Origin of the sequence: Anaerotruncus sp. DFI.9.16 (assembly GCF_024461615.1) — a bacterium.
Lineage (GTDB): Bacteria > Bacillota > Clostridia > Oscillospirales > Ruminococcaceae > Anaerotruncus > Anaerotruncus massiliensis.
This window is the reverse complement of the sequence record NZ_JANFZX010000020.1, coordinates 1-48,982: the sequence shown is the minus strand read 5'-3', so window position 1 is coordinate 48,982 and position 48,982 is coordinate 1. Positions and strand designations below refer to the sequence as shown.

The 48,982-nt window shown below is 64.3% G+C and carries 47 protein-coding genes and 1 pseudogene; 16 read left to right on the top strand and 32 right to left on the bottom strand.

Going from position 1 to position 48,982, the window contains the following annotated elements:
- Positions 1-72 precede the first annotated feature (72 nt).
- From NE609_RS09645 to trxA, 3 genes and pseudogenes are all read right to left on the bottom strand, one after another.
- Entirely contained in the window at positions 73-750 is a 678-nt protein-coding gene (locus tag NE609_RS09645; protein WP_121586513.1) for a peroxiredoxin, read from the bottom strand.
- Positions 751-891: 141 nt separating this feature from the next.
- Positions 892-2,595, bottom strand: coding sequence for an FAD-dependent oxidoreductase (locus NE609_RS09640; RefSeq protein ID WP_256152389.1), 1,704 nt, complete (start codon positions 2,593-2,595; stop codon positions 892-894).
- A gap of 20 nt (positions 2,596-2,615) precedes the next feature.
- Positions 2,616-2,930 (bottom strand): annotated as a pseudogene (gene trxA, locus NE609_RS09635) (thioredoxin); the annotation flags it as partial.
- Positions 2,931-3,090: 160 nt separating this feature from the next.
- On the opposite strand from trxA, the gene NE609_RS09630 reads away from it, so the two are divergent.
- The 3 genes from NE609_RS09630 (at position 3,091) to NE609_RS09620 (ending at position 4,687) form a co-directional block, all read left to right on the top strand.
- A complete protein-coding gene (locus NE609_RS09630) occupies positions 3,091-3,999 on the top strand; it encodes an SDR family oxidoreductase (protein ID WP_256152388.1) in 909 nt (302 codons plus the stop codon).
- Positions 4,000-4,103: 104 nt separating this feature from the next.
- Positions 4,104-4,487: a desulfoferrodoxin family protein gene (locus NE609_RS09625; protein WP_121586510.1), complete on the top strand. Its 384-nt coding sequence runs from the start codon at positions 4,104-4,106 to the stop codon at positions 4,485-4,487.
- Positions 4,488-4,504: 17 nt separating this feature from the next.
- The gene (locus NE609_RS09620; RefSeq protein ID WP_101551502.1) at positions 4,505-4,687 is read left to right on the top strand and encodes a hypothetical protein; all 183 of its coding nucleotides are present in this window, start codon (positions 4,505-4,507) and stop codon (positions 4,685-4,687) included.
- 34 nt (positions 4,688-4,721) lie between these two features.
- Here NE609_RS09620 and NE609_RS09615 read toward each other — a convergent pair whose 3' ends face one another.
- Complete coding sequence (locus tag NE609_RS09615) at positions 4,722-4,934, bottom strand: hypothetical protein (RefSeq protein ID WP_121586508.1); 213 nt, start codon at positions 4,932-4,934, stop codon at positions 4,722-4,724.
- 64 nt (positions 4,935-4,998) lie between these two features.
- Between NE609_RS09615 and NE609_RS09610 the strand changes: the two genes are divergently transcribed.
- Entirely contained in the window at positions 4,999-5,202 is a 204-nt protein-coding gene (locus tag NE609_RS09610; protein WP_101551506.1) for a hypothetical protein, read from the top strand.
- 59 nt (positions 5,203-5,261) lie between these two features.
- On the top strand, positions 5,262-5,414 hold the full coding sequence (locus tag NE609_RS09605) for a hypothetical protein (RefSeq protein WP_172439239.1): 153 nt from the start codon (positions 5,262-5,264) through the stop codon (positions 5,412-5,414).
- 75 nt (positions 5,415-5,489) lie between these two features.
- Here NE609_RS09605 and NE609_RS09600 read toward each other — a convergent pair whose 3' ends face one another.
- The 8 genes from NE609_RS09600 to NE609_RS09565 all read right to left on the bottom strand — a co-directional run bounded on the left by NE609_RS09600 (position 5,490) and on the right by NE609_RS09565 (position 16,024).
- A complete protein-coding gene (locus tag NE609_RS09600) occupies positions 5,490-7,352 on the bottom strand; it encodes a bifunctional diguanylate cyclase/phosphodiesterase (protein WP_256152387.1) in 1,863 nt (620 codons plus the stop codon).
- A gap of 252 nt (positions 7,353-7,604) precedes the next feature.
- Positions 7,605-8,204 carry a GNAT family N-acetyltransferase gene (locus NE609_RS09595; RefSeq protein ID WP_121586507.1) on the bottom strand — a complete coding sequence of 200 codons (600 nt, stop codon included), beginning with the start codon at positions 8,202-8,204 and terminating at the stop codon, positions 7,605-7,607.
- 68 nt (positions 8,205-8,272) lie between these two features.
- Entirely contained in the window at positions 8,273-8,944 is a 672-nt protein-coding gene (locus NE609_RS09590) for an HAD family phosphatase (protein ID WP_121586506.1), read from the bottom strand.
- A 166-nt stretch (positions 8,945-9,110) separates the two neighbouring features.
- Positions 9,111-10,292, bottom strand: coding sequence for an ABC transporter permease (locus tag NE609_RS09585; protein WP_256152386.1), 1,182 nt, complete (start codon positions 10,290-10,292; stop codon positions 9,111-9,113).
- A complete protein-coding gene (locus NE609_RS09580) occupies positions 10,289-11,680 on the bottom strand; it encodes an efflux RND transporter periplasmic adaptor subunit (RefSeq protein ID WP_256152385.1) in 1,392 nt (463 codons plus the stop codon). Before NE609_RS09580 ends, NE609_RS09585 begins: the two co-directional genes overlap by 4 nt.
- Before the next feature lie 5 nt (positions 11,681-11,685).
- Complete coding sequence (locus NE609_RS09575) at positions 11,686-12,534, bottom strand: carbohydrate ABC transporter permease (RefSeq protein ID WP_101551517.1); 849 nt, start codon at positions 12,532-12,534, stop codon at positions 11,686-11,688.
- Between the two features lie 144 nt (positions 12,535-12,678).
- Positions 12,679-13,524, bottom strand: a complete 846-nt coding sequence (locus NE609_RS09570; protein ID WP_370867156.1) for a carbohydrate ABC transporter permease — start codon at positions 13,522-13,524, stop codon at positions 12,679-12,681.
- A 4-nt stretch (positions 13,525-13,528) separates the two neighbouring features.
- Complete coding sequence (locus tag NE609_RS09565) at positions 13,529-16,024, bottom strand: ABC transporter substrate-binding protein (RefSeq protein ID WP_256152384.1); 2,496 nt, start codon at positions 16,022-16,024, stop codon at positions 13,529-13,531.
- 159 nt (positions 16,025-16,183) lie between these two features.
- Between NE609_RS09565 and NE609_RS09560 the strand changes: the two genes are divergently transcribed.
- On the top strand, positions 16,184-16,864 hold the full coding sequence (locus tag NE609_RS09560; RefSeq protein ID WP_256152383.1) for a response regulator transcription factor: 681 nt from the start codon (positions 16,184-16,186) through the stop codon (positions 16,862-16,864).
- Entirely contained in the window at positions 16,857-18,155 is a 1,299-nt protein-coding gene (locus NE609_RS09555; RefSeq protein ID WP_256152382.1) for a cell wall metabolism sensor histidine kinase WalK, read from the top strand. The genes NE609_RS09560 and NE609_RS09555 overlap by 8 nt, the downstream gene beginning before the upstream one ends.
- Before the next feature lie 81 nt (positions 18,156-18,236).
- Here NE609_RS09555 and NE609_RS09550 read toward each other — a convergent pair whose 3' ends face one another.
- The 3 genes from NE609_RS09550 to NE609_RS09540 form a co-directional block, all read right to left on the bottom strand.
- The gene (locus tag NE609_RS09550) at positions 18,237-18,512 is read right to left on the bottom strand and encodes a hypothetical protein (RefSeq protein ID WP_101551527.1); all 276 of its coding nucleotides are present in this window, start codon (positions 18,510-18,512) and stop codon (positions 18,237-18,239) included.
- Between the two features lie 123 nt (positions 18,513-18,635).
- On the bottom strand, positions 18,636-19,121 hold the full coding sequence (locus NE609_RS09545; protein WP_158595599.1) for an RNA polymerase sigma factor: 486 nt from the start codon (positions 19,119-19,121) through the stop codon (positions 18,636-18,638).
- A gap of 339 nt (positions 19,122-19,460) precedes the next feature.
- The gene (locus NE609_RS09540) at positions 19,461-19,985 is read right to left on the bottom strand and encodes a nitroreductase (protein WP_101551531.1); all 525 of its coding nucleotides are present in this window, start codon (positions 19,983-19,985) and stop codon (positions 19,461-19,463) included.
- A gap of 147 nt (positions 19,986-20,132) precedes the next feature.
- Here NE609_RS09540 and NE609_RS09535 point away from each other — a divergent pair, with 147 nt between their 5' ends.
- Positions 20,133-20,558: an Rrf2 family transcriptional regulator gene (locus NE609_RS09535; RefSeq protein ID WP_101551533.1), complete on the top strand. Its 426-nt coding sequence runs from the start codon at positions 20,133-20,135 to the stop codon at positions 20,556-20,558.
- A gap of 110 nt (positions 20,559-20,668) precedes the next feature.
- Here NE609_RS09535 and NE609_RS09530 read toward each other — a convergent pair whose 3' ends face one another.
- The gene (locus tag NE609_RS09530; RefSeq protein WP_101551535.1) at positions 20,669-22,261 is read right to left on the bottom strand and encodes a peptide chain release factor 3; all 1,593 of its coding nucleotides are present in this window, start codon (positions 22,259-22,261) and stop codon (positions 20,669-20,671) included.
- Positions 22,262-22,455: 194 nt separating this feature from the next.
- On the opposite strand from NE609_RS09530, the gene NE609_RS09525 reads away from it, so the two are divergent.
- Positions 22,456-23,172, top strand: coding sequence for an MBL fold metallo-hydrolase (locus NE609_RS09525; protein WP_256152381.1), 717 nt, complete (start codon positions 22,456-22,458; stop codon positions 23,170-23,172).
- A 54-nt stretch (positions 23,173-23,226) separates the two neighbouring features.
- Here NE609_RS09525 and NE609_RS09520 read toward each other — a convergent pair whose 3' ends face one another.
- The 9 genes from NE609_RS09520 to NE609_RS09480 form a co-directional block, all read right to left on the bottom strand.
- A complete protein-coding gene (locus NE609_RS09520; RefSeq protein ID WP_256152380.1) occupies positions 23,227-24,246 on the bottom strand; it encodes an electron transfer flavoprotein subunit alpha/FixB family protein in 1,020 nt (339 codons plus the stop codon).
- Positions 24,247-24,263: 17 nt separating this feature from the next.
- Positions 24,264-25,046 carry an electron transfer flavoprotein subunit beta/FixA family protein gene (locus NE609_RS09515; RefSeq protein ID WP_101551557.1) on the bottom strand — a complete coding sequence of 261 codons (783 nt, stop codon included), beginning with the start codon at positions 25,044-25,046 and terminating at the stop codon, positions 24,264-24,266.
- 16 nt (positions 25,047-25,062) lie between these two features.
- Positions 25,063-26,202 (bottom strand): acyl-CoA dehydrogenase, encoded by a 1,140-nt coding sequence (locus tag NE609_RS09510; protein ID WP_121586495.1) that lies wholly within the window; start codon positions 26,200-26,202, stop codon positions 25,063-25,065.
- 102 nt (positions 26,203-26,304) lie between these two features.
- Positions 26,305-27,144, bottom strand: a complete 840-nt coding sequence (locus NE609_RS09505) for a 3-hydroxybutyryl-CoA dehydrogenase (protein WP_121586494.1) — start codon at positions 27,142-27,144, stop codon at positions 26,305-26,307.
- Positions 27,145-27,179: 35 nt separating this feature from the next.
- Entirely contained in the window at positions 27,180-27,956 is a 777-nt protein-coding gene (locus NE609_RS09500) for an enoyl-CoA hydratase-related protein (RefSeq protein ID WP_121586493.1), read from the bottom strand.
- Positions 27,957-28,044: 88 nt separating this feature from the next.
- Positions 28,045-29,229 (bottom strand): acetyl-CoA C-acetyltransferase, encoded by a 1,185-nt coding sequence (locus tag NE609_RS09495; RefSeq protein ID WP_256152379.1) that lies wholly within the window; start codon positions 29,227-29,229, stop codon positions 28,045-28,047.
- A gap of 226 nt (positions 29,230-29,455) precedes the next feature.
- Positions 29,456-29,809, bottom strand: a complete 354-nt coding sequence (locus NE609_RS09490) for a hypothetical protein (RefSeq protein WP_121586491.1) — start codon at positions 29,807-29,809, stop codon at positions 29,456-29,458.
- A gap of 14 nt (positions 29,810-29,823) precedes the next feature.
- A complete protein-coding gene (locus NE609_RS09485) occupies positions 29,824-31,092 on the bottom strand; it encodes a DUF1576 domain-containing protein (protein WP_256152378.1) in 1,269 nt (422 codons plus the stop codon).
- A gap of 80 nt (positions 31,093-31,172) precedes the next feature.
- The gene (locus NE609_RS09480; protein ID WP_256152377.1) at positions 31,173-31,565 is read right to left on the bottom strand and encodes a hypothetical protein; all 393 of its coding nucleotides are present in this window, start codon (positions 31,563-31,565) and stop codon (positions 31,173-31,175) included.
- 207 nt (positions 31,566-31,772) lie between these two features.
- Here NE609_RS09480 and NE609_RS09475 point away from each other — a divergent pair, with 207 nt between their 5' ends.
- A complete protein-coding gene (locus tag NE609_RS09475) occupies positions 31,773-34,112 on the top strand; it encodes a diguanylate cyclase domain-containing protein (RefSeq protein WP_256152376.1) in 2,340 nt (779 codons plus the stop codon).
- A gap of 47 nt (positions 34,113-34,159) precedes the next feature.
- Here the strand turns inward: NE609_RS09475 and NE609_RS09470 are convergent, their stop codons facing one another.
- From NE609_RS09470 to NE609_RS09445, 6 genes are all read right to left on the bottom strand, one after another.
- Positions 34,160-35,083: a YitT family protein gene (locus NE609_RS09470; protein WP_121586488.1), complete on the bottom strand. Its 924-nt coding sequence runs from the start codon at positions 35,081-35,083 to the stop codon at positions 34,160-34,162.
- A gap of 121 nt (positions 35,084-35,204) precedes the next feature.
- Positions 35,205-36,065 carry a hypothetical protein gene (locus NE609_RS09465; protein WP_256152375.1) on the bottom strand — a complete coding sequence of 287 codons (861 nt, stop codon included), beginning with the start codon at positions 36,063-36,065 and terminating at the stop codon, positions 35,205-35,207.
- A gap of 178 nt (positions 36,066-36,243) precedes the next feature.
- On the bottom strand, positions 36,244-37,119 hold the full coding sequence (locus tag NE609_RS09460; RefSeq protein ID WP_256152374.1) for a hypothetical protein: 876 nt from the start codon (positions 37,117-37,119) through the stop codon (positions 36,244-36,246).
- 152 nt (positions 37,120-37,271) lie between these two features.
- Positions 37,272-39,578 carry a M56 family metallopeptidase gene (locus NE609_RS09455; RefSeq protein WP_256152373.1) on the bottom strand — a complete coding sequence of 769 codons (2,307 nt, stop codon included), beginning with the start codon at positions 39,576-39,578 and terminating at the stop codon, positions 37,272-37,274.
- Between the two features lie 27 nt (positions 39,579-39,605).
- Entirely contained in the window at positions 39,606-41,144 is a 1,539-nt protein-coding gene (locus NE609_RS09450) for a hypothetical protein (protein ID WP_256152372.1), read from the bottom strand.
- Positions 41,141-41,512 (bottom strand): BlaI/MecI/CopY family transcriptional regulator, encoded by a 372-nt coding sequence (locus NE609_RS09445; protein WP_101551582.1) that lies wholly within the window; start codon positions 41,510-41,512, stop codon positions 41,141-41,143. The genes NE609_RS09450 and NE609_RS09445 overlap by 4 nt, the downstream gene beginning before the upstream one ends.
- 173 nt (positions 41,513-41,685) lie before the next feature.
- Between NE609_RS09445 and NE609_RS09440 the strand changes: the two genes are divergently transcribed.
- Genes NE609_RS09440 through NE609_RS09430 form a run of 3 tightly spaced genes read left to right on the top strand, consistent with a single transcriptional unit; the run spans position 41,686 to position 44,883 of the window.
- Positions 41,686-42,519, top strand: a complete 834-nt coding sequence (locus NE609_RS09440; RefSeq protein WP_256152371.1) for a purine-nucleoside phosphorylase — start codon at positions 41,686-41,688, stop codon at positions 42,517-42,519.
- Between the two features lie 17 nt (positions 42,520-42,536).
- Complete coding sequence (gene mtnA / locus NE609_RS09435; RefSeq protein ID WP_256152370.1) at positions 42,537-43,643, top strand: S-methyl-5-thioribose-1-phosphate isomerase; 1,107 nt, start codon at positions 42,537-42,539, stop codon at positions 43,641-43,643.
- Complete coding sequence (locus NE609_RS09430) at positions 43,624-44,883, top strand: amidohydrolase (protein ID WP_256152369.1); 1,260 nt, start codon at positions 43,624-43,626, stop codon at positions 44,881-44,883. The genes mtnA and NE609_RS09430 overlap by 20 nt, the downstream gene beginning before the upstream one ends.
- Positions 44,884-44,949: 66 nt before the next feature.
- Here NE609_RS09430 and NE609_RS09425 read toward each other — a convergent pair whose 3' ends face one another.
- Positions 44,950-46,191: an amidohydrolase family protein gene (locus tag NE609_RS09425; protein ID WP_256152368.1), complete on the bottom strand. Its 1,242-nt coding sequence runs from the start codon at positions 46,189-46,191 to the stop codon at positions 44,950-44,952.
- A gap of 259 nt (positions 46,192-46,450) precedes the next feature.
- On the opposite strand from NE609_RS09425, the gene NE609_RS09420 reads away from it, so the two are divergent.
- Genes NE609_RS09420 through NE609_RS09410 form a run of 3 tightly spaced genes read left to right on the top strand, consistent with a single transcriptional unit; the run spans position 46,451 to position 48,924 of the window.
- Positions 46,451-47,380 (top strand): nitrilase-related carbon-nitrogen hydrolase, encoded by a 930-nt coding sequence (locus tag NE609_RS09420; RefSeq protein WP_101551594.1) that lies wholly within the window; start codon positions 46,451-46,453, stop codon positions 47,378-47,380.
- A complete protein-coding gene (locus tag NE609_RS09415; RefSeq protein ID WP_256152367.1) occupies positions 47,377-47,607 on the top strand; it encodes a hypothetical protein in 231 nt (76 codons plus the stop codon). The genes NE609_RS09420 and NE609_RS09415 overlap by 4 nt, the downstream gene beginning before the upstream one ends.
- A 21-nt stretch (positions 47,608-47,628) precedes the next feature.
- Positions 47,629-48,924: a uracil-xanthine permease family protein gene (locus NE609_RS09410; RefSeq protein ID WP_101551598.1), complete on the top strand. Its 1,296-nt coding sequence runs from the start codon at positions 47,629-47,631 to the stop codon at positions 48,922-48,924.
- Positions 48,925-48,982 lie beyond the last annotated feature (58 nt).

Sequence of the window (48,982 nt, the reverse complement as noted above, 5' to 3'; positions counted from 1 at the left end):
GCCCCGCGCAGTGCGCGGGGCCGGCCTTCAGGGGAGGTAAAAGAAATGAAAGATGTCAGCGTGTTTGGAGGGTCACTTTTTTTCGCGCCTGAAGCAGAGGAACCAGTCGAGGCAGTATTTTTCCTCGTCCTGCGACTCCATCCGCTCCTTGGCCACGCCGCAGGAGCCGGCAGTCGGGATGATGACGTCCTGTCCGGAGCGCCAGTTGGCCGGGGTCGCGATCTGCTCGGCGTCCGCCTTCTGGAGCGCGACGACGATCCGTTTGATCTCGTCGAAGTTGCGCCCGGTGGAGGCCGGGTAGTAGAGGATCGTGCGGATGACCGCCTCGGGGTCGATGACGAAGACCGCGCGCACCGCCTGGGTGGTCGAGGAGGAGGGCTGGATCATGCCGTATTTGTTGGCGACCTCCATCTTGATGTCCTCGATGAGCGGGAATTTGACCTCGACGCCCTTCATGCCGTTCCACTCGAGGTCCTGGATCTTGCGCAGCCAGGCGATGTGGGAGTAGAGGGAGTCGACCGAAAGGCCGATCAACTCGGTGTTCAGCGCCTTGAACTCGTCCGCCATCGTCGCGAAGGTCATGAACTCGGTCGTGCAGACGGGGGTGAAGTCCGCCGGGTGGGAGAAGAGGATCACCCATTTGCCCTTGTAATCCTCGGGGAAGTTGATGGGGCCCTGGGTGGTCACCGCCGAGAAGGACGGGGCTTTATCGCCGATGAGGGGCATTGTGTAGGTTTTGGTTTCTTCCATGTTGCATCCTCCTTTATGAGATGTCGTCCGGTTTCTATTCGAATGTGTGGTAGTGATAGGGTTTCAGATATCAGTAACTATTACTGTTTCTGTGTCTAAAGAATACCGCATCCGCGGCATCCTTTCCGTGACAAAGTCACCTTATTCCGTTTTGATTTTGACGCCGCAGGGATGGGCCGGCGAAAAGTCGTATCCCGCCTTGCCCGTGACCGATTCGTAGACCGTCCAGCCGCCCGAGAGGTTGTGGCACTCGTAGCCGTGCTGCATGAGGATGCGGCAGGCGAGGTAGCTGCGCAGCGCGGTGCCGCAGGTGAGATAGACCGGCTTGCCCCGCGGGAACTCGTCGAGATGATCGCGCAGCCCGTCGATCGGCACGTTTTTGAAGCCGTCGATGCGGCCCTGCGCGTATTCCTCCGGCGAGCGGGTGTCGACGAGGGTGACGCTTCCGTCGCGCGGGAGAGCCGCGACCTCGTCCCAGTGGAACTGGCGCACCCTGCCGGCGAGGAGGTTTTCGATCACGAAGCCCGTGATGTTGACCGGGTCCTTCGCGGAGGAGAAGGGCGGCGCGTAGCAGAGCTCGAGCTCCGCCAGATCGGCGGCGGTCATGCCCGCGCGGATGGCGGTCGCCAGCACGTCGCAGCGCTTGTCGACGCCGTCGAAGCCCACGAGCTGGGCGCCGAGGATCTTCCCCGTCCCCCGCTCGAAGACCACCTTCATCTCGAGGTTCCGCGCGCCGGGGTAATAGGTCGCGTGGGAGGTTCCGTGGATGTGCACCTTGTCACAGTCGAGCCCCGCGGCCTTCGCCGCGCGCTCGTTGAGACCGGTCGTCGCGACGGCCATGTCGAAGAGCTTGAGCACCGACGAGCCCTGGGTGCCGCGGTATACGCTGGGGATGCCCGCAAGGTTGTCGGCCGCGATGCGGCCCTGCTTGTTCGCCGGGCCCGCGAGCGGGATGTAGCCGGGCGCGCCCGTCACGAAGTCGGTGATCTCCACCGCGTCCCCCACCGCGTAAATGTCGGGATCGGAGGCGCGCATGTGGGGATCGACGACAATCGCACCGCGCGGGTTGACCGTAAGCCCCGCCTCCTTCGCAAGACGGCCGTCGGGGCGCACCCCGATCGACAGCAGCACGAGGTCGGCGTTCAGGACGCCCCGCTCGAGGGAGACGGTCACACCGCCGTCCGGCGCGGGGGAAAAGGCCTTCACGCCGTTTTGCAGCAGCAGGCGCACCCCCTTGGAGACGAGGTAGCGTTCTACGAAGCTGGCCATGTCGTAGTCGAGCGGGCCGATCACATGGTCCGCCAGCTCGACGACGGTGACCGAAAGCCCCGCCCGCGTGAGATTCTCCGCCATCTCGACGCCGATGTATCCGCCGCCGACCACCACCGCCGTCCTGGGGCGTGCCTCCTCGACGAAGGCGCGGATGCGGTAGGTGTCGGGAACGGTGCGCAGGGTGAAGATCCGCTCGTGTTCGATGCCGGGGATGGGGGGCCGCAGCGGTTCCGCGCCCGGCGAGAGCAGGAGCTTGTCGTAGGCTTCGGTGTAGCTTTCGCCGGTCGCGGCGACGCGGACGGTCACCGTCCTCTTCGCGCGGTCGATCGAGACGACCTCGCAGCCGGTGCGCACGTCGATGTTGAAGCGCTCCTTGAAGCTCTGCGGGGTCTGGAGGGTCAGCGATTTCTTGTCGGTGATCTCGCCGCCGATATAATAGGGCAGCCCGCAGTTCGCATAGGAGATGTATTCGCCGCGCTCAAAAACGACGATCTGCGCCTCTTCGTCCAGCCGGCGCAGCCGCGCCGCGGCCGACGCGCCGCCCGCGACGCCGCCGACGATCAGTACCTTCATTTCGCTCCCCTCCTTTCCGATCAGCCGAGCATGTTCAGGATCGCCTGCTTGCTCTGCACGCCCACGCGGGTGGCGACCGCCTTGCCCTGCTTCATCACGACGAGGGTCGGGATGCTCATGACGCCGAACTGCGCCGCGAGCTCGGGCTGCTCGTCGACGTTCACCTTGCCGACCTTCGCGCGCCCGTCGACCTCCTCCGCCACCTGGTCCACGATCGGGGAAACCATGCGGCAGGGCCCGCACCAGGGCGCCCAGAAGTCCAGGAGCACCGCCTGGTCGGACTGTAAAACCTCTGTGGTGAAATTATCCTTGGTCAAAGTTTTGACTGACATATCATCTGCCTCCTTGTTTTGCGGTTGTTTGGTATGGCTCTATTATATACCTTTTTGGTGTTGTTACGGTGACTAGGTCACACTCCCCCCGGAGGCGCATGGAAAGCGGGCCCGCGGCATATGATTCAGCATGGTACCCAACTTTATCACAAGGGGTGGCAAGATGTATCCCGTCTACGACTATCTCAAAACTGAAACGAAATGCGAGGAGGTGCCCGTCGCCTTCCCGCCCCAGCAGCAGGACCGCCAGCCGGGCATGGAGGCCGTCATGCAGCCCCGGCCGATCTCGGAGAACGCCTGCGCCGCCGGGGGCGGCCGCCTGTGCGACCGGGTCGCGCTCATCACCGGGGGCGACAGCGGCATCGGGCGCGCCGTCGCCTACGCCTTCGCGAAGGAGGGCGCGGACGTGGCGGTCGCCTACCTCTGCGAGGAGCAGGACGCCGCCGAGACGAAGGCCCATGTCGAGGAGCTCGGGCGGCGGTGCCTGCTGCTGCCCGGCGACCTGCGCGACCCCGCCTGCTGCCGCGCCGCCGTCGAGCGGACGGTGGGGTGCTACGGCAAGCTGAACGTTCTCGTCAACAACCACGCCGTCCAGTTCATCCGCCGGAGCATCCTGGACATCACCCGCGAACAGCTCCTCGCCACCTTTGAAACGAACATCCTCTCCTATTTTTATCTCATCCAGGCCGCGCTCCCCCATCTCGGCCGCGGCAGCTCGATCATCAACACCACCTCCGTCACCGCCTACGCGGGCGAGCCGATGCTCATCGATTACAGCGCCACCAAGGGCGCGGTCATGGCGCTCACCCGTTCCCTGTCCCTCTCGCTCGAGGGACAGGGCGTGCGCGTCAACGCCGTCGCCCCCGGCCCCATCTGGACCCCGCTCATCCCCGCCTCCTACTCCGCGCGGGAGGTCCAGACCTTCGGCACCGATACCTCCCGCGTGCCCATGCTGCGCGCCGGACAGCCGTTCGAGGTTGCCTCCAGCTACGTCTTCCTCGCGTCGGACGACGCGAGCTATATGAGCGGCCAGGTCCTGCACCCCAACGGCGGGAAGATCGTCGGGTCCTGAAATCGCGCAAAACCGAAAACGCCCGTTTGGCAACGGGCGTTTTTTTGCATATTTTCCGGCAGCGCGCAAACAATAATCCCATCAAAAATCCGGGAGGTCACGCTATGGAACATCCAACCTTCCTCTACTGTGAGGACTGTAAAAAAATCGCCGCCGTCATCGAGGGCAGCCCGACGCTCGCCTGCTGCGGCGACCCGATGAAGGCGCTGCGCGCCAACACGTCGGACGGCGCCGCCGAAAAGCATGTCCCCGTCGTCAAAAAGCAGGGAAGCACCGTTGAAGTCTGCGTCGGCGACGTGCCGCACCCGATGAGCAGGGAGCACAGCATCGGCTGGGTCTGCCTCGTCACGAAGGAGGGCTGGCAGCTCAAAAAGCTGCCCGTCGACCGCGACCCGGTCGCGAAGTTCGCCCTCTCCGAAGGCGACGCGCCCGAGGCGGCCTACGCCTGGTGCAACCTGCACGGCCTGTGGAAGGCCGACATCCATTAAATCTGCGAGGTGAGAGTATGCCCAGATCCAACTATCCCGGCGGGCTGAACGAAATGCTCAGCTGCGACGATACCGCCAAATCCTATTTCATGTCCCTGCCCGACTACGTGCAGGGGATGATCCAGCAGCGCTGCGGCAACGTCCACAGCATCGACGAGCTGCACCGCTACGCCGAAAACCTCATGGCCGGCGACAAATAAAAAACGGCGGAGGGTGCGCCCTCCGCCGAAAAAGCTACAGTTCTTTGAGCCGCGCGACCACCCGGTCGAGCTGCGCCCGCGGAACGAAGCGCCCCGCGTACTGCATCGCCGTGCCCAACTGCATGCCGCGGAACCGCGCCGCCATCGGGCTGGCCAGCACCTTTGGGTAGGCGCGCTGTATCACCGCGCGCGCGTTCGGATTGGCGAGGATCTCGCCGATCGTGATGCGCCCGTTTCTCAAATCCATTGCTTCACCTCCCCGTTTTGGGGATAGCCCATTGTATGCCGCACGGCGGAAAGGAGTTCCCACCATGCAAAACTATGCCAACGGTCCCGAGATCCCCATGGGGTTCGGCATGGCGCTCGCCGAAAACATGCCCGCCATGGAGTATTTCGCCTCGCTGAGCCACGAGCAGCAGCAGGCCGTCATCGCGCACACCCACCAGATCCGCTCCAAAAAGGAGATGCAGGCCTACGTCCGCAGCCTTGTGGAGCAGCCGCCCTCCTTTTACTAGGAGAACTTTCCAGTTTAGGGGGCTTTCCCCCGTCCATACTATTACCGGAGGTGGCAAACATGCCCGAATGCTTTGAAAATCCGCAGATGCAGCAGTATTTTTCCTCCCTGCCCGTCTATGTTCAGGAGACGATCAAGCAGAGCGCGCCCAAGATTACCAACGAGGACGAGCTCCGCAAGTTCGCGGAAAACCTGATGCAGAGCAACGGATAAAGCCCGAAGGCCCCCCGCCGAAGCGGGGGCCTTCGCTTTTTCCGGGCCGGCCGGCACGCCGAATAACGCATGCCGTCAGCCCGGGGCTTGCTCTTTTCCGCAGCGGGAGGGCGCGGGGGCCTCCTCCTGGCGCCGCAGCTCCCGTTCATAGTCCTCCTGTGTCATGGGGTGGTAGAAGACGAAGCCCTGAACATAGTCGCAGCCCACTTCCCGCAGCCGCCGCACCTGCTCCGGCGTCTCGATCCCCTCCGCCACCGTGTGGATGTGGAACCTGTGCACCAAATCGACGACGCCCTGGATGATGGCCCACTCCCGCTCCTCGTCCGTCCCGTCCTCGAAGAAAAAGCGGTCGATCTTCAGCGTGTCCGCCGGCAGGTCCTTCAGCAGGCTCAGGGAGGAGTAGCCCTTGCCGAAATCGTCGATCGAGCAGGCAAATCCCGCCTGCTTCAGCGCGTTGACCGTCCGGAGGAGCAGGCCGGCGTTGTCGAGGACGATGGACTCGGTGAACTCGATCTCCAACAGCTCCGGAGGGATTTGGAACCTGTCCCGGATCTCCACATAGCGGTCCACGAACCCCTCGTCATAGAACTGCAGCCGGGACACGTTGACGGATACCGGCAGCGCGGACTCCCCCGCGTCCAGCCGGCCGCGCAGCCAGCGGCAGACCTCCTCCATGACGTACTGGTCCAATTGCCCGATCATGAACTTCCGCTCAAAGACCGGGATGAACTGATCGGGCGGGATGACCCGCCCCCCGCTGAGCTTCCAGCGGACCAGCGCCTCGGAGGAGGCGATCCTCCCCGTGCGCAGGTCCACCTTCGGCTGGTAATAGACGACGAACTCCCGGCGCTCGAGGGCGGAAGCCATCCGGCTCTCGATGTCCTTCTCCTCCCACAGCTTACGGCGGATGCTGTCGTTGTAATAGACATAGTTGGGGCTGGTTTTGGTTTTAACCATCTTGCGCGCGAAGCCCGCCCGGTCCATAAGCCCCCCGACGCCGAGCTTTTCGACCACGTCCCCCACGCAGCAGATTCCGCAGCAGGTGGACAGGCTCTGCCGTCCGGGCGAGCTGCGCATATACGCGGTGATCTTCCGGTCGGCCTCCCGCTGGCGCGCGGCCACCTCCTCCTTCCGGTCATACCGCAGCAGCAGCACGAAATTGTCGGCCGAGACCCGGCCGCACAATTCCCGCTCCCGCAGCCCGGCGCGGAGAATCTCCCCATACCGGGCCAGCACCTCGTCGCCGTAGGCGTACCCGAACATGTCGTTGATATACTTGAAATCCACGAAATCCGTACAGACCACGGCGTACCGCTCATTCCCCGCCCGGTCCAGCAGGGTCTGGGCCTTCTCCTTGAAGGCGTCGATCTGGTAGGCCCCGGTCAGCGGATCCCGCTGCGCCAGATCGCTCAGCCGCTGGTTGGTGCTCTCCAGCAGGAGCAGCTTTTTCGAGGCCGCCCAGAAGATGAACAACCAGGTCGCCAGCATGATGCCCAGCATGACGGCGCACGCCGCCAGCAGGGTCTTCGACTGATGGGTGGTATAGGCCTCGGCGGCAAAGACCGTGTCGTTGGCCTGCTCAAAATAGCGTTCGCTCATCGTGAGCAGCGGCCCGCTGTCCTCCGCTCCCGCCCGGTACGCTTCGATGTGGTCCTTCACCTGGACCCACATGCCCTTCAGTTCCTCCAGCTCCCGCCGGTACGCCGCGTCCTTAGGGTTCGGCAGGCCGTATTCCCCGCCCTCTCCGGACAGGTCCGCCAGGATGCCGTCCAGATATTCCACAAGGCCGTCGCTTGGTTGGTCCATCAGCTCCAGCTTCACCAGCCGCTGCGTGGCGCCCCGCACAATGCCCACATAGTTGATCAGCCTGCCATAGCACTGCACCTGTGTGACCGCGTGGACCGTTATGCCGCCCAGCAGCAGCAAAGAAATGAACAAAGAAATAAGGCCGCCCTTTGCGTATCGCCTCACGACGCTCATCCCCCACCGCTTCCGCCGGCCGCTCAGGTCGCGATCGCTGCCGATCCGGCTATCGTTGTTACAGTTAAGCAACATTATACTGTAATCGACGGGAATAAGCAAGTTTTTTGTGACAACGTCATGGATCCTGTGGAAAAACGGCACCCACACGCAAACAATGAGATAAAACAGCCGCCCGGATGGGCGGCTGTTTTAATCACGTGAGCCCGGTCATACGGCCGTTTCTACAAAATGCACGGCGGAATGATCCCAATACCTTCGGTAAACGACGTCATCTTGTTTTCCATGAAAATTCAACTGGTACATCCGGAATGTCACCAGAATATTTTTCGGCTGCCACTGCTCCTCATAGGAATATTGATAGCGCATCCCCAACCGGACCATGACCGCGCCGCTGCGCGGATTGTTCCGGTCGTGCGTAGCGGTAACGTATGGAAGCCCGTCCGCCTTTACACGCTCAATGACAGCCCCGCACGCCTCGGTCACAATACCCCCGTGCCAGAACTCTTTGCGCAGCCCATAACCCAAATCGTGGTGTTCTTCCATGCTGACGTTCACATAACCGATCGGAATGTTGTCACTTTTCAGACAAACGGCGTATTGATAGGCCCGCTCCTGCCTGTAGCGTTCCGCGTACCGCTCCTGCCAGAAGGCCCGCGCTTCATCCATGGACCGTAATGGAAACCACGGCAGAAAACGGTTTACCTCCCCGTCGCTGAAAATGGCAAACAAAGCGGGCAAGTCGTCTTCCGCAAATCTTCTCAGGGTCAGTCGCTCTGTCTCCAACGCGGGGGTGTTTACAGTACGCAAACCACATCACCCCGGATTTTTAATTTCTCGGCCCGCGCCTCATCCGTCCGGCGCGGACGGCCGTCTCTTTATTCCCGCAGCAGGAGACGGTCGAATTCGTGGAAGTTCGGGATGACCTCATACACCTCCGGCATCCGCTCAAACGCCTCCCGCCGCTCCTCCGGGGCGACCGCGATCACCTTCCCCGCGCCCGCCGCCGCTGCCGCGCGAAGCCCCGAGACCGCGTCCTCGAAGACGATGCAGTTCTTCGGCTCGAGCCCGAGCGTCTCGGCGGCCCGCAGGTAGAAGTCCGGCGCCGGCTTCCCGAGGATGGTGCCGTCGTCGTAAACGAGCTTTTCAACGTCGAACCACCGCTCCAGGCGGAAGCTCTCGATATAAAAATCCACGTTGCCCCTGCGGGAAGCGGTCGCGATCGTCCGGGGGATCCCGCGCTCGCGGAGCTCGTCCAGAAGCTCCTCCGCGCCCAGCGCGAGGTGGAAGCGCGCCGCGTCCTCCCGGCAGAGCCGCCGGTAGATCGTCTCCTTTTCCTCGACGTATTCGTCGACCTGCCGCGCGCTCAGAGCCTTCCCGGCGAGATGCTGCATGGTAAAATCGTTGTTGCGCCCGTGCACGCACTCCCGAAACTCCCCGTCGGAAATCTCCTTCCCAAACGCCTCCCGCGCAAAGAGCCGCCACGCCCGCTCCTGCTGCTCCCCGTCGAAAAAGAGCGTCCCGTTAAAATCGAAAATGACTCCCATCATGATATCGGTTCCTCCCAGGCCGGGGAATTCCACCTTCCGCCGGCCGTTTGTAATGTTCAGTTCCAGTATAATGCTCTCGGCCGAAAAATTCCAGCGTTTTGTTACCATATCCGGAAGAAAAGGGCGGAATCCGGAAGAAAAGGGCGGAGCAGCCGCTCCGCCCTTTTCAATCCGGTATTTTTTCCGCCGCGCGGCGCGCCGCCAGCCAGAGGGGCGCCGTCAGCCAGAGCATCGGCAGGTCGCGCGCGAGCAGCTCCCCCCCGCCGACCAGCGCCACCCCCGCGAAGCTCCCGCAGAGGCAGGCCGCGAGCAGGAACGCGAAATCCCGGGGGTCCGCCGCCGGGCGGCGCAGCGCCGGGCGCGCCGCCAAGAGGAGCGCGGCGAGCGAGCAGGCAGCCGCCTTGAGAAGCGCGGTCAGCAGCAGCACGTCGGGGCGTTCCTTCTTCATCCAGAGGTAATCCGTCCACTCGGCGCGCCGCTCGGTGAAGAGGGTCTCCCAGAAGGAAAAATCCGACCAGCGGGTCGGGATCAAATCCTGCGGGACCGCGGGGCGCACGCCCGCCAGCCAGAGGACGGCCGCGGCCGCGGCGACCGCTGCAATCCAGAGCAGCGCCCGCTGGACCGGCCAGTCGCGGCGGGCGCGGGCACGGCCAAAAAAGCGCACGGCAAGCGAACAGGCCGCCGCCAGCGCGGGCAACAGGCAGAAGAAGCGGGCGAGCGCCGCGAGGCCGCCGTACTGCACGATGCGTTCCCCGGGCAGGCCGTGGCGCATGGCGAATTCCTCCGCACGCCCGCGCGGGTTTTCCTCCCCCGAAAGGTCGAGGGTGACGCGGTCGAAGAGGACCTCCGACGCGGGGTCCGCCTCCACGGCGAGGGTGGCCTCCGGCGCGTCGAAGACGCCCCGGACGGTGTAGTCCCGGCCGTTCCAGCGCACCTTCTGCCCCTCGGCGCGCGCGTCCCCGAAAAGGGAGAGCGCCGTCGTCCGGTCGATGAGACAGCCGTTCCCCGCCGCGGGCGCGAGGGAGGGGCGCGCGTCCGGCAGGAGCAGGGCGCTCTCCCCCCACAGCGTGAGAACGGACACGGTGCGTTCCCGGCCGAGCGCGGGGCTTTCGACCGTCTGCCCGTCCTCCTGCCGCCAGAGGGTGAAGGCGAGCGGATGCTCCGTGCGCGCCTCGGCGGCGGCCATCTCCCGGGCTGCGGGGACTCCCGCCGGCGCGCCGCCGATTTGGAGCGCGGCGCGCTCCCCGAGCGGCGCGGCCGCCCCCGCGAAGAGGCAGGCGCCTGCCCAGAGGGCCAGCGCCAGCAGGAGCGCCAGCGGCCCCTCCAGACGGCGCAGGGCGGTGGTCATGTGGCCTCCGGGCGGACGCGGTCGTTTTCACGCACCGTCTTGTTGCCGCCCGTGATGATCCGGTCGTCGGTCGTGAGCGGCCCCTCGACCGCCGCGGTCGTCTCGTTGCGGTCGAGCAGTGTCACGTCGAGCCGCTCGGCGCTCTGCTCCACGCCGAGCACCGACTCGGTCTCCCGCACCGCCAGGACGTAATACTGCTCCCCCTCCTTATGCAGCGCCGATACCGGCACCGTCGTGCGGTACTGCTCCGAACGGGTAGTGGCGGACAGTACCGCCGACATCCCGGCCTCCCCCTTCCCGGCGGGGAGGGAGACCGTCACTTTGGCGTAGCCGTTCTTGTCCGCCAGCGCGGCGATGCTCTCCACCGTGCCGTCCACGCGTTTGTGGCCCGGGAGCTCGAGCTTCACCTTGTCGCCCGGCGAGAGGTACTCCCGCTCGTCGTCGGTGATCTCACAGGTGAAGCGGAAACCCGCTTCCGCACCCGCCAGCAGCAGCGCCGCTTCGTCCGCCGTCCGCTTTCCGGGCGCGACGGAGAGCGCCGTCACCGCGCCGTCGATGGGCGCGCAGATTTCGCCGCCTGCCTCGGAGAGCGCCTGGAGCCGGGAGAGCTCGAGCTGCCGGAGCCGCACGTCGATCCCGAGCGTCGCCGCGCTGTTGTCCGGGTCCTCCAGCTCCAAATCCTCCAGCACGCGCTCCGCGTCCACCTTCGCCCGGTCCTGGTCGCTCAGCGCCTCCTCATAGGCGCGCTGCTTGGCGCGGTAGTCGTCCCGCAGCGCGATATAGGTCGGATCGAGGTCCTCGTCGTCCTCGTCCTCATCCACGTCGTTGTCGTTTTTGTAATCGCGCAGCGCCTGCCGCGCCCGGCGGCGGTCCTCCCCCGCCTGCTGCAGCTTGAGACGGCTGCGCTCCATCGCCATGTCGTAGTCCTCCTGCGCGCGCAGGGCGGACAGTTCGTCCTTCTCCTCCCCCAGCGCGGCCTTCTGCTGCGCCTCCTGGAGCTGGAGCTGGGCGCGCTGGAGCTCGAGCTGCTTTTCCAGCACCTGCCGCGCGAGATCGTCCGCGTCGAGGGTGAACAGCAGGTCTCCCGCTTTCACCTGCTGCCCCTCGCCGACGGCGACGCTCCCCACGAGGATCCCGCCTTCCGCCGTGACCGGGCGCTCCTGCGCCGGTTCGAGCCGGCCGTCCTTCTCCACCGTGTGCGGGATGGCCGCGCGCGCGGGCTTTTCGGTCGTCACCTGCGCGACGGTCAGCGAATCGGCCGCGCGGGAGAGCAGCGTGCAGGCCAGCATGAATACGAGAAAGCCCGCCAGCAGCCGCAGGGCGCGCCGCTGGATGGTGACCGGACGGGAGCGGTCGGTTTTGTATGTAAAGATCGTTTTCAGATTCATCGGTTTCATTCCTTTATGCCCGCGGCAATAATTCCCTGTTCAAGGTAGCTCTGCCCGTAGAGGAAGACGAGGATCGCCGGGATGAGCGCCACCACCGAGGCGGCCAGCGCCAAACCCGCGCGGCCCGTCACGACCTGCGGCAGATAGAGGGAGAGCGGCCAGAGCGCTTTGGTCTTGAGATAGGTCATCGGCGGTTCGATGAGGTTCCAGCAGTCGAGAAAGCCCAGCACCACCGCCGACATCACGCCCCCCGCGCCGAGCGGCAGGCCGATCGACCAGAAGATGCGGAAGCTCCCCGCGCCGTCCAGTTCGGCCGACTCGATGAGCGCCTGCGGGATCCCCCTGAAAAACCGGTACATGATGAACACCGGAAAGGTGGAAAACGCGGCGGGCAGGATGATGCCCGTCAGCGTGTCGAGCAGGTTCAGCCGGTCGAGGACCAGATAGGTGGGCATCATCGTCACCTGGAAGGGCATGAGCATCAGCACGATATAGAGGGTGAACAGCAGGTTTTTGCAGGGGAACTCGTGCCGGGCGAACCCCCACGCGGCGGGCACGCCCACCAGGAGCTGCCCGGCCAGCGTCCCGAGGGTGATCTTCACCGAGTTCCAGAACATGACGAAGAACCCGGGCGAATCGAGCAGCAGCTCCACATAGGGGCGCAGCGTCGGGTAGAGGGGGATGAGGTCCCACCGCGCGAACCCCTCCCCGCCCGAAAGCACGGGCGCGAGGCTCGCAGTGAGTTCCGCCTCCCCCATGAAGGAGCCGCCGACCAGAAAGACGATCGGCAGCCACACCGCCGCCGATAAAACCAGCGGGAGGAGAAGCGGCAGGCTTTGTCGGATTTTACGCATCACAGCCTCCTTGCGCGGATGAAAAGTTGGGGCGGGGCGGGAAACCGCGCCCGGCCCCGCCGGGCGCCCGAGCCGCGAAGCGGCCCGAAAACGGCTTTGCCGTTTGGTTTCCCGCCCCCGCGGCGATGGGCGCGCGGCGGGCGGCTATTCCGCCTCCCACGCGCGCCGCAAAAGCAGGATGAGCAGCAGGATCACGGCCGCCACGAGCACCGCGGCCGCCGCGAGCTTATCCATCGACAGCTCGCGGAACCAGTTGCTGAAGAGGTGCTGGAGCAGGTACATGCTGCTGTGGGGGTAATCCCCCGCCACGAGGTAGGCCTCGCGGAAGACCTTGAAAGAATTGAGAAAGCTCAGCACCGTGATCGTGTAGAGGGAGGGCAGCAGGTTGGGGAGCGTCACCCGCGTGAAGGTCGTCCACGCGCCCGCCCCGTCGATCGCGGCCGCCTCGTAGATGTCGGTCGAGATGTTCGCGAGCCCGGCCATCCAGAGGATGACATCGTAGCCGAGGTTCTTCCAGATGTAGCTGCCCACCAGCACCCAGAAGGCGGCGGAGCTCTGCATCCAGTCGGTCCCCTGCCCGCCGAACGCCGTGATCCAGGAATTGACGAGCCCGTCCGCGTGGAAGAGCGCTTTCCAGATCAGGACGATCGACGCGACGGGGATCGCCATTGGAATGAGGAAGGTGGTCTTGAAGAAACCGGCGCGGCGGGGGTTGCCGTAGAGGATGACCGCCACGAGCAGCGAGAGGGAGATGAGCAGCGGCATGCAGAACGCCACGAACCGCAGCGTGTTGCCCGCCGCGAGGCGGAACGCCCCGTTGGAAAAGACGTCGGCGTAGTTTTTGAGGCCCACGAAGGCGCCGTTCATCGCCCCGGTGAAGGAGCGCCGGACCACCTCGAGGAAGGGGGCGAGCACGAAGACGCCCACCCCCAGAAGACTCGGGAGGATGAAAAGCAGCCCCCGCATCCGGCTGGCCGTACGGCTGTTCACGGCCCTACTCCGCAAGATAGATGTTGAGCTTCTCGCGCAGGGCGGTCACCGCTTCGTCAAGGGTCCGCGTCCCGTCGAAATAGCCCGCCGTCTCGTCGAGCACCATCTGTTTGACCACCTCGTCGGAGGCGGAGGGGGTGTCGAGCGCGGTAATCCAGTTCTCCGCGTTCTCCATGAACGCGTCGGAGGGCCAGGTCACCTGCAGATCCATCGAAATCTCCTCCCCGTCCTCGCCGGTCCAGGAGGAGCCGTAATACATCCCGTCCGGATCGCCCGGATTCGGGTTGACGAAGCCGTTCGAGAAGGCCGCCGCGTTGACCGGCATGCCGTCGTCAAAGTTGTTTTTCTGCACCTGCTCGGACAGGACCAGCCCGAGGAAAGCCTGCGCCATATCCGCCTGCTTGCTCTCCGCGTTGACGCCGAGGATGGTGCGCGGCACAAACACGCCCGAGACCTGGCCGGGCAGCGGGGCGAGCTCTCCGCCGCCGTGTTTGACGATGCAGGCGTCCGGCGCCGCGAGCGCCTTCACCGAGTCGAGGCTTCCGGCCGCCGCGCCGAGCATATCATAGGTCCAGCGCAGACCGTCCCACAGCAGATCGTAGGAGGCGCCGCCGGTATATTCATAGGCAGCCTTGCTCTCCTCCGCCTGCTCGCTGGTGGCGCTGTCGCAAATCCGCTTGAGGTCGGTCAGGAAGGCGCGGAACGCCTCCTCGTCCATCGAGCCGTCCGCCTGGAACCAAGCGGGGGAGCAGACCGGGTAGAAAAGGTCGATCATCGCGGCGGGATGGACAATGCTGAGCGCGCCGCCGTGGATCCCGGGGAACCGCCCCGCCTGCGCGGCCAGCCAGTCGGCAAGCGCGGTTAGATCCTTCGCCCGCGCGGCTTCCTCATCGGCCAGGATGACCGGCACCGAGAAACGCGCGGGCACCGCGTAGATCCTGCCGTCGGCGGTCTTGAAGCTCTCCGCCTCGGCCTTCAGCCATTCGCCCGAGGCGGTCTTGCCGCCGACCGGCTCGGAGAGGTCGAGCAGAACGCCCTTTTCGACATAGCTGTCGATCGGCATGCCGTCGAGCACGAGCAGGTCGGGGCCCTTGCCGGCGAGCAGCTCGTTGGCCAGCGTGCGCAGCGCGTCCGACGCGGTCACCGCGTCGGCGCCCGTCAGCGCCACGTCATAGACCACGTGCACGTCGGGGTTCTGCCGCTGGAAGAGGCCCATCGCCTGGCGGATGGTCTTGTTGTCCCGCAGGGAGAACACCCGCAGCTCCTTGTCGGGCACCGTCGGGGTGTCCGCCGAATAGGTGTAGTTCATGAGCGTCCGGTCCATGCCGTCCGCGTAGAGCAACAGCAGGCTGCCGTCCTCTTTCACGATCAGGTCGGTCAGCCGAAGCGCCGGCATATTGAGGGAACAGAGTTCGCCGTCGATCAGCCGCTCGGTCACCGCGCCGTCGAGCAGGTGCCGGTAGACGCCCGTGCTGTCCGCGAAGTAGACCGCCCCGTTCTCCGGATCGGAGGCGAGCACCCGCTCGTACGACGCCGATTCGGCCATCGTCGCGACTTTCGGGCCGCCATCCTCAGGCTGCTGCCCGGTCGTGGAGAAGGAGCCGGTCTGCTCTCCTGTCGTGAGGTCGTAGAAGGTGACGAGGTCGCCGTCGGTCATCGCCAGCGTGTTCTGGAGGGTCGTATAGGAGATCGAATTGGCAAAGGCCTCCGGGTCATAGAGGTGCTTGCATTCGCCGGTGGCCGGGTCAAACTGCGCGAGGACGAAGGCGCAGTCCGCGATGAGGTCGCCGTTTTCCGCGACCTGCAACCCGCGCGCGCCCAGCGTCCCGTAGTCCATCTGCGCCTCCAGCGTAAAGCCGAGCTCCTCCACGTTCCCCGCCGGGTCCACCTTGACCAGCTTGGAGCTTGGCATCTGCGGGCCCGAGGTCAACCCCTCGTCCCCGTTATCCCCGGCGTCCTCCCCGTCCGTCCCGGCGGCGTCCCCTTCGGGCGCGGGGGCGTCCGAGGACGCGGAGGTCTCCGCGGATTCGGCGGCCGCGGCGGACGCGCCGCCTCCTTTGGCGGCTTCCATCTGCGCCATCAGCGCGTCAAACTCCGCCTGCGTCATCGGCATGTACTGCATGTAGAGGTTGCCCGCCCTGTCCCATGCCGCCGCTTCGACGGTGAGCAGCTCGCCCAGGCCGTCGAGCCAGGGGGTCTCCTCCTGCATCCAGCGCCTGCCGCCGTCCGTCGAGGCGTAGACGTACCACTTGCCGAGCATCATCTCCTTGTCGAGGTTGCACAGCAGCCTGATCGAGCCGTCCTCGGCGCGGTGGACGGCCGCCACATAGCCCACCCCTTCGGGGAGCGCGTATTCCTCTTCGATATAGCGGCCCATCGCCGCCTGCGCGCCCGGGGCGTCGCCGCCCGGCGCGGAGGGGGAATTGTCCCCGCAGGCGGAGAGCGCCAGCATCATGCCCGCGAGCGCCAGCGCGCCCAGCCGTTTCAGTCGCTTTCTCATATGATCGTATCCTCCAAACTGGTTGTTGGTTTTTGCCTACCGCTACTCTATCACTCGAATCTCTAAATTTTCTCCAAAGATTTAAAGGAATTTTCCAGATTCGCGTGCTATACTACAAACAGTAACGGTGGGGGAACCCGCCGCACGGAGGATATCGATATGCGGATTCTGCTCGTAGAGGACGATGTGAAGCTGTGCGAGGCGGTCGCCTTCGCGCTGAACGAGGAGGGGTTCGAGGTCGACGTCTGCCACGACGGCGACGACGGCCTGCGCTGGGCCCGGGAGGGCGCGCACGACCTCATCCTGCTCGACCGGATGCTCCCGGTCATGGACGGCGTCACCGTCCTGCGCAAGCTCCGCTCCGGCGGGATTGCCACCCCCGTCCTGCTCGTCACCGCGCTGGGCAGCATCGGCCAGCGGGTCGAAGGGCTCGACGCGGGCGCGGACGACTACCTCGTCAAGCCGTTCGCCGTGGAGGAGCTGCTCGCGCGGGTGCGCGCCATGTGCCGCCGCCCCCGCCGCTGGGAGAGCTCCGACGTGACCGAATACGGCGACGTCGTCTTCGACGCCGCCAAAAAATCCCTGCGCGGCTCGTCGGGCGGCTGCGCCCTCTCCAAGCGGGAGGCCGCCCTGCTCGAAACCCTGCTCAAGAACCCCGGCCAAACCCTGCCGCGCGCCGTGCTGCTCACCCGGGTATGGGGGCCGGACGCGGGCGTGGAGGACGGCAACCTCGACAACTATATCCACTTCCTGCGCCGCAGGCTCCGCTCGGTCGGTAGCCGCATCCTCATCCAGACGGTGCGCGGCGTCGGCTACCGGTTGGAGGAAGGCGATGTTTAAACGGCTGCGCGTCCGGCTCACCGTCGTGTGCGCCCTCATCACCAGCGTCATCCTTATCGGCATGGCGGTCTCCTCCTTCCAGATCTCCGCCTACCAGCTCCGCCAGCGGGCGGACGAGTCCTTTGCGAGCGATCTCTCCGCCGTCCTCAGCCACCTGGGCAGCCAGCGCGTCCTCGACCACACCTGGCTTTCCCAGACGGAGGCGGGCGGCCTACTGCTTTGCATCGAGGACGCGGGCAGGCCGCTGCTCTACCGTGGAAGCTGGACCGCGCCCTTCCGCCAGGAGGTCTCCGACCGGGTCAAGCAGGCGGCGCTCGACCGCTTCGGCTTCGACGCAAACAAGCCCCCCGACACCCAGCTGCACCCCCGCACCCTCTCCTTCTCCTACGCCGACCCCTCCCTCGGCGCCTGTCACGCCGCCGTCGCGTCGGTGCCGATCCCCGGCGGGTGGGTCTCCCTCGCCCTCGTCAAGCCCAAGGCGCCCGAGCAGGCCCAGACCGCCCGCCTGAGCTGGGCGTTCACCGGGCTTTCGGCCGCCGCCGTGCTGCTGCTCTCCATCTTCTGGTGGTTTTTCGTCAAGTTCGCCATCCGTCCGGTCGAGGAGAGCCGCCGAAGGCAGATGGAGTTCGTCTCGGCGGCCTCCCACGAGCTGCGCGCCCCCCTCGCGGTCATCGGCACGAGCGCGTCGGTCATGCGGCGCGCCTCCCCCGAGCAGGCCGACCGCTTTGCCCAGACGATCTCGCAGGAGTGCTCCCGCATGTCCCGGCTGGTCGACGACATGCTCATGCTCGCCAGCGCCGACAACAGCAGCTGGTCGATCCAGAAGGAGGAGACGGACCTCGAAACCCTCCTGCTCGACGCGGCCGAATGGTTCGAGCCCGCTGCCGCGGAAAAGCAGATCCGCATCTCCGTCTCGCTGCCCGAGGAGACCCTACCCCGCTGCCGCTGCGACCAGCAGCGCATCCGGCAGGTGCTCTCGATCCTGGTGGACAACGCCGTCAGCTACGCCGGAGAGGGCGGCAGGGTCGTGCTCTCCGCCGGGTGGAAACGCGGGTGGTTTTCCATCCGCGTGGCCGACGACGGCCCCGGCATCCCCGACGCGGAAAAGGCGCGCGTCTTCGACCGCTTCTACCGCGCCGACAAGGCCCGCAGCGGCCGCGAGCACTACGGGCTGGGGCTGTCGATCGCGCGGGAGATCGCCGCGCTCCACCGGGGCAGGCTCACAGCCGGCGACACGCCGGGCGGCGGCGCGACCTTCACCCTTTCGCTGCCGGGCGGGAATCCGGAATAAAACAAAGGGCGCACCTTCCGGTGCGCCCTTTGTTTTGGAGAATTAGGAGATTATTTACCCAGGAAAGGGAGGAGAAAGCAATCAGACGGCGGCGTCCGCCGCGGGGATGGCCTCCCGGCGGCTCTGCGCGACCGCTTCGAGGTGCGCGCGCAGCTGCTCGGGCGTGATGTCGACGTGGTCGAGGTCGACCGAAAGCTGTTCGTGGTATTTGGCGTTCACCTGGTCGACGACGTCCTGGTATTCCGAACGGTCCGCGCCGCACCCTCCGAGGAGCAGTCCCCCCGCGATCAGCAGGGCGAGACATCCGAGGATCAGCGAGCACCAGGAGAGGACATGATCTGCAAGCAGTTTTTTCATTCCGGCGGCCTCCTTTCCAGTCACTGTGGCCTTTCTACCTATCATAACGATCCGCGCGGCCAAATTCGGACAGTTTTTGTAAAAAAACCTTCCGAAAAACCGCACAAACTTTTTATCTATATTTTATGAAATCTGCTGGCCCGCCGCGACCGGCTGCCCCACGCAGGCACAGACCTTTTCCACCGCGCGGCGCAGGCGCATGCCGGCCGCCCATTCGGACATCCCCAGGATGCGCGCGATCTCGCAGACCGAGAAGTTCTGCACCGCCGACAGGACGACCAGCTCCCGGTCCTCGAAGCCAAGCCCGCCCAGCTGTTCGAGCAGCGCGGCGCCGCGCCCGTCCACCTCCTCCGCCAGCGCGGAGGAATAGCCGCCAAGTCCCCGGTCGGCCCGCTCGCACATCTTGCACAGGCGGCGCGCCGCCTCGACCGCGAAGGCCCGCTCGTCCGCCGTGCAGGCCGACGCGGCCGTCCGGGTGAACGCCTCCCCCGCCGCGCGGGCGGCGGCTTTGCCGTCCCCAAGCAGGTAGAGGGCCGCACGGTAAAGCTGGGGCAGAAAACGCCCGTAAAGCCGGTCAAACTGCTGTTTGCCCATCGGCTGCCGCTTCATCTTGCGTCCCTCCTTCCGGTTTTCCCGCCTGGTAAATGGTTCTATCTCTTTAACCATATTTCCCATGGATATGGGACACTCTTCAGAGGGAAATTTTTCAAAGCGGACGCAATTCCGGGGCGGGCCTGCGCCCGGTTTGCGCGGCTTCCCCGGCTTCCCGGGAAATACTGTACCGCTGTACTAGTGATATTAGTACTATGATACACCATATTTCCCCGGATGTCAAGCCGGTCGCACAAAATTCCCCTCCGCTCCTTACGGATCAGACAGAAAAAGGAGACTGCCGCAGAGATCGCGGCAGTCTCCTTTTTTCGATGCTTCGGTTCCGGCTTGGGCGGGTCAGACTTTGATGATGTAGCCGGATTTCCTGGGCGCGGCGTCCGGGTGCGGGCAGTCGGCATAGCCGAGCGCAATCGAGCAAACGCTCCGCATGGTTTCGGGCAGGCCCCATTTTTTGAGGAGCGCCTTGCCCTCCTCCGATTCGAACATCTCCTTGCTGCGGTGGATCCAGCAGGACCCGAGCCCGACGGCATAGGCGGCGTTCAGCAGGTTGCCGCCGATCGCCGAGCAGTCCAACTCCCCCTGCGCGTCCTCTTCCGGCGCCATCACGAGCAGAATGGTCGGCGCGCCGTAATAGGGATGCGCGGATGCGTTTCCCATAACCTTTGCGTTCATGGCGTCCAGCGCCGCAACCGTCTCCGCGTCCTGAACGGCGACGATCACCGGGGCCTGCCTGCCGCCGGCGGTAGGCGCGTAGGTGCCGGCTTCCAGAACCGTGTCCAGCTCTTCCGCCGAAATCTGCCGGGACTGGAATTTACGGATCGAACGGCGATTTTTCAACACTTCCAAGGCTTCTTTTTTCATGGCAGACGCTCCTTTGCAGATTGAATTACAGCTGATCTGACAACAATCAATATAGCACCTTTATTTTGTAGTGTCAATAGCTACGATTGACTTCCGCGGGCTGTGGCGGTATACTGTTTTTAGTCGGGCGCAAGGGGGCCGGGAAGCATGAAGATGAATACGCAGTTTACCGTGGCGATCCACACCATGATGCTCATCATGATAAACCCGGACCGGAAAATGACGAGCGAAATGATCTCGGAGAGCACCGGCGCCAACCCCGTTCTCATCCGCCAGATTTTCGGGAAGCTGAAGACCGCCGGCCTGCTGCAGATTTCCACGGGGCGCGGCATAACCAAACTGGCAAAGGCCCCCGATGAAATCAACCTGTGGGACGTCTATACGGCCGTGGAGGGAGACCACGCGGACGAGCTGTTTACCTTTCACCAGAACATCTCCAAGGAATGCCGGGTCGGGTGCTCCTTCAAGGAGATTTTGAATCCCCATGTCGACAAAGCCCTCCGGGCGATGAAAGACGAACTGTCGGCCGTGTCCTTGGAGCAGCTTTTGCGGGAATGGGACGCTATCAAATAGATCCCGCCGTATGTAAACGCCCTCCATTGGGAGGAAGAAAACGACGGGCCCCCCCCCCCCCCCCCCCCCCCCCCCCCCCCCCCCCCCCCCGAAAGGTCCGGTTGGTTCCGTCAGCGCCCGAACTCGGAGAGCTCGAGCCATTTGTTGTGCTCCTGCGCCCAGCGGATGTTCCACTCGTCGGTGAAGAGGAGCAGGTAGCGGTCCTTAAAATCCTGGACCAGCTTGGTGTCGGAGGAGATGTCGAGCTGTTTGGGGTCGAACTCCTCGTTTTCGATCCAGCGGATATACTGGTAGGAGAGCCCGTCGCGGCGGATGTCCACGCCGTACTCGTTTTTGAGGCGGTACTCGAGCACCTCGAACTGGAGCACGCCGACCACGCCGACGATGACCTCCTCCATGCCGGTGTTCGGCTCGTGGAAGATCTGGATGGCGCCCTCCTGGGCGATCTGCGTCGTACCCTTGACGAACTGCTTGCGCTTGAGGGTGTCGGTCTGGCGGATGCGCGCGAAGTGCTCGGGCGCGAAGGTCGGGATGCCCGCGAACTCAAACTTGCGGTTCGCCGTGCAGATCGTGTCCCCGATGGAAAAAACGCCCGGGTCGAACACGCCGATGATGTCCCCCGCGTAGGCCCTGTCGATGATCTCGCGGTCCTGCGCCATCAGCTGCTGGGGCTGGGAGAGCTTGATCTTCCGCTCCCCCTGGACGTGGTAATACTCCTGCGTCTTGTCGAACTCCCCCGAACAGATCCGCATAAACGCCACGCGGTCGCGGTGGGCCTTGTTCATGTTCGCCTGGATTTTGAAGACGAACGCCGAGAAGCCGGGATCGAACGGATCGATCTCCCCCTCGCTGCTCCCGCGCGGCAGGGGCGGCGTGGTCATCTTGAGGAAGTCCTCCAAAAACGGCTCGACGCCGAAATTGGTGAGCGCGGAACCGAAAAACACGGGCGAGAGCTTTCCGTGGCGCACCTCGTCCATATCGAATTCGTAGGAGGCGCCGTCAAGCAGTTCCACGTCGTCCACCAGCGTTTCCCGCAGGCTCTCGCCGAGCATCTCGCCCAGTCGCGCGTCCGACATCGAGAGCTCGACCTTTTCCACCTGACGCACCCCGTTGGCGGTGCCGTCCCCCAAAAAGGAGATGATCTCCCGCTTGTGGCGGTCGTAGACCCCTTTGAATTCCCTGCCGCAGCCGATCGGCCAGTTGACCGGGTAGGTGCGGATGCCCAGCTCCTGTTCGATCTGCTCCATCAGGTCGAACGGGTTGCGCGCCTCCCGGTCCATCTTGTTGACAAAGGTGAAGATCGGGATATCCCGCAGCAGGCAGACCTTGAAGAGCTTGCGCGTCTGCGCCTCGACGCCCTTGGCCGCGTCGATCACCATCACCGCGCTGTCCGCCGCCATCAGCGTGCGGTAGGTGTCCTCCGAGAAGTCCTGGTGTCCCGGCGTGTCGAGGATGTTGATGCAGTAGCCCTCGTAGTTGAACTGCATGACCGACGAGGTCACCGAGATGCCGCGCTGCTTTTCGATCTCCATCCAGTCGCTCACCGCGTGGCGGGCGTTTTTCTTTCCCTTGACCGCGCCCGCGAGCTGGATCGCCCCGCCGTACAGCAGGAACTTTTCCGTCAGCGTGGTCTTACCGGCGTCCGGGTGCGAGATGATCGCAAAGGTCCGCCGCCGTTCAATTTCGTTTCTGATGTCTGCCAATCGAATTCCTCCAAAATCTCCGTATGCTCTAACTTTGTTATATTACCATTTTTGCCCGCCGCGCGCAATACATACCGGGAAATTCCGTGTCTGCCGGCGGACGGCTTCCCCCGCGGCAAAACGCGCGGTGCGAGGTTGCCGGGCGGGCCGGACATGTTGTATAATGGCGGTATCAGACACGAAGGGGGATTCTCATGTTGCAGCAGCTGACCGACCGCGTCTTTTTTTTGCCCTGCGACCCCGCCACCGACCGGCCCTGCCTCGGCTACCTGCGGGGCGACCGGTTTTCGGTGATGATCGACGCGGGCAACTCCCCCGCGCACGCCGCCCTCCTCCTGGAGGAGCTGCGCGGGGCCGGGCTTCCGAGGCCCCGGTTCGTGGCGCTCACCCACTGGCACTGGGACCACACCTTCGGACTTCCGGGGCTCGACGCGGCGGCCGCCGCCTGTTCCCGCACCGGGCGGATGCTCGAACGAATGCTCGGGTGGAAGTGGGACGACGCTTCGATGGCCGAACGGCTGCGCGCCGGCGAGGATATCCTCTTCTGCGACGAGATGATCCGCCGGGAATATCCCGACCGCGGCAAAATCGCCCTGCGGCCCGCCGACCTCCTCTTTGAGGACCGGCTGGACCTCCTCCCCGGCGGATGCTCCTGCCGGCTCCTGCGGGTGGGAGGGCCCCACTCGGACGACTGCGTCACCGCGCTCATCCCCGAAGAGGGCGTGCTTTTCCTTGGGGATGCGTACTGCGAGGACATGCACCACGGGGAACCCCACTATCCCCGCGCGGCCACCGAGCGGCTGATTTCCAGCCTGCGCGCGCTCGACTTCACGGTCGCCGTCGGCGGCCACTGCCCGCCGCTGTCCCGCGCGGACCTCTTCGGCTATCTGGAGGGCGTGGAGAAAAGATGACGATAAAGGGGCCCCTTCCGAACGGAAGGGGCCCCTTTTGATTCGCGGGAAAAATCAGGCGTTCGCCTTCTGGGTGCGCACGCGGCGGATCTCCTCGGTGAAGAGGGGCACGATCTTGCAGACGTCGCCGACCACGCCGTAATCCGCGACCTCGAAGATCGGGGCGGAGGGGTCCTTGTTGATGGCGATGATGATGTCGCTCTCCTCCATGCCGGCGAGATGCTGGATGGCGCCGGAGATGCCGCAGGCGATGTACAGGTTCGGGCGGACGGTCTTGCCCGTCTGGCCGACCTGGCGGTCCTTCTCGACCCAGCCGGCGTCGACGCAGGCGCGGGAGGAGGAGATGGTGCCGCCGAGCTCGTCGGCGAGCTCTTCAAGCAGCTTGAAGTTTTCGGGGCAGCCCATGCCGCGGCCGCCCGAAACGAGCACCTTCGCGTCCTGGATGTCCATCTTCTCGCTGACCTTCTTGATCACCTCGAGGATCTCGACATTCTTGCGGGAGTCGAGGTTCGGGACCTCGAACTTCTCGACCGGGCACTCGGCGCCGTCGATCGGGGAGATGCGCTGCATCACGCCCGGGCGGACCGTCGCCATCTGCGGACGGTGGTCGGGGCAGAGGATCGTCGCCATGATGTTACCGCCGAACGCCGGACGGGTCATCATGAGGTTCTGGGTCTCGGGGTCGATCTCGAGCCCGGTGCAGTCGGCGGTCAGGCCGGTGTGCACGCGCGCGGAGACGCGCGGGGCCATGTCGCGGCCGATCGCGGTCGCGCCGTAGAGGACGACGGCGGGCTTTTTCGCCTGGATGACCTCGTACATCGCCTCGACGTACGGCTCAGTCATATAGGTCTCAAGCGCAGGATCGTCCACAACGATCACGCGGTCGGCGCCGTAGCGCGCGAGCTTTTTGGCAAGGTCGGTCACCTGATGGCCCAGCAGGACCGCGGTCACCTCGTCGCCGAGGTCGGCGGCGAGCTGCTTGCCCTTGCCGATCAGCTCATAGGAAACGCCGGTGATCTTGTTGTCGACCTGCTGTGCGAAGATAAATACGCCTTTATAATCAGAAACAGCCATTTCGTTCACCACTTTCCTCACAGAATGAATTTTTCTTTGAGCCTGTCGACCAGCCAGTTGGCCGACTCCTGCGGGTCGAGGGTCACGACGGTGCCCTTGCCCTTGACGGCCTTGGTGAACGACTTGAAGACCCGCGTCGGGGAACCCTTGAGGCCGATGTTGCCGTCGTCGACCTTGAGGTCGGGACGGGTCCACACCTTGACCTCTTTCTCACGGTAGGCGTCGAAGATGCCGCCCGGGGTCATGTAACGGGGTTCGTTCAGCTCGCTGAGCGCGGTGATCAGGCAGGGCATTTTCGCCTTGAGGATGTGGTAGCGGTCCTCGTACTGCCGCTTGACGATCACATAGCCATCCTCGACCTTGAGGTCCTCGGCATAGCTGATGTTGGCCAGGCCCAGATGCTCCGCGATCTGCGGGCCGACCTGGGCGGTGTCGCCGTCGATCGCCTGGCGGCCGGTGATGATGAGGTCGTACTCGAGGTTCTCGATGGCGGACGCGATGGTCGACGAGGTCGCCCAGGTGTCCGCGCCGCCGAACGCGCGGTCGGTGACGAGGATCGCCTCGTCCGCGCCCATCGCCAGCGCCTCGCGCAGCGCCAGGTCGGCCTGCGGCGGGCCCATCGAAATGACGGTGACATGCGCGCCGTACTGGTCCTTGAGACGCAGCGCGGCCTCGAGGCCGGCCTTGTCGTCCGGGTTGATGATGCTGGGGACGCCTTCACGGATCAGCGTTCCGGTCACCGGATCGAGCTTGACCTCGTTGGTATCCGGGACCTGCTTAATGCAAACGACTACTTTCAATTCCTGCAACTCCCTTCTACTTCAAGAACGATCCGGAAATGACCATACGCTGGACCTCGCTGGTGCCCTCGTAGATCTCCGTGATCTTCGCGTCGCGCATCATGCGCTCCACGGGGTAATCCCTCGTATAGCCGTAACCGCCGAAGAGCTGCACGCACTTGGTGGTGACTTCCATCGCGGTCTCGGCGGCGAACAGCTTGGCCATCGCGGCGTCGACCGAGAAGCGCTTTTTGGTGTCCTTGGCCACCGCGGCGCTGTAGACGAGCAGACGGGCGGCCTCGATCTTGGCCTTCATGTCCGCAAGCTGGAACTGGGTGTTCTGGAACGCCGAGATCGGGCGGCCGAACTGTTTGCGCTCCTTGACGTATTTGACCGTCTCGTCAAACGCGCCCTGCGCGATGCCCAGCGCCTGCGCGGCGATGCCGATGCGGCCGCCGTCGAGGGTGCCCATTGCGATGCCGAAGCCCTTGCCCTCCTGTCCGAGGAGGTTCTCCTTCGGGACGATGCAGTTTTCAAAGATCAATTCGCAGGTGGAGGAGCCGCGGATACCCATCTTGAGCTCCTTCTTGCCGATCGAGAAGCCGGGGAACTCCTTTTCGACTATGAACGCCGAAATGCCGTGGTTGCCCTTGGATTTATCGGTCATCGCGAAGATGACGTACACGTCCGCCTGGCCGGCGTTGGTGATGAAGATCTTGGAGCCGTTGAGCACATAGTGGTCGCCGTCGAGCACCGCCTTGGTCTGCTGGCCGGAGGCGTCGGTGCCGGCGCCCGGCTCGGTGAGGCCGAACGCGCCGAGCTTTTTACCCTGCGCCATCGGGACGAGGTATTTTTCGATCTGCGCGGGGGTTCCGTACTTTTTGATCGGGTCGCAGCCGAGCGAGGTGTGCGCCGACACGATGACGCCCGTCGTGGCGCAGACCTTCGACAGCTCCTCGACGCACATCGCGTAGGTCAGCGTGTCGCAGCCCTGGCCGCCCAGCTCCTTCGGGAACGGGATGCCCATAAAACCGAATTTCTGCATCTTCGCGACCGTCTCGGCCGGGAAGCGCTCTTCCTCATCCACTTCCTGAGCAAGGGGCTTCACTTCCTTTTCCGCGAAGTCACGGAAAAGCTGTCTTGCCATCTCCTGCTCTTTGCTGAGTACGAAGTCCATGCAAGTTCCTCCCTAATATGTTTATATTTCCTGCGAAAGCTGCCCGCGCCAAGCCGCGCGGCACATTGGATGCGCCGCGCGGCCTGCGGAGCGGGAGCGGATTTACCTGGAGTAGTCGTAGAAGCCCTTGCCGGTCTTGCGGCCGAGCGTGCCGCCGCGGACCATCTTGCGGAGCAGCGGATGCGGGCGGTATTTCGGATCGCCGAACTCGTTGTAGAGCACTTCCATGATCGCGAGGCAGACATCCAGGCCGATCAGGTCGCCGAGCGCGAGCGGGCCCATCGGGTGGTTCGCGCCGAGCTGCATGGCGGAGTCGATGCCCTCGACCGACGCGACGCCCTCGGCGTAGATGCCGATCGCCTCGTTGATCATCGGGATGAGGATGCGGTTGACGACGAAGCCGGGGGCCTCCTTGACTTCAACCGGGGTCTTGCCGATCTCCTTGGAGATGGCGACAATCTTTTCAACCGTCTCGGGAGCGGTGTGCAGGCCGGCGGTGACCTCGACCAGCTTCATGACGGGCGCGGGGTTGAAGAAGTGCATGCCCACGATCGCGCGGTCAAGCCCCTGGGACATCTCGGTCAGGGAGAGGGAGGAGGTGTTGGACGCGAAGATCGCGTCCTTCTTGCAGATCGTCTGCAGCTTCGCGAAGAGCTCCTTCTTGAGGTCCATCTTCTCGAGCGCCGCCTCGACGACCAGGTCGCAGTCGGCCACCTTGTCGTTGAGCCCGGTGGTGATCTTCGCCAGGATCGCGTCCGCCTTCTCCTGCTCCATCTTGCCCTTGGAGACGAGCTTGGTGAGGGATTTCTCGATCTTCTTCTTGCCGCCCGCGGCAAATTCCTCGGTGATGTCGCAGAGCACGACCTCGTAGCCATCAGTGACCGCGAATGCCTGCGCGATGCCGGAACCCATCGTTCCCGCGCCGATAACGCCAACTTTCATTTCAGTTACCTCCATATGTAAATATCAGGATTACATTACCTGTTCTCGAACGGGGCGGGCTTCTCCTTCGCCACAAACGCCTTCATCGCGTTTTGCTGGTCCTGCGTCTCGAAGCAGCTGCCGAACAGCTCCTCCTCGATCGCGATCCCCTCGTCGATCGAGACCTGCAGGCCGTCGTTGATCGCCTTCTTGGTGGCGCGCACCGCGATCGGCGCGTTGCGGGCGATCTTCTCGGCCAGCTTCATCGCCTCGTCCATCAGGCTTTCCAGCGGGACGACGTAGTTGACGAGCCCGAGCGCGAGCGCCTCGGGAGCCTTCACCTTGCTCGTGGTGTAGAGAAGCTCCTTGGCCTTGCCCACGCCGATCGTGCGGGCCAGCCGCTGGGTGCCGCCGAAGCCGGCGGTGATGCCGAGCGAAACCTCCGGCTGTGCGAACACCGCGTTCTCCGAAGCGATGCGGATGTCGCAGCTCATGGCCAGCTCGCAGCCGCCGCCGAGCGCGAAGCCGTTGACCGCCGCGATGACCGGCACGGGCAGCGTCTCAATCTTGCGGAAGATGTCGTTGCCCTTCTTGCCGAACGCCTTGCCCTCGGCCTTGGTGAGCCCGGACATCTCGGCGATGTCCGCGCCCGCGACGAACGCCTTCTCCCCCGCGCCGGTGATGATGACGCAGCGGGTCGCGTCCACGTCGATCGCGTCGACGACCTTCTCGAGATCGCCGAGCACCTCGCTGTTCAGCGCGTTGAGCGCCTTGGGCTTGTCGATGGTGACCACGCCGACGAAGCCCCTCTGTTCGTAGGTGACGTAACTCAAGTTTTTGCCTCCGTTCCTGTGTGTATTTTCGCTTTTGCACAGCTTTCAGGCACCCGGAGACCCGGATGCCTGAAACTGATTTTCCCTGTTACTGGATATTTTCGACAACCGTCGAGCAGCCCATGCCGCCGCCGATGCAGAGGGTCGCGAGCCCCAGCTTGGAGCCGCGCTTCTTCATCTCGTGCAGCAGGGTGACGAGGATGCGGCAGCCGGAGGCGCCCACCGGGTGGCCCAGCGCGAGCGCGCCGCCGTTGACGTTGACCTTGGAGGCGTCCCAGCCGAGCTCGATGCCCACGGCCAGCGACTGCGCGGCAAACGCCTCGTTCGCCTCGATGAGGTCCATCTGGTCGATCGTGAGGCCGGTCTTGTCAAACAGCTTCTTGGTGGAGAAGGCGGGTCCGATGCCCATGATGGAGGGATCGACGCCCGCGGTCGCGCCGGCGACCCATTTGGCCATCGGCTTGATGCCGAGCTCCTTGGCCTTGTCGGCGCTCATGACGACGATCGCGGCGGCGCCGTCGTTGATGCCCGAGGCGTTGGCGGCGGTCACCGTGCCGCCCTCCTTAAAGGCCGGGCGCAGCTTGGCGATGCCCTCGGCGGTCACGCCGTCGCGGGGGAACTCGTCGGTGTCGAAGAGGACGGTCTCCTTCTTGACCTTGATGGGGACCGGGACGATCTCGTCCTTGAACCTGCCGGCCTTGCGGGCGGCCTCGCACTTCTGCTGGCTGGACGCGGCGAACTCGTCCTGCATCTCGCGGGTGATGCCATATTTCTCGGCGACGTTCTCCGCGGTGATGCCCATATGGTAGTTATTGAAAGCGTCCCAGAGGGAGTCCTTGATCATGCAGTCGATCAGCTTGCCGTCGTTCATGCGGTAGCCGTAGCGCGCCTTGTCGAGCGCGAAGGGGGTCGCGGACATGTTCTCCATGCCGCCGGCGACGATGATGTCCGCCTCGCCAGAAGCGATCATCGCGGCCGCGAGGTTGACGCACTTGAGGCCGGAGCCGCAGACGATGTTCAGCGTCTGCGCGGGGACCTCGATGGGAAGGCCGGCCTTGAGGGCGGCCTGGCGCGCGACGTTCTGGCCCTGCGCGGCCTGAAGCACGCAGCCCATAAAGACTTCGTCAACCTGCTCGGGTTTCACGCCCGCGCGGTTGAGGGCTTCCTTGATCACGATAGCACCGAGCTGCGCGGCGGGGACACCCGTGAGGGAACCGCCCATTTTGCCGATTGCGGTGCGGCAGGCACCGGCCAATACGATTTCCTTTGACATGTTGACGCCTCCGATTTTTCTTGAAATTCTCAGGTTTGGGGCCGGACCGGCCCTTCGATTATCAGTATACTACAAGGGTTTTGAAATTGCTATATTTTTAACAAACTTTTCACGATTTTTATGAGTTTGTCTAAATCTCCCCCCTCGCCCGAAACCGCTTTTATGCACTTTTGAAACAAACGGCCCAAAGGCCCCTGTCCATGCGGGTTTGAAAGGGAAATTCAGGTCATTCCCTGCGCTTAAAAAGCGTGAGCTCCACCGTGTCGGCGCCGATCTCCAGCCTACGGCAGTCGACCATCTGCCCGATCAGGTGCAGCTCGCTGTCCTGTCCCAGCCCGCTCACCCCCGCGAGCTGCCAGAAGAACTCCTCGAGCCCCTCGTTTTTCTCCGCCTGGTTGAGGAAGCGGTCGAGGTCGTTCACCTTCTTGCGCTCCGCCGGGTCGTACCGGCTTTTGAGCGAGAGCTCGTAGCCGTCCTCCAGCTTGCGCAAATCCATCCGCACCCCATCCGAGCCGACGCTGAAAAAGAACACGATCAGCTCGTCGATCACTTTCGTCATCTTTCTTGCCGTGGCCTCCATATCGATTCCCCCCGTTATTCCCGGTCCCGGCGCAGCGCCTCGATGAGCGGTACCAGCACGATGCACACGAGCCCCGCCGAAAAACCGTTGTTGTAGAGATTGAGCCCCCCGTGCAGGAAGCCGGTGTTGAGCACCACCGAGGCATGGATCACGCCCGCGGCGATCCCCCATTGCCAGCCGAACTGCCCCGCGATGGGGGCGAGCCCCGTCGCAAAGAGGGCCGCCAGCAAAACGTTGGGCTCGTTCAGCGACCACACCATAAAGAAGGAGCTGATCACCACGCCGAGCACGACGGGGATGATGTTCTTGAGATGCTTGCCGAACGCGCCGAACCCGCAGATCGTAAAGATGCCGCCGATGGTCGGCCCGTTGAGGTCGCCGCCCACCACCAGCACGTAAACGGTGGCGGCCGCGCCGATGATTCCCATGTTGATGAGCGTCACGGGCAGTCCGTCGAGCTGGACGAAGTCGGCCACGAGGCGGCCCGAATGGCGGGTGATGCGCGCGACGTCCCGGAAGCTGCGTCCGTTCCACCAGAAGCCCGCCAGCGCCATCAGGGCGAACAGACCGAACAGAAAAGCGGCGAGCGGCAGGTTGTTGCCGGTGCTCCACGCGAGGCGCGCCTCGAAGGTGTGCCCGAAGGATTTAAAAAAGGAGGCGAGCACCATGCCGATCAGCCCCGCCGTAAAGCCGACGTTATAGAGGTTATAGCCCTGGTGCACCCGCAGTGTGAAGGAGGCGACGGCGGGCAGCAGAAAGCCGACGGCCACGCCGATGCCGACCCCGAGCAGGTACCAGAGCAGCTTGTCCCGTTCGCGGCCGACGGTGACGATCTCCGAGACCACGGGCGCGAGCGCCGTGCCGAAGAGGGAGATGTAGACGTAGCGGCCGAAATGCTCCCGCTTATAGCGGGAATAGAGCCATCCGCCGAAAATGATCGGGAAGATGTTCCAGACGTCCTTGCCGAATAGGGAGAACCCGGCCATCAAAAAGAGGCTCGCCACGCTGATGCCCGAAAAGTTCATCCGGACGGCTCGCAGGATGCCGATCGACAGCAGCGTCACCAGGCCCGCGTTGACAAACGCGGCCCCCATGCCGCCGACGCTGATCGAATCGGTGATCAGCCCCGCCTGGGTGCGGATGATCTTCCAGATGCCCGAAACGACGCCCGCGGGCGTGTCCCACAGCAGCCCGAAGCCGATCAGCGCCAGTGCGAAGGCGGTCATCGCCCAAAAGAGATAGCGTCCCTGCCGCTCCGGGCGATAGGTCAGCAATCGGTCCAAACCCTTCTCCCTCCATCTCCGGTGTCTCAGCTCATTTTAACATACGCGTGCCGGTGGAAAGGCGAATATTCTGTAAATTTTCACGTCCGCCGGACGAATTCCGCCCGGCATCGCGGGCAGGTGATGCAGATCTTCCCCTTCCCGCGCGGCACACGCACCTTCTGCCCGCAGGAGGGGCAGCGGAAACGCCGGTGGGCCCGCGCGTCCCGCAGGGCGTCCGCCCAGGAGGAAAAGCGGCGCGCCAGCGGCCGCCACAGCGCCATAAAACGCCGGTTCTCCTCATAGCGGCGCCCCGCGTCCCGCGAGAAAAAACGCAGGAAAAAGACCGCCAGCAGCACAAATGCCAGCGTCCAGAAGAGCCGAAACCCCGTCGCGCGGCGTAGGGCCATCGAAACCGCCGCGCCGGCCAGCAGCGCCCAGCCCAGTCCGTCGATCCCCCGCCTGCCCGGCATCATCCGCCGAAACCAGTCCATCCGGTGATCATCCTTTCCGAAGTAATCCTATTTTGCAGTGTAACATGTCCCGGCTTTCGTTGCAAGGACCGCCCGGCGGATGAAAAATGCGTCCTTTCCAGAATTTCGATCATAAGCTCTGGCCTTTTTTATAAAGATATGGTAATATTATGACAGCTGTTTTGTCCGGACCGCGGTCCGGACGTTTTCCTGGAGGGAGGAATTCCGATGAACGATCTGGAGACGCGCGCCGCCGAATTCGTGCGCGGCGTCTGGCACGACTACCTGGAGGCCCGCGATTATTCCGGGATCATCCGGTCTTTTGACGAGGAGGTCACCTGGATCGGCACCGGCGAGGGGGAGCTCTGCCTCAGCCTCGGCGACGCCGTACGGATGCTCGGCGCGGAGTCCCAGGAGTGGAGCGGGCATTTTTCCATCGTCGGCGAGGATTACCGCGCCCGGCAGCTCTCCGACGATCTCTTCCTCACCTTCGGCACCATCCGCGCGCGGGAGGAGAGCGGCGGGCAGGACCGCGTCGTCGCGGACCTCAACACCCGGTTTTCGGGGGTCTGCCGCCTGCAGGACGGAAATTTCTCCGTGCTGCACCTGCACCACTCGGTCCCCGACCGCTACCAGCGGGAGGGCGAGTTCTTCACCAAGAGCCTCACCGAGCAGAGCAACGCCCTGCTCAAGAAGAAGATCGCGGAAAAAACCGCCGAGCTAGAACGGCTCAACGACGAGCGCAGGGCCGACGAGACCCGCTACCGCTTCGCGCTCGAGGCCACGAGCGACCTTGTGTTTGAATACAACGCCTCCAACGGGCTGGTCACCGCCAACAGCGCCCTTTACCTCGGCGGCAAGAACCCGGCGGGGTTCCTGCCGGACGACGATTTCCCCCACGTGTACCCCGAGGACCGCGACCGCCTCCGCGAAAGCCTGTCGTCCGAGCGGGTCCGCCAGGCCTTCGACGATGGGGAGACCGCCCTCTCGGCCGAATACCGCACCCTCGACGGCGAAGGGCACTACACCTGGGTGCGCATCACCCTCGTCCCCATCCGCGGCTCCGACGGGAAGTACCGTCGGCTGATCGGCAGCATCAAGGACATCGACCGGGACAAGCGCCGGGAGCAGGAGTTCAAGGACCAGTCGCGCCGCGATCCGCTGACCGGGCTCTACAACAGGCGCTACACCGAGGTCATGGTCAACCGCTTCCTCGAAAAGAGCGGCCCCGCCGCCTCGGGCGCCCTCTTCATCATCGACATCGACGACTTCAAGGCGGTCAACGACCACCTCGGCCACCTGCTCGGCGACGCCGTGCTGCGCGACGTCTCGGAGCGGATCACCCAGCTGTTCCGGTCCACCGACATCGTCGGGCGGATCGGCGGGGACGAGTTCGTCGTCTTCCTCAAGGGCGCGGACGACGAGGAGGTCATCGGCGAAAAGGCCGGGGCGGTCCTCAACGCCTTCCGCAGCACCCTCGCCGGGCACAACGCCGGGCACGCGATCTCGGGCAGCATCGGCATCGCCCTCTGCCCGCGCGACGGCGGCGACTACCGCGCCCTCTTCGAGAAGGCGGACAGCGCCCTTTACAGCGCCAAAAAGCTCGGCAAGGACCGCTGCCAGTTCTACGACGGCGGCGGCGACCCCTTCCTCCCGTCCGGCACGCGGCGCGGGAGGGAACCGGACGCCGGGCGCAAATCCTTCACCGAGCATATCGCGGAATACATCTTCCAAATCCTCTACGATTCGGACGACATCAACAAGGCGGTAAACGCGATTCTCGCGATCGTGGGGCGGCATTTCGACGTGAGCCGCGCCTACATATTCGAGGACACCGAGGACGGGCTCGCCTGTAACAACACCTTTGAATGGTGCAACGAGGGCGTCTCCCCCCAGATTGACAACCTTCAGCAGGTCCCCTATTCCCTGATCGGCGACTATGCCGCCAACTTCAATGAGGACGGCGTCTTCTACTGCGACGACATCTCCCGGCTCACCGTGAAGGGGCTCCACGACACCCTCGCGGTCCAGAATATCCATTCGATGCTCCAATGCGCCCTCAAAAACGACGGCGTGTTTTCGGGGTACGTCGGCTTCGACGAATGCAGCGCCCAGCGATTCTGGACGCAGGAGGAGATCGATACCCTCACCTTCATCTCCAAAATCCTCAGCACCTTCCTGATCAAATGGCGCACGCAGGAAAAGCTGGCCGAGTCCTTCCGGGTCACCCGCGCGGTGCTCGACCACCAGAACCTGTGGACTTACGTCATCGGCGGGGACCACCGGCTGCTCTACATCAACCGGAAGACCCTCGAACTGGTGCCCGGAGCGGAGGTCGGCGCGTGCTGCTACGAGGCCTTCTGGGGAAACCGTGCGCCCTGCCCGCAATGCCCGATGCGCGAGATGGACCGCACCGGCGCGGGAAGCTGCACGATGGAGCTCCACAACACCAAGCTGTCCGTATGGACGAGCGCCACCGCCTCGCGCATGACCTGGGTCGACGGGCAGAGCGTCTGCCTCATGTCCTGCGTGGACATCACCGCCTACAAGGAGGCCGGCCGCTCCTGAGCGGAAACCGGTATCAAAAAGGGACGCCCGCGGGCGTCCCTTTTCTGTCATGCCTGTTTTTTGCGCGCCCGGCGGAGCAGGTCGGCCAGCGTCAGGTCGGACGGGGCGTGCTCCCGGAAACCCTCCCCCGAAATCTCTCCCGCGTCCCCCACGATCACGAACGCGTTCGGGTCGATCGACCGCACGATGTCGCCCGCCTTGCACACCTCATAGCGGCGCACCGCGCAGAGGAGCAGCTCCCCCTCCCGGCCGCTGTAGCCGCCCCGCGACTTGAGGAAGGTCACCCCGCGGTCGAGGTCGCCGAGGATCTGGCGCGCGATCTCCTCGTTTCTGTCCGAAATGATGTAGAGCATCTTTCCCGTGCCCACGTCGGTGCCGTAGAGCACCGTGTCGATCAGCTTGGTCGCGACGAAGATGACGATCAGCGCGTACATCGCGCTCTCAAGGCTGCGGTAGACGATCCCCGACAGGGCGACGATGAGGATGTCGATGCACATCATGAGCTTTGCCATCGAGATGTGACGGAAATGCCGACCGAGCAGGCGCGCGATCAGGTCGGTGCCGCCCGTCGTGCCGCCGCGCATGAAGATGAGCGAGAGCGCGAAGCCCTCAGCCACCCCGCCGAACACCGCCGCGAGGATTTCGTTGCCGAGATAGGGCCGGATCACAAGGCTCATCAGGTCGATGGCCGCCGAGGACAGCAGCGTCGCCGCGACCGTCTTGACCACGAGCTTGTAGCCCACCGACGATACCGCCCACACGAACAGCGGGATGTTCATCAGGAAGATCACTGTGCCGATCGGCGTTCCGAACAGGTAGTTGACCAGGGTCGAAAGGCCCGTCAGCCCGCCCGGCGCGATATGGTTGGGCGCGGTGAACATATTGACCGACACCCCGTAAAGCAGGCTGCCCGCCAAAAAAAAGGCCAGATCGGTCAACCGTTCCCCCCAGGCGCTCTTCGCCCTCCACATGGCGCTTCCCCCTTTCATCCGTACCCTATTATTCTACCCGGATTTTTGGGAAATGTGAAGTTCCGCCTGATAATGCGCAAAAGCCCCGCCGGACGGCGGGGCTTTTCGCCCGGAAAAACGGTCAGTTCGAAAGCAGCGAGGCGAGCGTGTCGGTCAGCTCCTTCAGGAGCGCCGCGTCGTTGGCGGTGTAGCAGAGGTCGTAGCCGATGCTGTCCACCGAAATCCAGATTTCGCCCTTCCCGTCGGTAAGGCTGTTCGGAATCTGGAGCGCGTAATAGTCCTTTTTGCCGTCCTCAAAGCTCATGGAAATCCGGTAGGCGCCGTCCGTCCGCGCCTTTTCCATCCCGTCCCCATTGAACCGCCGAACCGTGCCGACCTTGACGTTTTTCAGCTTGGCGCAGAGGTCCAGGATCTTGTCGCGCTGCGCCTGGGACGCGGCGGAATCGTAGGAGGCGCTCTTTTCTATAACCACGTCGCCGTCCAATACGGCACCCGAAAGCTCCGCCTTGGTGACGCGGTAGGGGTTCATGTAGCCGAGCCACTCGATGTTCGCCGGGTATGTCTGCTGGCAGCGGGACATTGCGGCATAGAGGCCGTCAAGCTGCCTGCCGTTCGCCTGCCAGCCTCCGTCCGACTGAAGGACGTCGTCCTCATAACACCAGTAGTTGTAGCGGTCGCCGTTCGTCATCAGCACGGTCAGCAGCCGCAGGCCGTCCTCCTCGCCGCGCTCCTTCCTCATGGGCGCGACGGTGAGCGCGTTCAGCGCGCTGATGATCGCGGCGCGGTCGTTCTGGTTCGTGACAGCGTAGCTGGCGTGCAGCTCGCGGTTGATGACCTGGATGTCCTGCACCTGTTCGATGTCATGGTTGAAGCTCGTATCCTTCGCCGCGCCCGTGTCGGCGGCGGCGGGGACGGCCAGGGCGGAGACGAGCAGCGCGGCCGCGAGCAGGGATGCGAGGGTGGATTTGAGATGCTTTAACATGGTGACGCCTTCTTTCTTAAATGTAAAAATATTCCTTATTTTATATAATTTGCCATCCAGAAGGGCGAAAACGGTTCCCCCATTGTGATAACGAGCCGGGTGGAGCTCCCCCCGCGGGCGGCACTCTCCCAGCCGAGGATGAGCTCCTGGAGTCCCTCGATCTCCCCGCCGCATGGGACTAATCGAAGGCGTTGATCGCATCGTGCAAAGCCCTGCTCTTAACCGGATCATTCTGTGTATACAAAAGACTATAGGCGATATTATCGACACCAATTGAAATCTTATCCTCTGAAAAACCAACTGCATACTGAGACTTCCCATTTTCAAAGTCCAACAAAATAACGGTTCCACGGTAGGTTTCTTTAAATGCATTGCTCTCCTCAAATTTCTGGACTCGGCCGACCTTGAGTTCCTTCAGCATTTTGCATATATTAAGGATTACCGCTCTCTCTTCTTGGGAGGATGCCGATTCAAATGTCATTCTTGGCAGAGTCACCATCTCTCCCGTCATAGGCTTCCCATCTATCTCCAATTTCACATCCGGCAATTTCTCCATGTTATCCGGTAAAATCTCCACCTTGGTGACGCGGTAGGGGTTCATGTAGCCGAGCCACTCGATGTTCGCCGGGTATGTCTGCTGGCAACGGGTCATGGCGGCATAGAGGCCGTCAAGCTGCCTGCCGTTCGCCTGCCAGCCTCCGTCCGACTGAAGGACGTCGTCCTCATAACACCAGTAGTTGTAGCGGTCGCCGTTCGTCATCAGCACGGTCAGCAGCCGCAGGCCGTCCTCCTCGCCGCGCTCCTTCCTCATGGGCGCGACGGTGAGCGCGTTCAGCGCGCTGATAATCGCGGCGCGGTCGTTCTGGTTCGTGACAGCGTAGCTGACGTGCAGCCCGCGGTTGATGACCTGAATGTCCTGCACCTGTTCGATGTCATGGTTGAAGCTCGTATCCTTCACCGCGCCCGTGTCGGCGGCGGCGGGGACGGTGAGGGCGGAGACGAGCAGCACGGCCGCGAGCAGGGATGCGATGGTGGATCTGAGATGCTTTAACATGGTAACGCCTTCTTTCTTAAATGTAAAAATATTACTTATTTTATAAAATTTACCATTCCAAAGGGCAAAAACGGTTCCCCCGCCGCGATAACGAACCGGGTGGAGCTCCCCCCGCGGGCGGCGTTCCCGCCGCCCGTGGAGAAGGTGTGCGCTTACGCCGCGGCGTATTTTGTAAGCGCGTCGGCCAGCGCATCCAGCGTCCCGTCTCCGGTGGTCTCATAGGCGAGATGGTATCCCGGGATGCTGCTGACGAGGATTTCGATCGACCCGTCGAGGTAGACGGTGACCGTGTATTCCACGACGCCGTCCTCGAAGTTCAGCACGGTCTGGAAGAGCGGGGTGGAGTCGTGGGCCGCTCCGGGCGCGAGCGTCTCGGTGGAGGAGGGCTTGACCGTCACCGCCTTGAGCAGCGCGGCGACCTCCATGATCGCCTCCCGCTGCTGCTCCGAGGTCAGCGCGCGGTACTGCCCGTGCGTGCCTTCCGAGAGGTCGTCGACCGCCATCCCGGTGATACGGTAGGGGTTCATATAGCCGAGCCACTCGGCGGTGGCGCGGTTTTGCCCGTAGGTCTCCTTCTCGATCTCGTAGAAACTGTCGTAGAGGTCCCGCAGCCGGGAAGCGTCGGCAAGCGGCGTCTCCCCCTCCATCAGCAGGTTGCTGTGGCACCAGAAGTCGTATTTCGTCCCGTCGAGCAGCCGGACCTGCAGAAGGCGCAGGCCCGCCTCGTCTGGCGTGACCGAAAGGTCCTCCTGCGGGGTCAGGGAGTTGAGCCGCGCGAGCACCGCGCCGCACCGTTCGCCCGTCACCGGACAGCAGGTGCGGCTCTCCCGGTCGATGAGGTTCACCTCCATGACCTCGTCGTAGGGGATGCGCAGGCAGGGCGGGTTCCCCTCGATGAGGGGCGGAAGGTCCGCCGCGCGGGAGGCCGCTTCCTGCGCGGAAGGCGCGGCGGGGGTAGAAACCTGCGGCGCGGGGGATTCGGCGGGGGTCTCCATCGGGACGGGCGCGCGTTCCGCCGGGGCGAGCAGGCCGAGCGCATAGGCGCGCAGCGCGGATACGTCCGCCTTGTAGACGTAGACGGTGCTCTTGTCCGCGAGCTTGGGCGCCGTGCCGCTCAGGCGGACGCTGTCCGCCCGCAGGGAAACGGCGACCTGCTTTCCGTCCTTGCGCGTGATCACGATCTCCACCGGCTCCGACTCCCGGTCGGTGCTCTCCCAGCCGAGGGTGAGCTCCTGGAGCCCGCCGATCACCTCGCCGTAGCCGTCGGGCGGGATCTCCGTCTCGGGGGAGTCGCCGAACTCCCCGTAACGGACCCGCATCTCGGCCACATCCTTTTCCCGCAGCGAACCGAGCACGCTGTAGGTGAGCTTCATGTCCGCGGCCACGTCCTCCGGCACTTCCGCCGCGGAGGATTCCTCATCCGGGCCGTACGGCGCGGTCTGCGCGGGGGAAATCTGCGGGTTGGTGAGGAAGACGACCGCGAGCCCGGCGACGACCGCCACCGCGAGGATCGTTAGAATGACCGTGTTTTTCCTGACGTGCATGATCGATTTGACCCTTTCCTTGAGCGCGCACTCCCCGAAGGCGAGAAATCCTCCCGCGAAGGCGCTGCGGCTTCGTTCCGCCATGTTCACGAGGCTGTAGGCGTAGGCTTTCCGGTCGGTTTCCGGCCGCCGGACGACAGCCTCGTCGCAGGATGCCTCCATGTCGGTGACATACCAGCGGTAGAAGAGCCAGACGAGCGGATTGAACCAGTGGAGGTAGAGCGCGAGGGTGGCCAGCGCCTTCCAGAGGTTGTCGTGCCGGCGGATGTGGGTGAGCTCGTGGGTGACGACGTGCGCCACGTCCTCCTCCCCGACGAGGCCCGATAGCACCAGCCGGGGTCGGACGAGCCCGCAGACGACCGGGCTTGGGAAGAGGTCGCTCACATAGAGCCGCACCCGGTCCGGCCGCACCCCCACCCGCCGGAAAATCCCGTCGATGCCGGGGGTATGCGGGAGCCGGCGCGCGCGCCACAGGCGGTGCATCGTATAGAGGTAGCAGAAGAGGCTGTAGAGGAGCAGGAGCGCCGCGCCGCACAGCCAGATGGACGACAGGATCACGGTCAGCGGGACCTTCGCCGGGGCAACCACCGGGCGTTCGGCGGGGGCGTCCGACCCCGTCCCCCGCGGGGTCTGCAAGGTCGGGAAGTCGACCGCCGCGCCGGGGTCCTCCACAAACCGGAGGGCGGCGCGCCGTCCCGTCTCGACGGTGCGCGCGGCGGGGATGGCGTTGAAGGCGCTCACCGGCGACGGCACCGAAAAGGGAACCAGCAGCCGCACGAGCACGAGCCCCCACAGCAGGCAGAAGGTCCAGCGGGGCAGCCTCCCTTTGAGGAGCGCACGCAGCAGCAGCACCGCCGCGCCGAGCACCGACGCCGCCAGCGACATATTCACCAGGCGCAAAAACAGGTCTTCCATAGCTTCCTCCCGCCGCTGCGTATTTTTTCAGGCGCGGCTCCCGCCCCACTCCACCACGGTGAAGCCCCGGCGGACAAAGCCGCCCTCAAGCTCCTGCTCCCGAATGGGACGCGGCGCGTCCAGCCCCCGGTAAACCATGTGCACCCGCAGCAGGCTGTCGGGCGCGGGAGAGATCTCCATCGGGGCGAGCCGCTCGTACTGTTCTGTGGAAAAAGTGATGAGGTTGCAGGCGTTTTGCTGCATTTCTGGCAGCCAGTAGTCGAGAAATTCCGCCGTTTCACCGGCGTTCAGGCCCAGAAGGGCGAGCTTTTCGCGCAGGAACCGTTCGGTGTCCGCGCCAGCCACGCAAAATCCCTCGGAAAAGTCCCAGCCGACCGGCGTATTCCCCTCCCAGAAGAGGTAGGGGTAGGTTCGCCCGTCCGCCCTGTCCACGAGGGCGCCGCCCGGGTAGGCGGTGACCTCCCAGCCGTCCCGGTAGGCGGGGATCGTCTCGCTGAAGCTCCCGCGGTAATCGACCCTCACCGACACGTCCGTCGGCCGCTCGGGATAGAGGTAGACGACCGGCTTGCCGGTCAGCGGGAGCATCTTTCCCGCCGCGATGTCGTCCAGCTCCCGCAGCGTCGTGTCCTCGTGCTTGAGCGGGTAGCGCAGCGCGTGGTCCATGTCGCTCGCCGCGACCAGCAGGGCGGTTTCGTTCACCTCGACGCGGTAACGGATGCCGGTGGCAAAGTCGATGTCGATCCGCGCGGCCCCCTCGAGACGGCTCTCCCTGCCGACCCGTTCGGCGCTGCCCGGCCTGACCGAGATGTCCAGCCCCGAAAGCGCCCAGTCGAACCGTTCGTCGTCAGGCAGGTAGACGGTATCGCTTTCGCCGTCCGACGAGCGGAAGGCGATTCCCGTCACGCGGGATTTCCGGATGACCCTGAGCCAGCTCGGGAACCAGAGTCCCTCGCCCATGCGAACCCGCTCGAGCCCGATGAGCTCGGCGTAGACCTCCGGGTCGACGCGGTAGCGGACCGGTTCCCCCGCGTCGGCGGCTGGGAGCGATTTCGCGACCTCCAGCCCCTCGGTATAGAAGGTGTAGGTATATTTCGTGTCGTCCTCCAGTTCGAGGATCAGCACGTCGAAGTCGGAGAGGCGCTCCCCGATCTCATCGGCGGGCTCCGGTTCGAGCTTTTGGAGGTGAAAGGGCGTCTCCCAGCTGCTCCCCACGGCCACCTGGTCGGAATAGCGGTAGACCGAGCCGCCGTTCACCCGCACGCCGCCGCACAGGAACACCCCGGAATCGGGGCCGGCGGTAAAGTTGAAGCCGTCCGGAAGCGCGGCGGCGGGAGCGGCGGGCGGGGTCGAGACCGCCTCGGCGGCGGGAACGCTCCCGGCGGGCGGCGCCTCTCCCGGGGCGCTCTCCGGCGCGGGCGTGGGCCCCGGCTTTGGCGCGGCTTCCGGTTCGCCCGGCAGCTCCATGGAGGAGACGGGCGGCGCCGGTTCCCGGGCGGGCTCCCCGCCGCAGGCGGCGAGGGAACCCGCCAGCGCGGCCGCCAGCAGGGCGGCAAGCAGGCATTTCATCGTTCCTCCCCCTCGTCGATCAGGCGCCTGATCTTCGCAAGCTCGTCGTCCGAGAGCTCCTCGTTCTCCACGAAGGCGGAGAGGAAGTTTGCCGGCGAGCCGCCGAACAGCCGGTCGATCAGCCCGCGCGTCTCCGCGCGCTGGACCTCGCCGCGCTTTAAGAGGGGAACGCAGACGAAGTTCGGCTCCTCCCGCCTGAGGTAGTCCTTCTCGATCAGGGCTTTGAGGATCGTGTAGGTGGTGTTCTTGTTCCAGCCGTAGCGCGCGGCGGCCTCGAGCGCGACCTCCTTGGCGGGGAGCTGCCCCTTCTCCCACAGGACGTTCATGATCCGCGTCTCGGAATTGTTGAGTTTGATCTGGTCGTTCATGCCGTTCCTCCGTCAGACGATGTTTATAGTCTGTTCTATGGTTATAGTATAGCACCTTCCCGGCGCTTGTCAAGACTATATTTATAGTCTTATGCAAATTCTTTCTTTTTCTTTGGAAATCCGGCGGGATATGCTATACTGTAGGTACCTATTTTGAAACAGGAGGGACCGCTATGCGTCCATATGAAAAACTGCTTCGCTGCTACGACTGCTTCCGGGAAAAGATCGATTTTCAGCCGCTCATCGGCATGACCCTCGGCTCGGGGCTCGGCGACTACGCCGACGGCATCGACATCGTCTCCACCCTCGACTACCGCGATATCGAGGGCTTCCCCGTCTCCACCGCCCAGGGCCACCGGGGCCGGTTCGTCTTCGGCTATGTGGAGGGGGTCCCCGTCGTCGTCATGCAGGGACGCATCCACTACTATGAGGGCTACGACATCACCGACGTGGTGCTCCCCACCCGCCTGATGGGGCTCATGGGGGTGAAGGCGCTCTTCCTCACCAACGCCTCGGGCGGGCTCAACCCCGACTACGGCCCGGGTGAATTCATGCTCATCTCCGACCACATCGCCGACTTCGTCCCCTCCCCCCTCATCGGGCCGAACATCGACGAGCTCGGCACCCGCTTCCCCGACATGACCGACCTCTACAGCGCCCGCCTGCGGGAGGTCGTCCGCGGCGCCGCGAAGGAGCTGGCGATCCCGCTGCGCGAGGGGGTCTACGTCCAGCTCACCGGCCCCAACTTCGAGACGCCGGCCGAGGTGCGCATGTGCCGCATCCTCGGCGGCGACGCCGTCGGCATGAGCACCGCCGTCGAGGCGGTGGCCGCCCGCCACATGGGGATCGAAACCTGCGGCATCTCGCTCGTCACCAACCCCGGCGCGGGCCTCTCCCCTCAGCCCCTCTCCCACATCGAGGTGCAGGAGGCCGCCGACCGCGCGGCCCCGCTCTTTAAACAGCTCGTCACCGCGTCGGTCAGGGGGATCGCCAAGGTGATCGGCTGAACCCGGATGAAAGTGCGATGGACAGGCCGGTTCAATCGATCGATAACGTGCGGCTGACGGACGCGGAGGACGCGGTCGTCATCCTCGACCAGTCGCTGCTGCCGGGCAGGACGGAATACCGCGTCCTTTCCGACGCCGAAAGCCTCCGCGAGGCGATTTTTTCCCTGCGGGTGCGGGGCGCGCCCGCCATCGGCATCTGCGCGGGCTACGGCATGTACCTGCTCGCGCGGCGGATCAAAACGGAGAGCGTCCCGGAATTTCTCGAAAAGCTCCGGGCCTGTAAGGACTACCTCGACGCGGCCCGTCCCACGGCGGTCAACCTGAGCTGGGCGACCGCGCGGATGGTCCGCCGCGCCGGGGAGAACGCCGGCAGGCCGGTCCCGGAGATCGTCCGGCTCCTCGGGGAGGAGTGCCGCCGCATTCAGGCGGAGGACGCGGAGATGTGCCGCGCGATCTCGGAGCACGGCCTCACGCTCCTCCGCGACGGCGACGGGGTGCTCACCCACTGCAACGCCGGGCCGCTCGCGACCTCCCGCTACGGGACGGCGCTCGGGCCGCTGCTGCTCGGGACGGAGCGCGGGATGCGCTTTCGCGTCTTCGCCGACGAGACCCGCCCGCTGCTCCAGGGCGCGCGGCTCACCACCTATGAGCTCTCCCGCGCGGGGGTCGACGTGACCCTCATCTGCGACAATATGGCGAGCATCGTCATGAAAAACGGCTGGGTGAACGCCTGCTTCGTCGGGTGCGACCGGGTGGCCGCCAACGGCGACACCGCCAACAAGATCGGCACGAGCGGGGTGGCCATCCTCGCCCGGCACTATGGGATCCCCTTCTATGTGCTCGGTCCGACCTCGACGGTCGACCGCTCCTGCAAGACGGGCGCGGAGATCGAAATCGAGCTGCGCGACCCGGAGGAGATCCGCTCGAAATTTTACCGCGAGCCGATGGCGCCCGAAGGCGTCAGGTGCTACAACCCCGCCTTCGATGTGACCGACCACAGCCTCATCACCGGCATCGTGACCGAGCGCGGCGTCTGCCGCCCGCCCTATACCGAAAGCCTCGCCGCGCTCTTTTCCGGCGGGGACGACCACAAGGAGGGATCGTATGAACATCCGGTTTTATAACGCGCGCATTCTCACGATGGAGGAGGGCGCGGGCGTCACCGAGGGGGAGCTCTGGGTGAAGGGGAACCGCATCGCCCCCGCCGGCCCGCCGGACGGCACCGTCTGGGACCGGGAGATCGACGCGCGGGGCAACCTGCTCCTGCCCGGCTTCAAGAACGCGCACACCCATTCGGGGATGACCTTCCTGCGCTCCTACGCGGACGACCAGCCGCTCCACGACTGGCTCCAGGAGTGCTTCCCGATGGAGGCGAAGCTCCGGCCGGGCGACGTCTACGACCTGACGCGGCTGGCGATCATGGAATACCTGACGAGCGGCATCACCGCCAACTTCGACATGTACATGTTCCCCGACGAGATCGCGAAGGCCGCCGCCGACTGCGGCTTCCGCACCGTGCTCTGCGGCTGCGTCAACAACTTCACCTATGACCTGCCCTTCATGGAGAAATGCTGGGACGAGTACAACCGCTATGACGAGCTCGTCTCCTTCATCCTCGGCTTCCACGCCGAGTACACCTGCTCCCGGGAGCTGCTCGAGGGGATGGCGGCGCTCGCCCACAAGTATGAAGCCCCCGTCTTCACCCACAATTCCGAAACCCGCCTCGAGGTGGACGGCTGCCTCGAACGGTGGGGCATGACCCCGACCGCCTTCCTCGACAGTCTCGGGATGTTCGATTACGGCGGCGGCGGATACCATGGTGTCTACTTAAACGACGCCGACCTCGAAATCTTCCGCCGCCGGGGGCTGTGGATGGTGACCAACCCCGGCTCCAACGTCAAGCTCGCCAGCGGCATCGCCCCTCTCCAAAAGATGCTGGACGCGGGCGTCAGCCTCGCGCTCGGCACCGACGGCCCGGCCAGCAACAACTGCCTCGACTTCTTCCGTGAGATGTTCCTCGCCACCGGGCTGCAAAAGCTCCGGGAGGACGACGCGTCCGCCATGCCCGCCGACCGCGTGCTCGAGATGGCGACGGTGGGCGGCGCGCGGGCGATGGGCCTTTCGGACTGCGACACCCTCGCGCCCGGGAAATGCGCTGACCTCGTCATGCTCGACCTGCACCAGCCCAACATGCAGCCGCTCAACAACATCGCCAAAAATGTCGTTTACAGCGGCAGCAAGCAGAACGTGAAGCTCACGATGGTGAACGGCCGCATCCTCTACGAGGACGGGCAGTTCCACATCGGCGCGGACCCGGAGGAGGTCTACCGCCGGTGCAACGAGATCATCGACGCGAAACGCTGAACCCCGATGAACCGCAAAAAAGCCCCGGAAAGGCGGACTGTCTTTCCGGGGCTTTTTTTATGTAGTTCAGCCGAGGTTCAGCCTGGTGTCGACCGTCGTCTCCGCCAGGACGCGGCCGTCGCGGATGACGGTCCGGCGCGGCGGGCAGAGGCGGATGGCGTCGCGCGCGTCGCGCGCGTCGATGATGAGCAGGTTGGCGCGGCAGCCGGGCTCGAGGCCGTAGCCGGGGATCTTGAGGATCTTGTTGGCATCGCCGGTCACCATGTCGTAGAGCTTCTCGATCTCGTCGGGCAGGCTCATCTGCGCGGCGTGCGCCACGACGTTGGCCACCTGGAGCATGTCGGCGCTGCCGTAGGGGTAGAAGGTGTCCTTGACGCAGTCCTGGCCGAAGGAGACGTTCACGCCCGCCGCGAGCAGCTCCTTGACGCGGGTGATGCCGCGGCGGATCGGCTGCTTGTCGAGGCGGCCCTGGAGCATCAGGTTGGTGACCGGGTTGGTGATCACGTTGATGCCCGCGCGCTTCACCTTCTCGATGACATAGCCCGCGTAGTGGTCGTCGTAGGCAGCCAGCGCGCAGGTGTGGCCCGCCGTGACGGTGCCCGGCGCGAAGCCGCGCGCGATCGCCTCGTCGGCGATCATCTCGAGCGTGCGGTAGAAGGGATCGTCCGTCTCGTCGACGTGCATGTCGATCTCGGCGCCGTATTTCTCCGCGATGTCGAAGCAGAGCTTGACATGCGTGCGGCTGTCGTCGGGCGAATTCTCGTTGGCGGGCATGCCGCCCACGATGTCGGCGCCCGCCTCCATCGCATCCCACATCAGCTTGTCGCAGCCGGGGTCCTTGACGATGCCCTCCTGCGGGAAGGCGACGATCTGGATGTCGATGACGTCCTTATACTTCTCCCGCAGCGCCACGACGCCCTCGAGGGGACGCAGGCCGCCGATCGTGTCCACGTCGACATGGGTGCGGATCGCGAGGGTGCCGTTTTTGATCGCCTTGAGCACCACGTCCTCCGAACGGGTGACGATATCCTCGACGGTGTAGACGCGCTTCTGGTCCCAGAGGATCTCGATCGCTTCCTTGAGGGTCCCGCTCACGTTGGGGCGCACCACGTCGAAGACGTTCACCTTGTCGAGGTGGATGTGCGGATCGATGAGCGACGGCGTCACGAGGCAGCCGGATGCGTCGATCGTCCGGTCGGCGGCGGCGTCGATGCGCCCGCCGACGCGGCTGATCTTCCCTTCTTCGATCAGGATGTCGGCAGGCTCTTTCCGCCCGCGCAGGATGGCGTTTTGAATCAGCAGCTTCATTAAATCTCTCCCGCTTTCATAAAAAATTCTACACGGTTTGCTTGACAAGGCTCATGAAACATGATACATTGTTGTTACAAAAAATATATCATGTTCCACTTCGTTTGTCTAGTGTCTGCTCAATTTTTTGTCAGAATTGACTATAAATTGGGAGAGCAAAATGGAAGTTTATTCCAATTTTACGCTCTGTCATGTTACATAGTTTCACGACCACTGCTTTGCGGCGGCGAGATATCAAACCATAAAGGAGGAGGAGCAAATGATCATTGGAAGCAGCCATGGTGTCGGCGGCAAGGTGGAGACCGAGGTCCTGAGCGTTGTGTGTGCGCAGATGGAACCGATTCACGCCGACTGCATGGAAGAAGTCAACCAGAACATCGACACCGTCATCCAGTTCATGGAGACGGGCGCGCGTGGATTCCCGGGTTACGACCTGTTCGTAACGCCCGAGTTCGCCGTGCAGGGGATGCATCCGACCAAGCGCCTGAACGTGGTGCTCACGCTCGACTCGCCCGAGGTCGGGCGCCTCAAGGAGGCGTGCGCGCGCCTGCGCGTGTGGGGCATCTTCAGCGTCATCCTGAAGCTCGACGGGCACGACAGCCCGGGCAACTGCGCGATCATGATCAACGACCAGGGCGAGGTCGTGCACCGCTACGTCAAGATGAACCCGTGGATCCCCACCGAACGGCACTATCCCGGCTGGGAGTGCCCCGTCACGCCCGGACCCAAGGGCTCGAAGATCGCGACCATCGTCTGCGCGGACGGCGACTATCCCGAGATCTGGCGCGAGGCGGCCTACAACGGCGCGAACATCATCGTGCGCCCCACCCACTACATGAGCCCCTGGGAGAACGGCTGGGACATCACCAACAAGATGGGCGCCTACTGCAACCAGTGCTATGTGGTGGCCGTCAACTGCGTGGGCGTCGAGGCGGCCTGCTCCGCGTTTGGCAAGAGCATGATCGTCGCGCCCGACGGCAACGTCATCACCCAGGCGCCGGCGGGCGTCCCCTACCTGGTCAAGGCAGACCTCTACCCGGGTCTGGTGGATAAGCTGCACGAGAGCAGCGTCACCAACACCTTCCTCTATTCCTTCCGTCACCGGGGCGCCTCCTGCCGCGACCTGGGCGGAAAGGGCGAACAGCGCAACCAGTACAACGCCTACGATTTCGGAGGTGAAGGAAAATGAGTTACATGCGTGAAATCCCCTACCTGCTTACCGGGCACTACGTGGCGATCGCCATGCGCCCCATCACCTTCCCCACGACCAAGGCGGAGATCATCGAAAAGGTGGGCGGCGAGCCCATCCGCACCTCCCCCGACGGCTACACCCCCTTCCGGGAGCTGCTGGCGAAGGTGCCCCTCGACGAATTTTCCTGCGCCGCGGAATTTTACTGCGCGTTCAACGCGAGCTGATGAAAGAAGGAGGCAGTATCCATGAGTGACAACGTCAACACCTCGGCCGCCACCCAGGAGCCGGTTTTCGTCTCCCCGAGCGACCTTTCGGTAAACTTCACCAAAAAACAGATGGTGTTCCTCGGCCTGCAAAACACCGTGGCCATGAGCGGCGTCATCATCGTCCCCATCCTCTGCGGACTCAACGTGTCGGTCACCCTTTTCTGCGCGGGCATCGGCACCCTGATCTACCAGTTCGTCGACAAGGGCATCGTCCCGGCCTTCCTGGGCGGTTCCTTTGCCTTTATCGCCCCGCTGACGGTCATCATCAGCGAGATGGGCGTCCCCTACGCGCAGGGCGGACTGATCTTCGTCATGTGCTTCTATTTCCTCTTCGCCCTGCTGCTCAAGCTGCTGGGCACCGAGCGGATCCATAAGGTCTTCCCGCCCGTCATCACCGGCCCGATCATCATGGTCCTCGGCCTCTGCCTCGCGAACGTCGGCGTCTCGTCGGCTTCCGAGCACTGGATCGTCGCGCTGCTGACCTTCGGCATCGCCATCGTGGTCAACATCTTCGGCAAGGGCCTCACCAAGATCCTCACCATCGTGCTCGCGCTGGTCGGCGGCTACCTCATCTCGATCCCCTTCGGCCTCGTCGATTTCTCCGGCGTGCTGGCCGCGCCCTGGTTCGGCGTCCCCAACTTCACCCTCCCGAAATTCGACGTGCGCGCGATCATCATGATCGCCCCGGCCGCCATCGTCCCCTGCATCGAGCATATCGGCGACGTCATCGCGGTCGGCACCACCGTCGGCAAGGACTTCACCAAAAACCCGGGCCTGCCCCGTTCCCTCTTCGCCTGCGGCTGCGCCACCTGCGTGTCCGCCTGCCTGGGCGGCCCGTCCCTCACCATCCACAGCGAGAACACCGGCGTGCTCGCCGTCACCCGCATCTACTCCCCCTTCGTCGTGCGTTGCGGCGCGGTGTGGATGGCGCTCTTTGCCTTCGTGCCCAAGTTTGAGGCGCTCTGCCGTTCGATCCCCAATCCGGTCATCGGCGGCGTGGGCATCCTGCTCTACGGTATGGTCACGAGCGTCGGCGTGCGCACCGTCGTGGAAAACCGCGTCGACTTCTCCAAGCCCAAGAACCTGATCGTCGCCAGCGCCATCCTCATCCTCGCGGTCGGCGGCGCGACCTTCACCTTCCCGGGCGGCATCAGCCTCGGCGGCATGGCCATCGCGGCCATCGCGGGCATCATCCTCAACCTCGTGCTCCCCAACAAGAGCGCGGAGGAGCGTGCCGAGGAAGCCAAGGCGAAGGAAGCCGCGAAAGCGGAATAACCCAACCGACCCCTTTCCTGAAATAGAATGCGGCCCCGCCGGCGTCTGCCGGCGGGGC

What these genes read in the sequence shown, in the direction of transcription:
- NE609_RS09645 (WP_121586513.1), bottom strand. Translation starts at nt 750, where the DNA reads ATGGAAGAAACCAAAACCTACACAATGCCCCTCATCGGCGATAAAGCC.
- NE609_RS09640 (WP_256152389.1), bottom strand. Translation starts at nt 2,595, where the DNA reads ATGAAGGTACTGATCGTCGGCGGCGTCGCGGGCGGCGCGTCGGCCGCG.
- NE609_RS09630 (WP_256152388.1), top strand. Translation starts at nt 3,091, where the DNA reads ATGTATCCCGTCTACGACTATCTCAAAACTGAAACGAAATGCGAGGAG.
- NE609_RS09625 (WP_121586510.1), top strand. Translation starts at nt 4,104, where the DNA reads ATGGAACATCCAACCTTCCTCTACTGTGAGGACTGTAAAAAAATCGCC.
- NE609_RS09620 (WP_101551502.1), top strand. Translation starts at nt 4,505, where the DNA reads ATGCCCAGATCCAACTATCCCGGCGGGCTGAACGAAATGCTCAGCTGC.
- NE609_RS09615 (WP_121586508.1), bottom strand. Translation starts at nt 4,934, where the DNA reads ATGGATTTGAGAAACGGGCGCATCACGATCGGCGAGATCCTCGCCAAT.
- NE609_RS09610 (WP_101551506.1), top strand. Translation starts at nt 4,999, where the DNA reads ATGCAAAACTATGCCAACGGTCCCGAGATCCCCATGGGGTTCGGCATG.
- NE609_RS09605 (WP_172439239.1), top strand. Translation starts at nt 5,262, where the DNA reads ATGCCCGAATGCTTTGAAAATCCGCAGATGCAGCAGTATTTTTCCTCC.
- NE609_RS09590 (WP_121586506.1), bottom strand. Translation starts at nt 8,944, where the DNA reads ATGATGGGAGTCATTTTCGATTTTAACGGGACGCTCTTTTTCGACGGG.
- NE609_RS09585 (WP_256152386.1), bottom strand. Translation starts at nt 10,292, where the DNA reads ATGACCACCGCCCTGCGCCGTCTGGAGGGGCCGCTGGCGCTCCTGCTG.
- NE609_RS09580 (WP_256152385.1), bottom strand. Translation starts at nt 11,680, where the DNA reads ATGAATCTGAAAACGATCTTTACATACAAAACCGACCGCTCCCGTCCG.
- NE609_RS09575 (WP_101551517.1), bottom strand. Translation starts at nt 12,534, where the DNA reads ATGCGTAAAATCCGACAAAGCCTGCCGCTTCTCCTCCCGCTGGTTTTA.
- NE609_RS09565 (WP_256152384.1), bottom strand. Translation starts at nt 16,024, where the DNA reads ATGAGAAAGCGACTGAAACGGCTGGGCGCGCTGGCGCTCGCGGGCATG.
- NE609_RS09560 (WP_256152383.1), top strand. Translation starts at nt 16,184, where the DNA reads ATGCGGATTCTGCTCGTAGAGGACGATGTGAAGCTGTGCGAGGCGGTC.
- NE609_RS09555 (WP_256152382.1), top strand. Translation starts at nt 16,857, where the DNA reads ATGTTTAAACGGCTGCGCGTCCGGCTCACCGTCGTGTGCGCCCTCATC.
- NE609_RS09550 (WP_101551527.1), bottom strand. Translation starts at nt 18,512, where the DNA reads ATGAAAAAACTGCTTGCAGATCATGTCCTCTCCTGGTGCTCGCTGATC.
- NE609_RS09545 (WP_158595599.1), bottom strand. Translation starts at nt 19,121, where the DNA reads ATGAAGCGGCAGCCGATGGGCAAACAGCAGTTTGACCGGCTTTACGGG.
- NE609_RS09540 (WP_101551531.1), bottom strand. Translation starts at nt 19,985, where the DNA reads ATGAAAAAAGAAGCCTTGGAAGTGTTGAAAAATCGCCGTTCGATCCGT.
- NE609_RS09535 (WP_101551533.1), top strand. Translation starts at nt 20,133, where the DNA reads ATGAAGATGAATACGCAGTTTACCGTGGCGATCCACACCATGATGCTC.
- NE609_RS09525 (WP_256152381.1), top strand. Translation starts at nt 22,456, where the DNA reads ATGTTGCAGCAGCTGACCGACCGCGTCTTTTTTTTGCCCTGCGACCCC.
- NE609_RS09520 (WP_256152380.1), bottom strand. Translation starts at nt 24,246, where the DNA reads ATGGCTGTTTCTGATTATAAAGGCGTATTTATCTTCGCACAGCAGGTC.
- NE609_RS09510 (WP_121586495.1), bottom strand. Translation starts at nt 26,202, where the DNA reads ATGGACTTCGTACTCAGCAAAGAGCAGGAGATGGCAAGACAGCTTTTC.
- NE609_RS09505 (WP_121586494.1), bottom strand. Translation starts at nt 27,144, where the DNA reads ATGAAAGTTGGCGTTATCGGCGCGGGAACGATGGGTTCCGGCATCGCG.
- NE609_RS09495 (WP_256152379.1), bottom strand. Translation starts at nt 29,229, where the DNA reads ATGTCAAAGGAAATCGTATTGGCCGGTGCCTGCCGCACCGCAATCGGC.
- NE609_RS09490 (WP_121586491.1), bottom strand. Translation starts at nt 29,809, where the DNA reads ATGGAGGCCACGGCAAGAAAGATGACGAAAGTGATCGACGAGCTGATC.
- NE609_RS09480 (WP_256152377.1), bottom strand. Translation starts at nt 31,565, where the DNA reads ATGGACTGGTTTCGGCGGATGATGCCGGGCAGGCGGGGGATCGACGGA.
- NE609_RS09475 (WP_256152376.1), top strand. Translation starts at nt 31,773, where the DNA reads ATGAACGATCTGGAGACGCGCGCCGCCGAATTCGTGCGCGGCGTCTGG.
- NE609_RS09470 (WP_121586488.1), bottom strand. Translation starts at nt 35,083, where the DNA reads ATGTGGAGGGCGAAGAGCGCCTGGGGGGAACGGTTGACCGATCTGGCC.
- NE609_RS09465 (WP_256152375.1), bottom strand. Translation starts at nt 36,065, where the DNA reads ATGTTAAAGCATCTCAAATCCACCCTCGCATCCCTGCTCGCGGCCGCG.
- NE609_RS09460 (WP_256152374.1), bottom strand. Translation starts at nt 37,119, where the DNA reads ATGTTAAAGCATCTCAGATCCACCATCGCATCCCTGCTCGCGGCCGTG.
- NE609_RS09455 (WP_256152373.1), bottom strand. Translation starts at nt 39,578, where the DNA reads ATGGAAGACCTGTTTTTGCGCCTGGTGAATATGTCGCTGGCGGCGTCG.
- NE609_RS09450 (WP_256152372.1), bottom strand. Translation starts at nt 41,144, where the DNA reads ATGAAATGCCTGCTTGCCGCCCTGCTGGCGGCCGCGCTGGCGGGTTCC.
- NE609_RS09445 (WP_101551582.1), bottom strand. Translation starts at nt 41,512, where the DNA reads ATGAACGACCAGATCAAACTCAACAATTCCGAGACGCGGATCATGAAC.
- NE609_RS09440 (WP_256152371.1), top strand. Translation starts at nt 41,686, where the DNA reads ATGCGTCCATATGAAAAACTGCTTCGCTGCTACGACTGCTTCCGGGAA.
- mtnA (WP_256152370.1), top strand. Translation starts at nt 42,537, where the DNA reads ATGGACAGGCCGGTTCAATCGATCGATAACGTGCGGCTGACGGACGCG.
- NE609_RS09430 (WP_256152369.1), top strand. Translation starts at nt 43,624, where the DNA reads ATGAACATCCGGTTTTATAACGCGCGCATTCTCACGATGGAGGAGGGC.
- NE609_RS09425 (WP_256152368.1), bottom strand. Translation starts at nt 46,191, where the DNA reads ATGAAGCTGCTGATTCAAAACGCCATCCTGCGCGGGCGGAAAGAGCCT.
- NE609_RS09420 (WP_101551594.1), top strand. Translation starts at nt 46,451, where the DNA reads ATGATCATTGGAAGCAGCCATGGTGTCGGCGGCAAGGTGGAGACCGAG.
- NE609_RS09415 (WP_256152367.1), top strand. Translation starts at nt 47,377, where the DNA reads ATGAGTTACATGCGTGAAATCCCCTACCTGCTTACCGGGCACTACGTG.
- NE609_RS09410 (WP_101551598.1), top strand. Translation starts at nt 47,629, where the DNA reads ATGAGTGACAACGTCAACACCTCGGCCGCCACCCAGGAGCCGGTTTTC.